The organism is Glutamicibacter sp. NPDC055354, assembly GCF_053644955.1.
This window is the reverse complement of the sequence record NZ_JBSHMB010000001.1, coordinates 1726248-1781536: the sequence shown is the minus strand read 5'-3', so window position 1 is coordinate 1781536 and position 55289 is coordinate 1726248. Positions and strand designations below refer to the sequence as shown.

Annotated in this window: 57 protein-coding genes (2 of these 57 cut by a window edge); 40 read left to right on the top strand and 17 right to left on the bottom strand. The window is 60.9% G+C overall.

The genetic code is table 11. The features are described 5' to 3' along the window. From ACWICV_RS08315 to ACWICV_RS08305, 3 genes are all read left to right on the top strand, one after another. Positions 1 to 1432: the 3' portion of a tripartite tricarboxylate transporter permease gene (locus tag ACWICV_RS08315; protein ID WP_105656285.1), read on the top strand. 98 nt of this gene lie to the left of the window's left edge; the window shows 1432 of its 1530 coding nt (coding positions 99-1530); its start codon lies off the left edge, out of view; the stop codon is at positions 1430 to 1432. After that, entirely contained in the window at positions 1429 to 1821 is a 393-nt protein-coding gene (locus ACWICV_RS08310; RefSeq protein WP_105656286.1) for a universal stress protein, read from the top strand. Before ACWICV_RS08315 ends, ACWICV_RS08310 begins: the two co-directional genes overlap by 4 nt. Before the next feature lie 420 nt (positions 1822 to 2241). Continuing rightward, positions 2242 to 3600 carry a GntT/GntP/DsdX family permease gene (locus ACWICV_RS08305; RefSeq protein WP_105656287.1) on the top strand — a complete coding sequence of 453 codons (1359 nt, stop codon included), beginning with the start codon at positions 2242 to 2244 and terminating at the stop codon, positions 3598 to 3600. Positions 3601 to 3694: 94 nt separating this feature from the next. Here ACWICV_RS08305 and ACWICV_RS08300 read toward each other — a convergent pair whose 3' ends face one another. From ACWICV_RS08300 to ACWICV_RS08290, 3 genes are all read right to left on the bottom strand, one after another. Beyond that, positions 3695 to 4408 carry a FadR/GntR family transcriptional regulator gene (locus ACWICV_RS08300; protein ID WP_454090473.1) on the bottom strand — a complete coding sequence of 238 codons (714 nt, stop codon included), beginning with the start codon at positions 4406 to 4408 and terminating at the stop codon, positions 3695 to 3697. Between the two features lie 66 nt (positions 4409 to 4474). Then, entirely contained in the window at positions 4475 to 5608 is a 1134-nt protein-coding gene (locus tag ACWICV_RS08295) for an L-talarate/galactarate dehydratase (protein WP_105656289.1), read from the bottom strand. Between the two features lie 260 nt (positions 5609 to 5868). After that, the gene (locus ACWICV_RS08290) at positions 5869 to 7092 is read right to left on the bottom strand and encodes a mandelate racemase/muconate lactonizing enzyme family protein (protein ID WP_454090474.1); all 1224 of its coding nucleotides are present in this window, start codon (positions 7090 to 7092) and stop codon (positions 5869 to 5871) included. A 280-nt stretch (positions 7093 to 7372) separates the two neighbouring features. Here ACWICV_RS08290 and ACWICV_RS08285 point away from each other — a divergent pair, with 280 nt between their 5' ends. The 4 genes from ACWICV_RS08285 to ACWICV_RS08270 all read left to right on the top strand — a co-directional run bounded on the left by ACWICV_RS08285 (position 7373) and on the right by ACWICV_RS08270 (position 11641). Beyond that, entirely contained in the window at positions 7373 to 8299 is a 927-nt protein-coding gene (locus ACWICV_RS08285) for a carbohydrate ABC transporter permease (RefSeq protein ID WP_105656291.1), read from the top strand. Then, the gene (locus ACWICV_RS08280; RefSeq protein ID WP_454090475.1) at positions 8292 to 9272 is read left to right on the top strand and encodes a carbohydrate ABC transporter permease; all 981 of its coding nucleotides are present in this window, start codon (positions 8292 to 8294) and stop codon (positions 9270 to 9272) included. The genes ACWICV_RS08285 and ACWICV_RS08280 overlap by 8 nt, the downstream gene beginning before the upstream one ends. 96 nt (positions 9273 to 9368) lie before the next feature. Next, positions 9369 to 10724: a Gfo/Idh/MocA family protein gene (locus ACWICV_RS08275; protein WP_105656292.1), complete on the top strand. Its 1356-nt coding sequence runs from the start codon at positions 9369 to 9371 to the stop codon at positions 10722 to 10724. A gap of 8 nt (positions 10725 to 10732) precedes the next feature. Next, entirely contained in the window at positions 10733 to 11641 is a 909-nt protein-coding gene (locus ACWICV_RS08270) for an NAD-dependent epimerase/dehydratase family protein (protein ID WP_454090476.1), read from the top strand. 75 nt (positions 11642 to 11716) lie between these two features. Here the strand turns inward: ACWICV_RS08270 and ACWICV_RS08265 are convergent, their stop codons facing one another. Genes ACWICV_RS08265 through ACWICV_RS08245 form a run of 5 tightly spaced genes read right to left on the bottom strand, consistent with a single transcriptional unit; the run spans position 11717 to position 18265 of the window. After that, complete coding sequence (locus ACWICV_RS08265) at positions 11717 to 12811, bottom strand: M24 family metallopeptidase (protein ID WP_454090477.1); 1095 nt, start codon at positions 12809 to 12811, stop codon at positions 11717 to 11719. 2 nt (positions 12812 to 12813) lie between these two features. Next, a complete protein-coding gene (locus tag ACWICV_RS08260; RefSeq protein ID WP_454090478.1) occupies positions 12814 to 14943 on the bottom strand; it encodes a DUF6807 family protein in 2130 nt (709 codons plus the stop codon). A gap of 30 nt (positions 14944 to 14973) precedes the next feature. Then, positions 14974 to 15882 (bottom strand): sugar phosphate isomerase/epimerase family protein, encoded by a 909-nt coding sequence (locus ACWICV_RS08255; RefSeq protein ID WP_402473559.1) that lies wholly within the window; start codon positions 15880 to 15882, stop codon positions 14974 to 14976. Further along, a complete protein-coding gene (locus ACWICV_RS08250; protein WP_454090962.1) occupies positions 15879 to 17117 on the bottom strand; it encodes a dihydrodipicolinate synthase family protein in 1239 nt (412 codons plus the stop codon). The genes ACWICV_RS08255 and ACWICV_RS08250 overlap by 4 nt, the downstream gene beginning before the upstream one ends. An 11-nt stretch (positions 17118 to 17128) precedes the next feature. Beyond that, the gene (locus tag ACWICV_RS08245) at positions 17129 to 18265 is read right to left on the bottom strand and encodes a Gfo/Idh/MocA family protein (RefSeq protein ID WP_365943759.1); all 1137 of its coding nucleotides are present in this window, start codon (positions 18263 to 18265) and stop codon (positions 17129 to 17131) included. 174 nt (positions 18266 to 18439) lie between these two features. On the opposite strand from ACWICV_RS08245, the gene ACWICV_RS08240 reads away from it, so the two are divergent. From ACWICV_RS08240 to ACWICV_RS08195, 10 genes are all read left to right on the top strand, one after another. Next, the gene (locus tag ACWICV_RS08240; protein WP_359185465.1) at positions 18440 to 19459 is read left to right on the top strand and encodes a LacI family DNA-binding transcriptional regulator; all 1020 of its coding nucleotides are present in this window, start codon (positions 18440 to 18442) and stop codon (positions 19457 to 19459) included. A 173-nt stretch (positions 19460 to 19632) separates the two neighbouring features. Continuing rightward, a complete protein-coding gene (locus tag ACWICV_RS08235) occupies positions 19633 to 20949 on the top strand; it encodes an ABC transporter substrate-binding protein (protein WP_105661977.1) in 1317 nt (438 codons plus the stop codon). A 571-nt stretch (positions 20950 to 21520) separates the two neighbouring features. Continuing rightward, the gene (locus ACWICV_RS08230) at positions 21521 to 22450 is read left to right on the top strand and encodes an N-acetylglucosamine kinase (protein WP_454090479.1); all 930 of its coding nucleotides are present in this window, start codon (positions 21521 to 21523) and stop codon (positions 22448 to 22450) included. Positions 22451 to 22546: 96 nt separating this feature from the next. Then, positions 22547 to 22864 (top strand): bifunctional 3-phenylpropionate/cinnamic acid dioxygenase ferredoxin subunit, encoded by a 318-nt coding sequence (locus ACWICV_RS08225; RefSeq protein WP_105656303.1) that lies wholly within the window; start codon positions 22547 to 22549, stop codon positions 22862 to 22864. Continuing rightward, on the top strand, positions 22865 to 23998 hold the full coding sequence (locus ACWICV_RS08220; RefSeq protein ID WP_105661974.1) for an NAD(P)/FAD-dependent oxidoreductase: 1134 nt from the start codon (positions 22865 to 22867) through the stop codon (positions 23996 to 23998). 7 nt (positions 23999 to 24005) lie between these two features. Then, positions 24006 to 25262, top strand: coding sequence for an MFS transporter (locus tag ACWICV_RS08215; protein ID WP_332487544.1), 1257 nt, complete (start codon positions 24006 to 24008; stop codon positions 25260 to 25262). 152 nt (positions 25263 to 25414) lie between these two features. Next, positions 25415 to 25903, top strand: coding sequence for an Lrp/AsnC family transcriptional regulator (locus ACWICV_RS08210; protein WP_105661972.1), 489 nt, complete (start codon positions 25415 to 25417; stop codon positions 25901 to 25903). Positions 25904 to 26103: 200 nt separating this feature from the next. Then, positions 26104 to 26349 (top strand): hypothetical protein, encoded by a 246-nt coding sequence (locus ACWICV_RS08205; protein WP_105656307.1) that lies wholly within the window; start codon positions 26104 to 26106, stop codon positions 26347 to 26349. 359 nt (positions 26350 to 26708) lie between these two features. Then, positions 26709 to 27080: a hypothetical protein gene (locus ACWICV_RS08200; protein ID WP_402473556.1), complete on the top strand. Its 372-nt coding sequence runs from the start codon at positions 26709 to 26711 to the stop codon at positions 27078 to 27080. 163 nt (positions 27081 to 27243) lie between these two features. Then, complete coding sequence (locus ACWICV_RS08195; RefSeq protein ID WP_454090480.1) at positions 27244 to 27432, top strand: hypothetical protein; 189 nt, start codon at positions 27244 to 27246, stop codon at positions 27430 to 27432. Here the strand turns inward: ACWICV_RS08195 and ACWICV_RS08190 are convergent. Both ACWICV_RS08190 and ACWICV_RS08185 read right to left on the bottom strand, forming a co-directional pair. After that, a complete protein-coding gene (locus ACWICV_RS08190) occupies positions 27429 to 27650 on the bottom strand; it encodes a lipopolysaccharide assembly protein LapA domain-containing protein (protein ID WP_402473555.1) in 222 nt (73 codons plus the stop codon). The two genes, ACWICV_RS08195 and ACWICV_RS08190, sit on opposite strands and share 4 nt — an antisense overlap. Before the next feature lie 2 nt (positions 27651 to 27652). After that, positions 27653 to 28300, bottom strand: a complete 648-nt coding sequence (locus tag ACWICV_RS08185; protein ID WP_105656310.1) for a TetR/AcrR family transcriptional regulator — start codon at positions 28298 to 28300, stop codon at positions 27653 to 27655. Between the two features lie 106 nt (positions 28301 to 28406). Here ACWICV_RS08185 and ACWICV_RS08180 point away from each other — a divergent pair, with 106 nt between their 5' ends. From ACWICV_RS08180 to ACWICV_RS08170, 3 genes are all read left to right on the top strand, one after another. Continuing rightward, the gene (locus ACWICV_RS08180; RefSeq protein ID WP_454090481.1) at positions 28407 to 29834 is read left to right on the top strand and encodes a flavin monoamine oxidase family protein; all 1428 of its coding nucleotides are present in this window, start codon (positions 28407 to 28409) and stop codon (positions 29832 to 29834) included. A gap of 3 nt (positions 29835 to 29837) precedes the next feature. Next, entirely contained in the window at positions 29838 to 30710 is an 873-nt protein-coding gene (locus tag ACWICV_RS08175) for a universal stress protein (protein WP_454090482.1), read from the top strand. Between the two features lie 151 nt (positions 30711 to 30861). After that, on the top strand, positions 30862 to 32385 hold the full coding sequence (locus ACWICV_RS08170) for an APC family permease (RefSeq protein WP_105656313.1): 1524 nt from the start codon (positions 30862 to 30864) through the stop codon (positions 32383 to 32385). Between the two features lie 91 nt (positions 32386 to 32476). On the opposite strand, the gene ACWICV_RS08165 is transcribed toward ACWICV_RS08170, so the two are convergent. Beyond that, positions 32477 to 32725 carry a hypothetical protein gene (locus ACWICV_RS08165; RefSeq protein ID WP_146112217.1) on the bottom strand — a complete coding sequence of 83 codons (249 nt, stop codon included), beginning with the start codon at positions 32723 to 32725 and terminating at the stop codon, positions 32477 to 32479. Between the two features lie 167 nt (positions 32726 to 32892). Between ACWICV_RS08165 and ACWICV_RS08160 the strand changes: the two genes are divergently transcribed. Further along, positions 32893 to 33297: an arsenate-mycothiol transferase ArsC gene (locus ACWICV_RS08160; RefSeq protein WP_105656315.1), complete on the top strand. Its 405-nt coding sequence runs from the start codon at positions 32893 to 32895 to the stop codon at positions 33295 to 33297. Positions 33298 to 33311: 14 nt separating this feature from the next. Further along, positions 33312 to 34505 carry an MFS transporter gene (locus ACWICV_RS08155; protein ID WP_454090483.1) on the top strand — a complete coding sequence of 398 codons (1194 nt, stop codon included), beginning with the start codon at positions 33312 to 33314 and terminating at the stop codon, positions 34503 to 34505. Between the two features lie 74 nt (positions 34506 to 34579). On the opposite strand, the gene ACWICV_RS08150 is transcribed toward ACWICV_RS08155, so the two are convergent. Further along, positions 34580 to 35062 carry an Lrp/AsnC family transcriptional regulator gene (locus tag ACWICV_RS08150; protein ID WP_105656317.1) on the bottom strand — a complete coding sequence of 161 codons (483 nt, stop codon included), beginning with the start codon at positions 35060 to 35062 and terminating at the stop codon, positions 34580 to 34582. A gap of 227 nt (positions 35063 to 35289) precedes the next feature. Here ACWICV_RS08150 and ACWICV_RS08145 point away from each other — a divergent pair, with 227 nt between their 5' ends. Then, complete coding sequence (locus tag ACWICV_RS08145; protein WP_105656318.1) at positions 35290 to 35496, top strand: helix-turn-helix domain-containing protein; 207 nt, start codon at positions 35290 to 35292, stop codon at positions 35494 to 35496. 47 nt (positions 35497 to 35543) lie between these two features. Here ACWICV_RS08145 and ACWICV_RS08140 read toward each other — a convergent pair whose 3' ends face one another. Then, complete coding sequence (locus ACWICV_RS08140) at positions 35544 to 36335, bottom strand: MerR family transcriptional regulator (protein ID WP_454090484.1); 792 nt, start codon at positions 36333 to 36335, stop codon at positions 35544 to 35546. A gap of 504 nt (positions 36336 to 36839) precedes the next feature. Between ACWICV_RS08140 and ACWICV_RS08135 the strand changes: the two genes are divergently transcribed. Then, positions 36840 to 37649, top strand: a complete 810-nt coding sequence (locus ACWICV_RS08135; RefSeq protein WP_454090485.1) for a hypothetical protein — start codon at positions 36840 to 36842, stop codon at positions 37647 to 37649. A 124-nt stretch (positions 37650 to 37773) separates the two neighbouring features. On the opposite strand, the gene ACWICV_RS08130 is transcribed toward ACWICV_RS08135, so the two are convergent. Then, entirely contained in the window at positions 37774 to 38043 is a 270-nt protein-coding gene (locus ACWICV_RS08130) for a hypothetical protein (protein ID WP_105661964.1), read from the bottom strand. Positions 38044 to 38190: 147 nt separating this feature from the next. Between ACWICV_RS08130 and ACWICV_RS08125 the strand changes: the two genes are divergently transcribed. The 6 genes from ACWICV_RS08125 to ACWICV_RS08100 all read left to right on the top strand — a co-directional run bounded on the left by ACWICV_RS08125 (position 38191) and on the right by ACWICV_RS08100 (position 44695). After that, positions 38191 to 38844: a peptidyl-tRNA hydrolase gene (locus tag ACWICV_RS08125; RefSeq protein ID WP_105656322.1), complete on the top strand. Its 654-nt coding sequence runs from the start codon at positions 38191 to 38193 to the stop codon at positions 38842 to 38844. 145 nt (positions 38845 to 38989) lie between these two features. Then, the gene (locus ACWICV_RS08120; RefSeq protein WP_454090486.1) at positions 38990 to 40957 is read left to right on the top strand and encodes an SH3 domain-containing protein; all 1968 of its coding nucleotides are present in this window, start codon (positions 38990 to 38992) and stop codon (positions 40955 to 40957) included. 78 nt (positions 40958 to 41035) lie between these two features. Continuing rightward, a complete protein-coding gene (gene hutG, locus ACWICV_RS08115) occupies positions 41036 to 42001 on the top strand; it encodes a formimidoylglutamase (RefSeq protein WP_402473548.1) in 966 nt (321 codons plus the stop codon). Positions 42002 to 42114: 113 nt separating this feature from the next. Next, positions 42115 to 43071, top strand: a complete 957-nt coding sequence (locus ACWICV_RS08110) for a metal ABC transporter substrate-binding protein (RefSeq protein WP_454090487.1) — start codon at positions 42115 to 42117, stop codon at positions 43069 to 43071. Next, positions 43068 to 43823 carry a metal ABC transporter ATP-binding protein gene (locus ACWICV_RS08105; protein WP_105656326.1) on the top strand — a complete coding sequence of 252 codons (756 nt, stop codon included), beginning with the start codon at positions 43068 to 43070 and terminating at the stop codon, positions 43821 to 43823. Before ACWICV_RS08110 ends, ACWICV_RS08105 begins: the two co-directional genes overlap by 4 nt. Next, entirely contained in the window at positions 43820 to 44695 is an 876-nt protein-coding gene (locus ACWICV_RS08100; protein WP_105661959.1) for a metal ABC transporter permease, read from the top strand. The genes ACWICV_RS08105 and ACWICV_RS08100 overlap by 4 nt, the downstream gene beginning before the upstream one ends. 289 nt (positions 44696 to 44984) lie before the next feature. Here ACWICV_RS08100 and ACWICV_RS08095 read toward each other — a convergent pair whose 3' ends face one another. Continuing rightward, positions 44985 to 45857, bottom strand: coding sequence for an HNH endonuclease family protein (locus ACWICV_RS08095; RefSeq protein ID WP_454090488.1), 873 nt, complete (start codon positions 45855 to 45857; stop codon positions 44985 to 44987). A 291-nt stretch (positions 45858 to 46148) separates the two neighbouring features. After that, complete coding sequence (locus tag ACWICV_RS08090; RefSeq protein WP_400289624.1) at positions 46149 to 46835, bottom strand: metal-dependent transcriptional regulator; 687 nt, start codon at positions 46833 to 46835, stop codon at positions 46149 to 46151. A gap of 230 nt (positions 46836 to 47065) precedes the next feature. Here ACWICV_RS08090 and ACWICV_RS08085 point away from each other — a divergent pair, with 230 nt between their 5' ends. The 8 genes from ACWICV_RS08085 to ACWICV_RS08050 all read left to right on the top strand — a co-directional run bounded on the left by ACWICV_RS08085 (position 47066) and on the right by ACWICV_RS08050 (position 54114). Beyond that, complete coding sequence (locus ACWICV_RS08085; protein WP_365943732.1) at positions 47066 to 48100, top strand: LacI family DNA-binding transcriptional regulator; 1035 nt, start codon at positions 47066 to 47068, stop codon at positions 48098 to 48100. 21 nt (positions 48101 to 48121) lie between these two features. Continuing rightward, complete coding sequence (locus ACWICV_RS08080; RefSeq protein WP_365943731.1) at positions 48122 to 49636, top strand: sugar ABC transporter ATP-binding protein; 1515 nt, start codon at positions 48122 to 48124, stop codon at positions 49634 to 49636. Then, positions 49636 to 50604 (top strand): ABC transporter permease, encoded by a 969-nt coding sequence (locus tag ACWICV_RS08075; RefSeq protein ID WP_359185508.1) that lies wholly within the window; start codon positions 49636 to 49638, stop codon positions 50602 to 50604. The genes ACWICV_RS08080 and ACWICV_RS08075 overlap by 1 nt, the downstream gene beginning before the upstream one ends. A gap of 49 nt (positions 50605 to 50653) precedes the next feature. Beyond that, a complete protein-coding gene (locus ACWICV_RS08070) occupies positions 50654 to 51589 on the top strand; it encodes a substrate-binding domain-containing protein (RefSeq protein WP_105656332.1) in 936 nt (311 codons plus the stop codon). A 74-nt stretch (positions 51590 to 51663) separates the two neighbouring features. Continuing rightward, complete coding sequence (locus ACWICV_RS08065; RefSeq protein WP_454090489.1) at positions 51664 to 52587, top strand: ribokinase; 924 nt, start codon at positions 51664 to 51666, stop codon at positions 52585 to 52587. Between the two features lie 34 nt (positions 52588 to 52621). Beyond that, the gene (gene rbsD, locus ACWICV_RS08060) at positions 52622 to 53005 is read left to right on the top strand and encodes a D-ribose pyranase (protein ID WP_454090490.1); all 384 of its coding nucleotides are present in this window, start codon (positions 52622 to 52624) and stop codon (positions 53003 to 53005) included. Positions 53006 to 53058: 53 nt separating this feature from the next. Continuing rightward, positions 53059 to 53250 (top strand): hypothetical protein, encoded by a 192-nt coding sequence (locus ACWICV_RS08055; protein ID WP_454090491.1) that lies wholly within the window; start codon positions 53059 to 53061, stop codon positions 53248 to 53250. Positions 53251 to 53313: 63 nt separating this feature from the next. Then, positions 53314 to 54114 carry an oxygenase MpaB family protein gene (locus tag ACWICV_RS08050; RefSeq protein ID WP_454090492.1) on the top strand — a complete coding sequence of 267 codons (801 nt, stop codon included), beginning with the start codon at positions 53314 to 53316 and terminating at the stop codon, positions 54112 to 54114. Positions 54115 to 54126: 12 nt separating this feature from the next. Here ACWICV_RS08050 and ACWICV_RS08045 read toward each other — a convergent pair whose 3' ends face one another. Further along, positions 54127 to 54612 carry a DUF6328 family protein gene (locus tag ACWICV_RS08045; protein ID WP_332730752.1) on the bottom strand — a complete coding sequence of 162 codons (486 nt, stop codon included), beginning with the start codon at positions 54610 to 54612 and terminating at the stop codon, positions 54127 to 54129. A gap of 155 nt (positions 54613 to 54767) precedes the next feature. On the opposite strand from ACWICV_RS08045, the gene ACWICV_RS08040 reads away from it, so the two are divergent. Together ACWICV_RS08040 and ACWICV_RS08035 are read left to right on the top strand one after the other, a co-directional pair. Further along, entirely contained in the window at positions 54768 to 55145 is a 378-nt protein-coding gene (locus ACWICV_RS08040; protein ID WP_454090493.1) for a hypothetical protein, read from the top strand. A 53-nt stretch (positions 55146 to 55198) separates the two neighbouring features. Continuing rightward, positions 55199 to 55289, top strand: the beginning of a protein-coding gene (locus ACWICV_RS08035) for an ABC transporter (protein ID WP_454090494.1). It continues 2366 nt past the right edge of the window; the window shows 91 of its 2457 coding nt (coding positions 1-91); it begins with the start codon at positions 55199 to 55201; its stop codon lies off the right edge, out of view.

Sequence of the window (55289 nt, the reverse complement as noted above, 5' to 3'; positions counted from 1 at the left end):
CGGCGTGCTGCCGGGCCTGGGCCCGGCGGCCACGATCGCGATCCTGCTGCCGTTGACCTACGGTGTCGAGCCGGTGACCGCCATCATCATGCTGGCCGGCATCTTCTACGGTGCCCAGTACGGCGGCACGATCACCTCGGTGCTGTTGCGCCTTCCCGGCGAGGCCAGCTCGGTGGTGACGGTCTTCGACGGCTATGTCATGGCCAAGCAGGGCCGGGCCGGCACCGCACTGGGCATTGCCGCCATCGGCTCGTTTATTGGCGGCACGATCGCCATTGTGGGCCTGACCTTCCTGGCTCCGCTGGTGGCCAGTTTCGCGCTGGACTTCGGCCCGCCGGAGTACACGGCGCTGGCGCTGCTGGGCATCTTGCTGGTGGCCACCATCTCCGGAGGCTCCAAGATCAAGGCGATCATCGCCGCGGCGTTGGGCCTGTTCCTGGCCACGGTGGGTCGCGATGGCTTCACCGGGGCCGAGCGCTTCACCTTCGGCAACCTGTCGCTGGCCGACGGGATCGACTTCGTGCCGATCGCCATGGGCCTGTTCGGCGTGGGCGAGATCCTCTACAACCTGGAGGAGCGGCACCGGGCCGTGTCCGCCCCGCTGAAGGTGGCCAACGTGTGGCCGCGGCGCCAGGACCTGAAGCAGGCCTCCGGGGCGATCGGCCGCGGGTCGGTGCTCGGCTTCTTCCTGGGCATCTTGCCTGGCGGCGGCGCGACGATCTCCTCGCTGGCCTCCTACGCGCTGGAGAAGAAGACCGCCAAGGACCCTACGCGCTTCGGCAAGGGGGCGATCGAGGGTGTCGCCGGACCGGAAACCGCGAACAATGCGGCGGCGACCAGCTCGTTCATCCCATTGCTGACTCTGGGCATTCCTGCGAATGCGACGATGGCGATCATCTTCGGGGCGTTACTGATCCAGGGGGTCACCCCCGGCCCGCAGCTGATCTCCAATGACCCGGAATTGTTCTGGGGCGTGGTGAACTCGATGTATATCGGCAACATCCTGCTGCTGATCATGTCGATCCCGCTGATCGGGGTATTCGTGCGGATCCTGCGCATCCGCGCCGCGATCCTGGCGCCGATCACCGCGTTGATTACCCTGCTGGGCGCGTACACCATCCGCAACTCCATGTTCGACGTGATGCTGGTGGTCATGTTCGGCGCCGTGGGCTACCTGATGAAGAAATTCGGTTTCGAGCCCGGCCCGCTGGTGCTGGCGTTCGTGCTGGGCAGCCTGCTGGAATCCAACCTGCGCCGATCCCTGCTGGTGCTGGAAGGCGACCCCTCGGGCTTCCTGTCCCGACCCATCTCCGCAACGCTGCTGGTGGTGTTCGTGTTCGTGGCCGTGTGGCCGATGATCAAGTCCGCCATCGATCAGCGCAAGAACCGCTTGGTGGCCGTGCAGGCCGTAAAGGAAAAGGAAAACGCATGAGCATCATCGTGGGATACGTCCCCACCCCAGTAGGGCAGGCCGCCGTCGACGCGGCCATCATCGAGGCGAAGCTGCGCGCCGAACCGTTGCTGATCGTGAACTCCTCGCGCGAGGGGTCGCTGGTGGACAAGCACACCGCTTCGCCCGAGGACCTGGAACGCGTACTGCTGGCTGCCGCCGCGGCGGGAGTCGAGGCTCGCATCGTGGAGTCCAGCTATCGTGATGACCTGACCGAGGAGTTCCTCGGGCTGGCCGAGAAGCACGAGGTGTCCTTGATCGTCATCGGGCTGCGCCAGCGCAGCCAGGTGGGCAAGTTCATCATGGGCTCGCACGCCCAGCGAATCCTGCTGCAGGCGCAGCATCCGGTGCTGGCCGTCAAGGCCGGCTGACCCGCTACCGCACCGCTGCCAAGGGCCGCGGAAGGCTTCAATGGAAGCCTTCCGCGGTCTTTGCGCGTCCACGGTCCGGTGGCTCCTCAATGGTTGCAGCGCTTCAACTATTGTGAGGCTCGTCACTCAATGAATGGTTCCCGGGGAGCGCCGAAACGCCGAGCCGAATGCGCTACCGGGCGCGGAGTGCCGGAATGTCGCGGGATCGCGGGGATGGCCGCCACCCGGGCACGCAACGCGATGCCGGCTGGGTATCAAAACATGCGGATCGAGTCTTGGACGGGAGCGATCCCGGCTTACTAACGTGACTACAGGCACATGGCGATATGCGGCTGCTCACGTAAACCCAAGACCTCGCCGCCACCCGCGATGCCGAGATTCCACCCTTTTCCAAAGTATTCCCCAGATCGGAGCCCCTTTATGCCCCTGCTTGTCGTAGCGCTGGCGGTAGTCGTGCTGCTGATCCTCATGATGAGGTTCAAGCTCAACGGATTCATCGCCCTGATCCTCGTCGCCACCCTCGTGGCCTTCTGGGCCGTCGCCACCGGATCGCTGAGCGTGGACGGCGAGCCCGCGGGCGTCGCTGACATCCCGGAGATCATCACCGAGGGCCTGGGCGGGCAGCTGGGAAGCACCGCCGTCGTCATCGGCCTGGGTGCCATGATTGGCCGCGTCATGGGCGACGCCGGGGCGGCGCAGCGCATTGCCCGCAAGATCCTCTCGGTCTTCGGCGAGCGTGGCGTGCAGTGGGCCATGATTATTTCCGCGATGCTGATCGGCGTGACCATGTTCTACGAGGTCGCGTTCGTGATCCTGGTGCCGGTCGCCTTCACCCTGGTGCGCGCCACCAAGGTCAACCTGCTGTGGGTGGGCCTGCCCATGTCCATTTCGCTGTCCACCATGCATTCCTTCTTGCCCCCGCACCCGGGTCCGACCGCAGTGGCCGGGCTGTACAACGCATCGGTCGGATTGACGCTGGCCTACGGCCTGCTCATCGCCATTCCGGCCGGTGTGGCCATTGCGATGGCCTGGCCGCGGCTGTCCTTCGTGCGGCAGATGAACCCGCAGATGCCCTCGGGGCTGCTCGCGGAAAAGGACTTCGCCGACGACGAGCTGCCCTCGGGCGCCTTGTCCTTCCTGGTGGCGCTGCTGCCCATCGTGCTGATTGCCGGTTCGGAAATCCTGCGCATGACCGTGACGCTGAGCGAGGAGGCCGACGATGTGCTCGCGCTGCTGGGCTCGGCGGAAATTGCGTTGCTGATCGCCCTGCTGGTGGCGATTGCCGCCTTCGGCCCGCTGAACAACCGTTCCATGGCGCAGGTCGCCAAGTCGATGAGCGAGGCCGCGCGGGCCATGGCCATGATCCTGCTGGTCATCGGTGCCGGCGGTGCCTTCAAGCAGGTGTTGGTTTCCGCCGGCATTGCCGACTACATTGCGGACACCACTGCGGGGTGGAATCTCAGCCCGCTGTTCCTGGCCTGGATCATTGCGGTGATCCTGCGCATCGCGCTGGGATCAGCTACGGTGGCGGTATCGACCGCCGCCGGCATCGCTGCACCGCTGGTCGCGGCCACCGGAGCGTCGCCTGAGCTGATGGTGCTGGCCACCGCCTGCGGCTCGATCGCCTTCAGCCACGTGAACGACCCGGGCTTCTGGATGTTCAAGGAGTATTTCAACCTCAATGTCGGGCAGGCGCTCGCGGTGCGCACCACCTACACCACGACGTTGGCGGTACTCGGGTTGCTCGGGGTCTTCGCACTGGACCTGGTGATCACCTAGGCCCGGTACGGAACTTTGAAGGAAAGACCTCTCGGCGACATGGAGCTGATGGCAGCTGCCACGGCCAGCCGGAGGTCTTTTCCGCGTCCCGGCCCTAAAGCGCGGGGCCGAGCCCCGCTTCGGATTGCAGCCGCAGCATGGAGTTGCCCAGATGCATGCGCATGGCCGCGGCCGCCATGTGCGGGTCGCCGGAGGCAATGGCATCACGCACGGCGCGGTGCTCTGCGGCCACCGAACCCAGCCGGTCGGCGGTGATCGTGTCGGCCGAATCCAGCCGGCCGCGCGGCATCGCGATCATGGAGGGACCGAAATTCTCCACAGCCTGGCCGAAGTAGGGATTGCCGGTAGCCCTGGCCACGGCCAGGTGGAACTCGAAATCGCAGGTCATGCTCACCGCCGCATTGCCCGCTGCTGCCTCGAAGCCCCGCAGGGCCTGGTCCATTGCGGACAAATCCTGCGCGGTGCGGGAGCGGGCCGCGACGGCGGCGGCCTCGGTCTCGAAACCCACCCGGTACTCGATCAACTGGCGGCGTTCCTCGACGGTACGCGGAACCAGTGCTTGAGCGGCAGGCTCGGCGGGCGGTGGAGGAGTCAAAGCGAAGCTGCCCGCGCCGCGCCGCGTGTAGACCAGCCCTTCGGCCTGCAGCCGGGTAATGGCCTCGCGGACCACGGTGCGCGATACCCCGTGCTCGGCGATCAGCTCGTTCTCGCTGGGCAGCTTCTGTCCCGGAGGAATGGCCCCGCCGCTGATCTGCGCGCGCAGGTGCCCGACCAAGGCCGATGCCAGATTGGGTTTGGCGTTGTGCATGCTTAAAGGATAAGCGCCGGAACCGCCTAGCAGGCGGTTCCGGCGCGAAGGTCCAGTCATGGGGACTCAGGCGGTGCCGAATTGCGCGGTTTCGGTGGTCCACGCGCGGGCCTGGTCGCTCAGGGTGAAGCCGAGCCCTGGCCTGTTCGGAACGATCATCCGGCCGTCCTTGGTTTCCAAGTGCTCATTGAACAGCGGGTCGAGCCAGTCGAAGTGCTCCACCCAAGGCTCGCGTGGGTACGCTGCTGCCAGATGCAAGTGGATTTCCATTGCGAAGTGCGGTGCCAGATCCAGCCCAGCCTGGTCAGCGAAAGTTGCCAGTCTCTGGAACTGGGTGATGCCACCAACCCGGGGAGCGTCAGGCTGGATGATGTCGCAGGCGCGTGCGGCAATCAGGCGTTCGTGCTCGGATACCGAAGCAAGCATCTCTCCTGTGGCTATTGGCGTATCCAGGGCAGCGGTCAGGGCCGCATGGCCTTCAGCATCGTAGGCATCCAGCGGTTCTTCGATCCAGACGAGGTTGAACTCCTCGAGCCTGCGCCCCATGCGCAATGCGGTAGCGCGGTCCCATTGCTGGTTGGCGTCGACCATGAGCGGGAAATCCGGGCCAATATGCTCGCGCACTGCGGCAACGCGGCGCAGGTCTTCGGCGCTGTCCGGCAGGCCGACCTTGATCTTGATGCCGCCGATCCCTTCCTCGATGGACTGGGTAGCCCGATCCTTGACCTCCTCGATGCTGGCGTTCAAGAAGCCGCCGGAAGTATTGTAGGTGCGCACCGAATCGCGGTGGGAGCCGAGGAACTTGGCTAGCGGAAGCCCCGCGCGCTTGGCTTTCATGTCGTAGAGCGCGATATCAAGTGCGGCCAACGCCTGGGTCGCCACACCAGAGCGGCCCACCGAAGCGCCGGCCCAGAGGAGCTTGGTGTACAACTTGGCGATGTCACTTGGATCTTCGCCAATCATCGCTTGTGCGACTTCCTTGGCATGGGCGTACTGTGCAGGACCGCCAGCCCGCTTGGAGTAGGAGAACCCGAAACCCTCATGGCCCTGTTCCGTGGTGATCTCCGCGAAGAGGAAGACCACCTCGGTCATTGGCTTCTGGCGACCGGTGAAAACTTTCGCATCGGAGATCGGTGTGGCCAGCGGCAACCGGGCCGTTGAAAGCTTGACGTGGCGGATGGCGTCGGGGGTATAGGTCATGGCGGGAATCTCCTGTTGGGATCACTGTGGGGGTAAGCTCATTTAATTACTTATTCTATAAGTAGGGAACTTATTACACAAGTGATTTTTCGAGTGTTTTCTTCGGTGGCCTGCTGCCCCTTTCTTCTCTGTGGTCGAATGCGCCCGGAGCTGCCGCTCGGGTGCTTGAAACCACGGCAGGTTCCCGTCTGGACGGCGGGGCTCCAGGCAATCGCGGGCTGTCCGCGATGCTTGAAGCGGCTATTGCCTTGCCGGATCATTTACCCTTTGCAAGGCGCAGTGGTCAAGACCAGATGCTTGAGGGCATGGTTTTCAAGAACGACTGGATCCGGAGTGAAACCGAGCCCGGCTTCCGTTGGCAGGCGGATCGTACCCTCGTTAGTGAGCTTCCCCTGATGCGGCGCATGCCAAGGGTGGAGCTGGGTTTCCCAACCGAGGAAGGGGATTTCCAATTCCGGACGGAGTGACCCGTTGGCAAGCTGGACTTCCTGGTCTGCGGCGATCAGCTGCGCGGTGGCCAGGAGGGCCGGACCGTAGTAGAAGCAGTGTGGCACCACATGGACATTAAGCCGTTGACCCGCCTCGCGAATTTTGAGCATGGCGCTGAGTCCGCCAATCTTTCCGACGCTAGGCTGGGCAAACTGCAGGGCGCCGAGTTCCATATCCGAGGTCAGCCCCTGGACCCCTGAATGGTTTTCTCCACCGGAGACGTTGCCGAAACGAGCATTGAGGGCGGCTAGTGATTGCGAATCATCTGGCGGGAAGATCGGTTCTTCGATCCACAGCAGCTCCAGGTCCGCCATGGCAGCAATCGACGACCCGGCTTCGGCTGGATGATGCCACTTGCAATTGACATCGACCATCAGCGGGTGGGAGCCCACGGCCTGCCGTGCGGCCTTGATGGCTGGAATCGAGGACTCATGGATTTTGAACGCCTTGAATCCGTGTTCCAAAGCCCTGGAAAGATGAAAAGCAACCTCCTGCGGATCCTCGGCATAGTGGACCAAAGACGCGTAGGCATTGATTTCATGGCGGGCATCGATATTGATGAATTCCCGCAGCGTCTGTCCTGCACGACGTGCCGCTATATCCCAAAGAGCGATGTCCACTGCGGATAGTGCGAAGTGAATGGGTCCGGTGCGCCCGAAGGCGTGGAATGCATATTCGGCCGAGGCAATGCTCCCGTCGAGGGCCGATGAACGCCCCAAGAAAAAGGGGGCCACGATCTGTTCAAGGGCAGCCCATGTCACGGGATTGGATTTGTGGCCGAAGGCTTCGCCCCAGCCGGTGAACCCATCCGCGGTTTGCACCTTCACCATTAATGATTCCATCTGGGTCAACGTGCGTGATGATGCATTGAAAGCATCGATTGATTCCGCATTGGAATCTTCCTGTCTTCGCCGCGCGGCATCAAAAGGCAGTGATATCCGATAGAGCTCTATTGACACGATAGTGTCACTTAAACCGTCTTTGGCCTGCGACATTTTACTGATCTCCTATTTTCATATGGACGCATCCAGCGACTGTTCGCACCGTGTGATGGCGTCCAGCGGTGGCTCCGAGGCGATTCCCCAAACCTATCTCGCCAGTGTGGTTGACCTCACGTTGGTGTTTAGTTTAGCGTTGAGGAATAGAGATTGGAAAGCGCATTCCTGAAGTCGATTTCGAATCATCTTCACCAAGCGCTTCTAGCAAGGAGTCACTCATGTCGGTCCCGATTCGTAAGGGCTGCCTTCGCGTTTCGTCGAAAGGAGGTAGTGGTCAATGAGCGCCATTGCCGAACTGCAGAACCTCAGCAAGAACAATGGCCGCAAAGTCCCTCCCAAGGACAACAAGGCAGCGCATATCTTCCTCATTCCGTGGACGATCGGGTTATTCCTTATCACCCTGGGGCCCATGGCCATGTCGCTGTATCTTGCGTTTACGGACTACAACCTTTTGCAGGCTCCGTCCTTTTCAGGGTTTGAGAACATTGAACGGATGCTCGACGACCAGCGGCTGCATAATTCATTGCGGGTCACGTTCACCTACGTTTTGATCGGTGTTCCGTTGCAGCTGGCAGTGGCCCTCGCCGTAGCAATCTTGCTTGACCGGGGAATGCGCGGGCTCTCTTTTTACCGCTCAATTTTCTACCTGCCTTCCATGCTGGGTTCCTCAGTTGCAATCGCAGTGCTGTGGAAGCAGATTTTCGGGACCACCGGCCTGGTGAATCAGCTCTTGGAATTGGTCGGTATCCAAGGCATTGGATGGATCTCCGATCCAAACACGTCACTTGGAAGCCTGATCTTGCTCAACGTGTGGACCTTCGGCTCACCGATGGTGATCTTCCTTGCAGGTCTGCGTCAAGTTCCCATGATGTATTACGAAGCAGCCTCCATTGATGGGGCGAGCAAATGGCGGCAGTTCCTGAGTATCACGTTGCCGATGATTAGCCCCATTATTTTCTTCAACCTGGTCCTGCAGATCATTGGGGCCTTCCAGAACTTCACTCAAGCTTTCATCGTGTCCAATGGATCGGGCGGTCCTGCCGATTCCACCATGTTCTTCACGCTCTACCTGTACCAGCAAGGATTCAAACAGTTCGATATGGGTTATGCCTCAGCCATGGCATGGCTCCTGGTGCTCATAGTTGGTGCATTTACCGCTGTGAACTTCTTCGTTTCTAAGTATTGGGTGTTTTACGATGACTAATCAAACTTCACTTCCAGATTCGCAAGTACGCGGTGGGTCACCGCAAGAACTCGTGCTTGATGAGGAAGAACTTCTCGGAAAAAAGCCGCCGGTTGGCGGTACTGATGAACGAGGCAAGACCGTTAAAGATAAGAGCCCGAAGTTCAAGGTTTCAATGCGCTCATTGCTAAAGCACGCGCTGCTGATCCTGGGTGCCGGAGTCATGATCTATCCATTGCTGTGGATGGTAGCTAGCTCCTTCCGCCCGAACGACCTGATCTTCCGTGAGGCCGGTTTGGTTATTTCCCAGGTGGACTGGAATAACTACCCCAGCGGTTGGAACGCGCTGTCTGAACCTTTCAGCAAGTACTTGATGAACTCTGCAATTTTGGTTTTGGGATGCATCCTTGGCAACTTGGTGTCCTGCTCCATGGCGGCATACGCATTTGCCAGGCTTGACTTCAAGTTCAAGAAGATTATGTTCGCGCTGATGCTGATGACCATCATGCTGCCGATCCACGTGATTATCGTTCCGCAGTACATCATGTTTTCTCAGATCGGCTGGGTCAATACCTTCTGGCCAATCATCGTTCCGAAACTGCTTGCCACGGATGGGTTCTTCATCTTCCTGATGATCCAATTCATCCGAGGAATCCCTAAGGATATGGATGAAGCAGCCCGAATCGATGGCGCCGGCCATCCACGGATCTTCCTGCAGATCATCCTGCCGCTTATGGTTCCAGCCTTGGCAACTACGGCAATCTTCACGTTCATCTGGACCTGGAGCGACTTCTTTACCTCACTGATCTACCTCACCAACCCGAGTAATTACACCGTGCAAGTTGCGCTCAACGCATTCATAGACTCCACCGGAGAATCCAACTGGGGCGCACTGTTCGCAATGTCGATCGTCACGTTGGTCCCTGTATTCCTTGCCTTCCTCTTCGGGCAGAAATACCTGGTCAAGGGCATCGCAACTACTGGTATCAAATAGCAGGAATATGCCACTGGCCTAGGACAACAGCGCTAGGCCAGTGGCCTCGACCGATACCAGACACAAACGCCAGAAACTTATCGTAGGAGAAACCGCATGGGAAGCTCATCACGCACCAGCTACGTACTGATCGGCACAGGGAACCGATGCGAAATGTACCTGACTGCTATCTTCGGTGAACATAGCGACGTCGCTGAACTTGTCGCATTGGCAGATACAAACCAGGGGCGAATCGAGTACTACCAAGACGTAGTCGAACAGACCTTCGGCGAGAAGGTCGGGTCCTTTGACCCGCAAGACTTGGCCAAAGTCATTCGAGAACGCCACATTGACCGGGTAATCATCACGAGCCCGGACTACACGCATGCTGAGCTGATCTGCACCGCTCTGTATGCCGGCGCCGACGTGATAGTTGAGAAACCACTAACAATTGATGCGCCGAGCACCGCTCGTATAGCTCGGGCGGTGGAAGAAAGCGGCCATGAAATCGTGGTCACGTTTAACTACCGTTATTCTCCTCGGAATACAGCCCTGAAGAAGGCCATCGACGATGGGAAAATCGGCCAAGTCACATCCGTGGACTTCAACTGGATGCTGGATACCGTTCACGGAGCAGACTACTTTCGCCGATGGCATCGACTCAAGGAAAACTCTGGCGGCTTGCTAATCCATAAGTCCAGCCATCATTTCGATCTGGTCAATTGGTGGCTCGACGATTCACCGCAGAAGGTCTTTGCAACAGGAGGGCTGAAGTTCTACGGGCCCGACAACGCAGAGTTCAGGGGCCGCCAAGCCAACGAACGCGGTACCCACGGGCTAAGCGATAAGGATCCGTTTGATTTGGATCTTCGCAGCGATGAGCGGTTGGAAAAGCTCTATCTAGAGAACGAACACTTTGATGGGTACCGCCGAGACCAGGGAGTCTTCAATGGCGAGATCACCATCGAAGACAATTTGAGCCTGACTGCTGAGTATCAAAACGGACCGGTGCTTTCATATTCCCTGAACGCGCACAGCCCATGGGAAGGATACCGGGTTGCGGTGAACGGGACGGAAGGACGCCTGGAACTGGACGTTGTCGAACGGGCAGCAGTACTGCCCGCGGCCGGCGGGCATCCGGTGGATCCTTCATATAGCAATGATGGCCAGAGCGGCAATGCCAGGTCGAAAGGCGAGAGATTGCTTTTGCAGCGGCATTGGGAAGAAGCAGTGGAGATCCAGATCGAAAACTCGAATGGATCGCATGGTGGCGGCGACAAGCTACTGCTCGAAGAGCTCTTCCGCGGAGCCAACGAGGATGGATATGCGCGGCAAGCCGGATTCATCGACGGTGTGCGCGCCATTGCTGTCGGGATTTGCGGAAATCAATCGCTGGAAACCAGGCAGCTCGTGGACGTCGGGAGTGCTGGCCTGGGCGTGGACATTTCGTTTCAACCGAAGGTCAAGGTGTAAACGGAGCCATGGGTGAAAAAGTCGTCATCACCGGGGGAGCAGGGCGTTTAGGCCGTGCCGTGCTCGCGGGGTTCTCCCACGCAGGGCATGAAGTGATCTCTCTTGACAGGCAGATTCCGCAAGAACCTCTCGATGGCGTGGAGTATCACTGCATCGATCTGATGGATGCGAAGGCTACGCATGCGCTATTCGAGCAGCTTGCTCCGCAAGCGGTGGTGTCCCTCGCGGCAATGGCTGTTCCTTTCATGGCCCCGGAAGAGGTGCTTCTGCACACGAACGCGACCATTGCCCATAACGTCACCTCGGCGGCAGTGGAGGCCGGTGCTACCAGGGTCGTGCTGGCCTCCAGCCCATCAATAATGGGCTATGGTTCTCCGGGCGGATGGGTGCCGGAGAAGCTGCCTCTTGATGAAAACGAAGTTCCCAAGCCATGGCATGCTTATGGGCTTTCCAAATTCGTAGCCGAGCAGATTGCCGCCATGTTCGCAGCGAAAATGGGACCGGCAAGTTCGGTGAAGTTCGCTTCCTTCAGGCCCTGCTATGTGATCGCAGAGGAAGAGTGGGCCGGCGCTCCAACGCAGCAGGGACACACTGTTGCTGAGCGCCTACAAGATCCTCGCTTGTCAGCGCCTGCGCTATTCAATTACGTTGATGCGCGGGACGTGGCAGATTTCCTGCTGGTACTGCTTGAACGGTTTGACCGCGTAGAGAATGGCTCGGTGTTCTTCGTTGGTGCAAAGGATGCCATGGCAACGCGTCCGCTCGCAGAGCTGATCCCAGAGATTTATCCGGAGCTCGAGGACGTCGCAGCGGGACTCACCACGGATAGCCCTGCCTTCAGTATCCAGAAAGCGCGAGATGTCCTTGGCTGGGAACCGAAACGCAGCTGGCGCTCGGAATTGAACGCCACCGTATAAAAGGCATCGGTACATAAAATTATTGGCTGGGAAACCTCAAAAGGATTTCCCAGCCAATAATTGTTTAGGGTGCGCTTAGCGTTGAAGTACTGCTGGCCGTGGCAAACCGTTAACCAGGTTTGAGGGCCAGAGCGGATCGAAGGTGAGAACCTCAAAATCCCCGGACTCGGTCAGCAGCATGGTGTCCTCAACTTTGAACGCCAGACCATCGCGTGCTGCACTGGGATTGAACGCAAAAGCCTGGTTCAACTGGAAGAGATCAGTTGCTCCTGGGGTGAGCCGGGGATCTCGACCGTTGTAGCCGGCAATGCCGCCTTGATGATGCAACGACCATTCCCCGGCATCGAAACCATGCTCCGGGTAGGATCCCTGGATGACGGGCAATAATTCACCGAGAACGCCGCCAGGGCGAATTGCCGCAAGGATATCTGCCTCGACAGCCAGGATGTCGTCTTCGCCAGAGAGTTCCTGAGGCGTCGGCGCACCGAATCGCACCCACCTGGTGATGTTGGCAATGAGCCCATGACGTCTTACGCACAGCACTGCCATGGCTTTGCCTCCGAGCGGGGCCGCGGTGGGCAGGGGGTGCCGGGCTGTGGCACGTGAATCGCCGCTGACCAAGGCAACGAGCACTTCGCCTCCTTGGGCGACGGCTCCAGCTGTCAGCTTGGCTGCCACGTCGAACTCGGAATCATCGCTACGGGCGGCCGACAGCACTTGGGTCATGAGCGCAGCCGTGTCGCGGCAAAGAGCGCGATACCTATTAATCTCAGTTTCATTGAGTGCTGAGCGAAGGACTCGCAAATCGGACTCGATTTCCCGCTCGCTGAGGATCTTTTGTCCGCTCGCCGCTGGAAACCATTCTCGGACATTGTCGAGATCCTGGTACCAGGCGGTGACATGCACCGAAACTTGTTCCACGTTGCCGAGCTCTTCTCGCTGGATCCGTGCAGCTTCACTCACGGACGTTGCAAGCTCGCACCCCTGGGCATGAACCAGAACCCTGGCAATGGGTGGTGCCGCAAGAGATACGTGCGTGCGGGCACCGCCCAAGAGCCAGGCAAGCGAAGCGGGGGTTGAGAGAAGCAGATACTGCCCATCGCGGCTTCTGATGAGCTCGACCAGTTGGGCATGCTTCTTTGCGTATTCATGAGTGGCGGTGGTGGGCACAATCAGCCTTCCTTGGAACCTGAACCGTATTTTCGGGCTAGCAGGGCGACAGTCTGCACCGGGACCCTCCCATCAACCACGAGTACTCGTACCTGGCGGGTTATCGCTTCCTGAGGGTCCAGCACAACCGGTGTAGACCAGGCCAGCGAACTGCCGACACCCGGATATCCAGAACTGCGAACAAACCATGGGTCATCATGCTCACTGCAGAAAATGATGGTGGCATCCCCGTGGCCTTCAGCAAGATCAGCCAAAGCCACCGAGTCCGAGGAGAACGTGGCACTGAAAGCGAGCCACGGACTGTGCACACCGTGGACTTGCGATTCCCCGGAAGCCGATTGGGTAAAAATCTGTGGATCAGCGATTGGCGGCAGACGCCAGAAGAAACCTCCGTAGCCGCCGTTGTGACGGCCGTTGGTACCCGGAGAGCCAAGCGACACCTGGCGTTCGCGCGCCGAGAGCCTGAAACTGAAATCCAGGCTCCAGCCGGTGATGGCGCTTTCATGGTCCTCAAATGCATTGAGCTCAATCGAACGGTGCTCATCCAGCAGGATTTCCTGTTCGTGGCTGACCCATTCGAGCTGCGAATCCAAAGCGCTGCCATTGCGGGCGAACGCATTGGACGCTGTGCGGATATGTCCATGGTCCGCGCGCCATATGTAGCGTGAGGCGTCGCGGGTGTAGGTGCGCCCTCCCCAGAAATTAGTCCCGTTCACATCTTGCAATGCAACCCCGACACCTAGATGCCAGGTGTGGTCAAGCGGTTGCTGCTCACTGACCACAACTCCGTTGAAGGTCTTCAGGTTATCCAAGAAGGGACGCGGTGAATTGGTGCGGGAAATATCTTCTCCCGTCCGCAACTCCGCAAGGGTGCCCTGCTTCCCCGTTGCGGGATTGATCAGCGACAACGAGCCACTGGTTTTCGCTGGCAAGGCCCAAGGCGCTCCGAGTGAAGAGAAACTGGACTGCGCCGCCACCGCCCGGTCGATGAATCGTTCGATGTTCGGTATCACTGGGTGGAAATCTGCTCCATCCCCGGCAGGGATAACCTGCTCTTCTGCGATCTGAGTTGGAGCATCCGAGGTCCGTATCTGCTCGAGGACGCGCATGAAAGCACCGGCCGACGCCAAAGAGCTCAAGAGTTCAGTTTCGCTGCCGTTGCGCACCTCGACGAGGTTCTCGAGAAGGTTGACTCGTCCGAAAATTTCAGAAGATTCTGGAAGCCCCAAGTCCGGGTTGGGCCGAACCAGCAGCTCATCACGGGTGTAGTACAACGTTGCGGTTCCCTCGGTGCCATAGATGGTGATCCATGGATCCTGCTGTTCACTGGCGCAAACGGTCAGCGCGGCAATGACGGGGATTCCGGTGCTCGTTTGCACGCGCACCACGGAGGTATCGTCTGCTTCGATGCTGTGCGCGTGATACAGCTCAGTGGTCAGGTGGGCGACATCCTGGGCTTTGCGCGCTCCGGCGATGTGCAAGGCGCTGGCGACCGCGTGGGCCAGGGGATTGGTCACTACACCGTCGGCAATCTCGACGCCGTCGAGTTTCCGATGTCCTGCCCAAGGCGAACGTGCATAGTAGCCCGTGGTGCGGAGCCAATTTCCACTGGCACCCACCGCACGCAGGGCCCCGATGGGAGAGTTCTTCGCGTTATCGGCGAAGAACCCATCTATGGTTTTCAAGGCTGTCGAGCCAAGGGCCTGGAACCCTACCTGCACGTGGGCGCCAGCATCGGCCGCGGCTTGCAGTAGGCGTGAATACTGATCCAGGGTCGCTGTCGGCGGTTTTTCGAGGTAGAGATCTGCACCTGTACGCAAGGCCTTCATCGCCAGGTCGGCATGCGTACTGATCGGCGTTGAAATAATGATGATGTCCGGGGTTAATCCGGAGCTGAGGAAAGCATCAAAGTCGGCGAACACGTGCGTGTCCTTGCCGCGAATCTCTTTCCCGGGATCGACCGGATCGATGCCGGCAAGGAACGTGATTTTCTCCTCGGCTGCGAGTCGATGGATATTTGCCAAATGCTGGCGTCCGAATCCGTTCAGACCAATCAGCACCACCGCAGGAGCAGTTGGCGCTGCCAGGGCACTAGTCGTTGCAGATCCCGCTGCGGTGGCTTGCTGATTCATCGTGTTCCTTCAGAGATATTCGAATTCAGATCAGTTTAATGCGCTGGCCGGCTGAACGCCCGCAGCTTGCTCAAGGTGGGGCAGTACGAGAGTTTCGTAGCGCTGGGACATGGTTGCCAAGGTCAGCGCGGAATCCTGCTGGTTGATCTCGTCATTGAAGATCTCGACTTCAACTGGACCTCGGTATCCAGCCTGTGACACCCATCGGGAAATCGCCGAGAAATCGATATGGCCGTCGCCCATCATGCCTCTGGATTGCAGTGCATTGCTGGCAATCGGCAGATTGAAATCACAGATCTGGTAGCTGGCCAGGCGATGGTCAAGGCCTGCCCGCTGGATCTGCTGCTGCAATTGCGGATCCCAGAACACATGGAAGGTGTCAACAACAACGCCTACGGCCTTGGTTGGATAAGGACTGGCCAAGTCCAGGGCCTGTCCGAGTGTGGAAAGCACCGCTCGGTCGGCGGCATACATTGGATGCAACGGTTCTAGCACCAGCCGAACGCCGTGTTCCAGGGCGATGGGAACCAGCTCTTCCAAGCCGCGCGCGACGCGATCGCGAGCCGCGACAATGTTCTTGTCTGCTGGATCCCCGGTGCCGCCCAGAATATGCGCGGCCGACGGCAAGCCGCCCACGACCATGATCAATTCATTGGCGCCGATGACGGCAGCTTCCTCGATGGCCTGCCGGTTCGATGCCAGCGCGGCAGCTTGGGCTTCGGCCGAAGGTGCAGTGAGAAAGCCGCCACGGCACAAGGTGCTGGCTTTGAGCCCTGCCCCAGCGATGATCTGGGCTGCTGGCCCAGCGCCACCGGCCTCGGCAAGCAAATGCCGCCACGGACCAATATGGCTCAGGCCCGCCTGCGCTGCAGCTTCGGCGGCTTCGTGGAGGCTGAGATTCGGGGTAGTGCCGGTATTAAGCGATAGTTCGAATGTCATGACACACCTGTCAGGGACGAAGTTGTAGTTTTGATTCCAGAAATTGCCAGGAGCTGTTCCATTCGCTCAGCAGCCAGATCAGGGTTTTGCAACAGGCCAGCGCCATCAGCGAGAACGAATGTGCGCACCAAATGCGGCAGGGAACGTCCGGCGTGCAGCCCGCCGATCATCTGGAAACCGCTTTGGTGCCCATTGAGCCACGAAAGGAAGGCAATCCCGGTCTTGTAGTAGAACGTTGGGGCGCTGAAAATATGCAATCCCAGCTCTCTGGTGGAGTCCAGGATCTTCCGGCCGCGTTCTGCGTCGCCTGCATCGAAAGCCTGCAAGGCCGTTGACGCAGCGGGATAGATGGCGGCGAAAATTCCCAGCAACGCATCGGAATGCAGTTGCCCGTCACCGTGAATCAGCTCGGGATAGTTGAAATCGTCGCCAGTGTAGAGGCGCACTCCAGCTGGCAATGCGGCACGAAGCTGTTTCTCATGCTCGGCATTGAGCAAAGAGACTTTGACGCCGTCGATTTTCGACGCGTGCTGCTCCAGAATGGACTGGAAAACCCCGGTGGCTTCTGCCAAATCCTGTGTTCCCCAGTAGCCGCTCAACTGTGGATCGAACATGTCGCCAAGCCAATGCAGGATCACTGGCTGCTTGGCAGCATCGAGCAAAGTCGCATACACGTCCAGATAATCCTGCGAGGTGCGCGCAGCCTTGACCAGGGCCCGGGAGCACATCAAGATCGCCTTCGAACCTGAATCTTCAACAAGGCGCAGCATCTCCAAATAAGCGTTGGTGACTTCAGCCAGCTGGCCCGGCTGGACAGTGTCTGCCGACAGCTGGTCCGTGCCGACACCGCAGGCGAGAATATCCCTGACGGTGAGCCCGGCCAAGGCCGGGTAGCTGTTCTTCTGGAGAACCCCGGCCGCTTCGATCGCCGATCGCCTGATCAACTCGCAGGTAGCCGCGTAGTCCAGCCCCATGCCTCGCTGCGCCGTATCCATCGCATCGGCGATACCCAGCCCGTAGGACCATAGCTCGTGCCGGTAGGCCAGCGTCGCATCCCAATCGATGCTTGCCGGTGCGCCAGGCGTATTGTCTGCTCCCATGAGGGGGATGACATGGGCTGCGGCATAGGCCTTGCGCGAGGAAAGCGGGGCAGACGGCCGCTGGAATTCTCCGGGGCCTTTCAACCGATAGGAAAAGTTCTGCCCGTTTTCGTCAATGAGTGTCAATTCGGGCAAGGATGCGTAGCTCATAGCGTGATCTCCGGGATATCGAGGGTGCGTCGTTCGGCGGCTGACTGCAATCCCAAAGCCGCCAGCTGGACACCGCGAGCTGCCGAAAGCAAGCCATACTGGTGTTCGCGTCCCGCTGCGACGTCGGCCAAGAAATCTTCCCACTGCAGCTTGAAGCCGTTATCCAGGTCGGCATTGGCGGGAACTTCCATCCACTGGTCGCGGAACGACTCAGTGACTGGCAAATCGGGGTTCCAAACAGGCTTCGGAGTGTGGGCGCGTTGCTGGGCAACGCACTTGTTCAATCCCGCGACGGCGGAACCGTGGGTGCCGTCGATCTGGAATTCCACCAGTTCATCGCGGTAGACGCGCACTGCCCACGAGGAGTTGATCTGCGCAATTACTGCATCGCCGGAAGGAGTTTCGAGTTCGAAGATGCCGTAGGCCGCATCATCTGCGGTGGCTTCGTAGGCTTCGCCTCGTTCGTCCCAGCGGGTAGGGATGTGGGTTGCCGTGGTCGAGGTGACGGACTTGACCTTGCCGATGATTCCTTCAAGGACGTAGTTCCAGTGGCAGTACATGTCGGTGGTCATCGATCCGCCATCCGCAAGACGGTAGTTCCAGGAAGGCCGCTGCGCTTCCTGGATGTCTCCCTCGAATACCCAGTAGCCGAACTCGCCGCGCATTGAGAGAATGCGTCCGAAGAAGCCTTCGTCGACCAAGCGGCGTAACTTCACCAGGCCGGGCAAGTAGAGCTTGTCGTGCACGACGCCGGCGGTAATTCCCTTGGCCTGTGCCTGGCGGGCGAGATCAACGGCCTCTTCGAGGGTTTCAGCGGTCGGTTTTTCGGTGAAGATATGCTTGCCTGCCCCGATGGCTTTCGACAGCGTTTCGTAACGCAAGGAAGTCATGGACGCGTCGAAAATGATGTCGACACTCGGGTCATCAATCAGGGAGTCAAGATCGGTGCTGTAGTGCTCAACCTGGTGCTTCTGAGCAAGTTCGCGCAGCTTCGCTTCGTTACGTCCAACGAGGATCGGTTCAACGGTCAGCTTCGAACCGTCCCCGAGAATGATTCCTCCTTGGTCTCGGATAGGAAGGATTGAACGCAGCAAGTGCTGGCGGTATCCCATGCGGCCGGTGATGCCGTTCATGGCGATGCGTAGAACTTTTGTTTCTGTCACTGGGGTCTCCTCAAAACGGGGAATGCGTAAGGGAATAGAATGGGAATGCGCTTTCCACGATAGTGAGGTGTAATTGGAGTGTCAACCATCACGTTCGCGAAAGATAAGCTTGTGCCAAGTTGCAGAGAATGATAAGGATTTCAGATGGCTGTTCGACTAACTGATGTGGCTAATGAAGCCGGAGTTTCCCTGGCGACCGCTTCGCGAGTGCTCAATGGGTCAGCGCGCAAGCCGGCTGTGGAAATCTCGGATAAAGTGCGTGCTGCGGCTGAAAAGCTCGGATACTTCCCCAATGCCCAAGCGCAAGCGCTTGCCAGATCCACCACGAAGCTGATCGGCTTGGTGGTCAGGGACATAGCCGACCCCTACTTCTCTACCATCGCCCGGGGAGTGCAGCGCTCTCTTGGTGATAGCGGTGTCCAGCTGCTTTTGGCCAGCACGGAGTACGATCCCGAGCGGGAAATCGAAGCCGTTCAGGCATTCATGTCGCAACGGACGGACGCTATCATCCTATCGGGATCGCGCAGTTTGGGCGAGAATGGGCAGTTGCTGAAACTGATCGAGAATTATCAGGAAAACGGTGGCCAGGTCATGATTATCGGCCAGCCCATGACCGATATGGGCGGCATACAAATCGACAACGAAGCAACTGCCGAGCATCTGGCGGCCGAGCTGATCAGTGCCGGCCACCGCAGGTTTGTCGTATTGGCAGGGGAAGCGAATCTGCTGACATCGAGGGACCGTTCCAACGGGTTCCTGGAGAAGCTGAAGCGCAGTGGCCTGGATGCAGAGGAAGTTATCAGCGGTCCCTTCTCGCGCGAGGGGGCCTATGTTGCAATGAGCGACTACCTCAAGCAGCAGAAGTCGGCAGGCGGTGTCCATCGGGTGTGCGTGTTCTGCGTTTCGGATGTCATGGCCCTGGGAGCCATTCGGGCGATTCGCGAAAACCGCTTGCGTATTCCCGAAGATATCGCTGTGGTGGGATTCGATGACATCCCGACCCTTATCGACATTACGCCCACGGTCAGCACTGCTCGACTTCCTCTGGAAGAAATCGGAAAATGGGCTGGTGAGATGGCGCTGAACCACGGCGAACTGCGGAAGATTGTGGTTTCCGGTGTGCCGGTCCTGCGCGAGTCCACGCAGCTGGCTGACGGTCAGTAGTGATGTTCATTGGGAATCGTGCCATGCGAAAACTAACTGACTTGATTCCCGAAACCCCTTGACCAGTGACCGCAATCACACCTAGATTGTTTGGCAAGCGCTTTCCACAATGAAAAACCAGGTGTTGCTTGCAGGATGGCCTCGCATCACCACCCCACCCAAGGAAGATTTTCATGACTCAGCAGGTATGCACGAGAAAAACTGGACGGAAATTCGGTCTGCGGCTAAGCAAATCAGTTGCAGTTGTGGCGGTAGCCGCTCTGGCCCTCACTGGCTGTGGCGGTAGCAGCGCTGCCGACGGTGAGGACGGGAAGATCCAGCTTCGTTTCTCATGGTGGGGCTCGGATTCGCGGGCCCAGGCAACCAATGAAATTATTGAGGCTTTCGAAGCGGCCAACCCGGACATCGATGTCCAAGGCGAGTACTCCGACTGGAGCGGCTACTGGGACAAGCTCGCAACACAGGTTGCCTCCAACGATGCTCCGGACATTATCCAGATGGACGACAAGTACCTTCGCGAATACGCGGACCGCGGCGCATTGCTGGACCTCGAAGGCGTAGATGTTTCCAAGTTCGAAGACGTTGCCGTTCAAAACGGTACGACCGATGCCGGCCTTGTCGGCATTACCACCGGAATCAATTCCTTCACATTGACCGCCAATCCAAAAGTCTTAGCCGAAGCTGGCCTGGAAGTTCCAGATGACAAGACCTGGACGTGGGATGACTACCGGACGATCACCGAGACGGTGAGCCAGAAGCTCGACGGCAAATATGGAGCCGAAGCCCCGAACGAACCGGCCGGGTTGCAGACCTGGTTGCGTCAAGACAAGAAGAATCTGACGAGCTCGGATGGATCACTCGGATTCTCGCCTGACGATCTGGCCAAGTACTTCCAGCACCACAAGGACTTGATGGATAACGGTTCTTATCCAAAGGCCTCGGTCCTGGCGGAAAACCAGAATGCAGGTCCAGACCGTTCTATGACAGGCACGGGAGTGGCAGCCTTCGGCATGTGGTGGAGCAACCAGTTGGGAGGCCTTTCCACAGCGGTTGGTTCGGACTTGGTTCCGCTGCGACTGCCAAGCCACACCGGCAAGGCTGAGGACAATGGTCTTTGGCACAAGTCGTCAATGATGATGTCGGGGTATGCTCGCACCGAACACCCGGAAGAGGTCAAGAGATTTGTTGACTTCATGGTGAATTCGCAAGAAGCTGGCGCGCTGAACCAGATGGACCGCGGGTTACCTTCGAACACCGAAGTGCGGGAACAAGTCGTCTCAAAATTGGATTCAATCGAAGCTTCTTCTGCAGAATTCGTGACGAGCTTGAAACCCGAACTTCAGAGCACGGAACCAATCCCGCCAATGGGGTTCAGTGCGGTTCAGGATGTCCTCTACCGTTATGAAATGGAAGTGTTCTTCGAGCGCCAGAGCGTAAGCGACGCGGCGCAGAATGCCTTCAAGGAAATCGAAACTGCGGTAGCCCAATAGCTGAACGAGAATCAACCATCGTTCTTGCGGTCGTTGCAATCCCTGGATCCCGGGGATTGCAACGGCCTTTGCGCGTTCGAGGGAAAGTTCATTCTGCTCCTCCTTCAACTCTCTGCGCGGTGCAATCCTTGAATTCGCCACGGCGCGTGCCGTACAGGGCTGCGGTTTGAACCAGGGCTTCCAGATGCCTCATAACCTTGTTCGGTCGTGATCTGCGCCCAAGCAAGCCTCTCTAGCCATTTGCGTGCGACGAGTCGCGAGTGCACCAGCAACCGGGATGCGAGGCGCCAGCGGCCGTTGAACTTTCCAGAGCATGGCCTATCGGAAGGGTGCTGCCAATCAGCTGGAATCCCGCAGAGGTGAATTGCCATTGGGTTCCTGCTTTCTTCCATCCATTGCCAGAGGTAACCACACCGCGGTGCCCGCAGTTCTGGGCCGCAAAGCTGCTGGCTCGACCTTGCCGGTGATCGGTTTACGGCACCTGCGGATTGCAGGTCGAACCCCGCCAGCTCTGCGGCCAATGCGGGGAGCACAAAGTATCCTGAAAACTAAGTGCAAGAGGAATGGAAAAATGGCATCTGGACTTTTGGCAGTAGACGGCGGGCAGACCGGAATCAAGCTGAGATTCGAGCAGGATGGCGACACTGCAGAATTAGCGCTTCCCGGTGTGCAAACCCATGAACCCGTCCTGCCCCAACTGGCACGCGCCATTAACCAAGCTGCCGCTGCCGCCGGATGGGAGTGCAGCACCGTGAGCGTAGGCACCACAGGCCTGGTGAAAGCCGAACATGATGCACGGCAGCTCTACGACCTCATCGGATCCAGCGCTATTTCCCATATTGCGCTGGCCCACGACTCGGTGACCAGCTATCTCGGAGCGCTGGGAGAACGCCACGGCGCTGTCGTTGCAGCCGGTACCGGTGTCGTCACCTTGGCGGTAGGCCCCTGCTCGGTGGCCCGAGTTGATGGATGGGGCCACATCATGGGTGATGCCGGCAGCGGCTATTGGATTGGCCAGAAGGCAATGAACGCGGCCATGCGCGGCTTTGACGGCCGCGGGCCAGCTACCGCGCTGACCGGGGAACTCGCGAAGCGCTGGCCCGATCTCTCCGAAGCGTATATTGACTTGCAAGCGATGCCGGACAGGGTGGCCATCGTCGCCTCTTTTGCGCAGAGGGTTGCCCAGTTGGCCGCGACCGATGAAATGGCGGCGCGGATCTGCGCGCTCGCCGGTGCAGAACTGGCCAGCTCCGCAGCAACGGCATTGCGCCGCGCGGGGCTGGAACAACAGGCCGGAGCGATTCCTGTCGCAGCCATCGGGGGAGTGCTCGCCGGCGAATTCGCCAGAAGCAGCTTCGTGCGGGAGCTGCACCTGCTGGTCCCTGCCGCGCAAGTCCAGGATTCGCCGGGAAATGGGCTGGACGGAGCCCGTGCATTGGCCCTCCTGCCAGCGGACCACGCCTTGCAAGGCCTCGTATCGCGCTTTCGCGCCCAGCCATAATACGTGGGCAGCGGTGATAACTGGCCATCAAATAGGCGCAGGCAATCAATAGGTGACAAGATTAGTGGAGAACGTCGTGATTATTAAGGAGTCATCGTGAGTTTCCGAGTCGGTCCCGTAGATCTTGTCCCCGAAGGCGAATCGTTGCTGGTTGAAGCCAAAGACAGCGGCGCAAGCGAAGACATCGCGATCTTCCACGCCGAAGACGGCAACTTCTACGCGCTGCAGGATGAATGCACCCACGAGGTCGCTTCGCTTTCCGACGGCTGGCTCGAAGACTGCAGCATCGAATGCCCCATCCACTCCTCGACCTTCGACCTGAAAACCGGCAAGGTGCAGTGCATGCCAGCCACCGTGGACGCCCGGACCTACAAGGTGGACGTCGTGGACGGCTTCTTGGAGCTTGAAATCTAAATGCCTTCCGTGCACATCATCGGAGGCGGGGTCGCGGGGTACGCACTGGCCCGGCACCTGGTGCAGCAGCAGTACGCCGGATCCATCAAGATCAGCGATGCCCAGGGCCTGCCCTATGATCGTCCGCCGCTGAGCAAGTCCCTGCAGGTTGAACCGTTCGCACCGGTGTCCTGGTACCAGCACCATGGCGTCGGCCTGATCCAGGAAGATGTCCAAAGCCTGCAACTGCCGCAGTCCGCTGACGACTGGGTAGTGCTGGCTACCGGCACCACGCCCAAGGCATTGGATGTTCCCGGCGGGCACCATGCGCTCAGCCTGCACAGCGCAGCTGACGCCGCCCGCATATCAGACGTCCTGGAATCGGGGATGTTCGGCCAGCGGGTGCTTGTCATCGGAGCGGGGCTGGTAGGGGCCGAGTTCGCGTCCACCGCCAAGATGTCCGGGGCACAAGTCACCTTGATTTCCAGCTCCGACGCACCTCTTGCCCACGTGCTGGGCCACGAACTTGCCGAACAGCTGCACGCGGATCATGCCAACCACGGCATTGCCACCTTGACCGGTGCGGTGACCGAGCTCGGCCCCAACTATGCAATGGCCAATGGCCAGCGCCATGATGCGGAGCTGATCGTGGCAGCCATCGGCGTCGAACCCGAAACTGCGCTCGCCGAGCAGCTGGGCCTGGAAGTCGACGACGGGATCGTGGTCGACGCGCAGCAGCGTTCTGCCAGCTGCCCCCAGGTGCTGGCTATCGGCGACGTCGCCCGGGAGGAAAACCAGCCCCGTGCGGTGCACTGGGAAGCTGCCATGGAAGATGCCGCCCAAGCGGCGGCAACCATCATGGGCACAGCCGCACCGAAGCGTTCGGTGCCATGGTTCTGGAGCGACCGCCACGAAATGCACGTGGAAACGGTGGGCGACTTCAGCCAGGCCGCCAGCACCGTGACGCGCCTGAACCGGCGAGGCAAGATCCAGACGGTCTTCGGGCTCGACGCCAAGGGCGCATTGGTGTCCGCCTCGATGATCGATGGCGGCCTGATGGCCAAGGCCGCGAAACGGCTCATTGCGAAATCAGCCACCCCAAGCATTGAACAATTGAAGGACCCCCTGACGGGTCCGCGCGAGTTAGGCCGGTAAGAAACTTATGAATGCAGCCGAACCACTGAAGGTTCCCGCGGCCCTGCAGACGCCCACCAAACGGGTCGGCCCTGGCTGGATCGCTGCGGTTGTCATTGTCCATATCGGTATCAATGTCGGCTTCTTCGCACCGATCCAGGTACTGCTCGGATTGCACGCCGAACAGCTGGATGCCAGCCAGAAGAACGCGATTCTCTCGCTGGTCACCGGCGTCGGCGCGGCAGTCTCGCTGGTGGCCAACCCGCTGTTCGGCGCGCTCAGCGATCGCAGCACATCGAAATTCGGGCGCCGCATCCCGTGGGTGTTCTTTGGAACTATCTGCGCTGCGCTGGCCCTGCTGCTGATGTCGACCTCGCAAACCGTGAGCACGCTGGTCATCGGCTGGGCGCTGATGCAAGCTGCCGGCAACGCCGCGCTGGCTGCGATCTTCGCGGCCATCCCGGACAAGGTGCCGGTAGAGCAGCGCGGCATGGTTGGCGGGCTGGTGGCCTTGGGCCAAACCTGCGGTTCGCTGATCGGTGCCGTGATCGGCATGGTCGCTGCGAGCAACCTGGTCTTCGGCTACGCCATCGTCGCTACCGCCGTGGCCATTTGCTCCATTCCGTTCGTGCTGATGCGCCAGGATGTTCCGCTGCCCAAGGGAGCACTGGAGCCTGTCAAGCCGCTGGAATTCGTGCGCAGCTTCTGGATCAACCCGGTCAAGCATGCCGACTTCGGATGGGCGTGGCTGACCCGGTTCTTGCTGTATCTCGGCTGCCAGCTGTGCCTGGTCTACCTGCTGTTCTTCCTGCAGGATGCCATCAAGCATCCAGAACCGGCCCAGGGCGTGCTGGTGCTGACCGCGATCTACGCCTTCTGCGTGATCTTCTCTTCGGTGATCTCCGGCAAGCTCTCGGACAAGGACGGCAAGCGCAAGAAGTACGTCATCATCTCTTCGGTCATCGTTGCCGCCGCGGCCGGCGTGCTGGCGACGGCAACGTCCTTCGCCACCGCCATTGTCGCCGCAGTGCTCCTGGGCATCGGCTTCGGCGCCTACCTGGCGGTGGACTTTGCGCTGCTGACCCAGGTATTGCCGAACGCCGATTCGCGCGGCAAGGACCTGGGCATGATCAACATTGCCAACTCGCTGCCGCAGGTGGTCGCCCCGCTGATCGCCTGGCTGGCGGTGAGCTGGTTCGGCGGCTACCCAACCCTATTCCTGTGCTCTGTGGTGATCAGCCTCCTCGGCGCCGTGCTGGTACGCCAGATCAAGAGTGTTCCGTAGGTCCTGGACGAAGCATTCCCCAGCGTCGCGCACCGAGCGGAACGGAAACGGTGCGGCACCGGGAACTGGTGGCGGAAAAACGCCAAGGGGACGCCAACCGGGCCGTATGATGAATCCAGCGAACCGCGATAATGAGGAGCAGGTGCGGCTGAATGTCGATGAACGAATCCGGGCGGGAGAGCCGTGCAACGCAGCTTGATGGCATAGACCGCAAACTGCTGGCGTTGCTGACGAAGAACTCCCGGCGGACCAACAACTCCCTGGCAGAGGAGCTGGGCATAGCACCGTCCACCTGCCTGGCGCGGTTGAATGCCTTGCGCGATTCGGGAGTGATTTCGCGCTTCACCATCGAAGTGGATCCGCAGGTTCTGGGCCGGGAGCTCGAAGCGCTGATCTTCGTGAAAATCCGTCCCGGAGCCCGTCACCTGATGTCGAACTTCGCTACTGACATGCGCAGCAAACCGGGGGTGCGACAGCTGTTCTTCCTGGGCGGCGCTGACGACTTCGTCCTGCACGTAGCGGTGCGCAATTCTTCGGATGTGCGCCAGTTCGTGCTCGATAACCTCTCGGCCAATCCGGCCGTGGCCACCACCCAAACCTCCCTGGTATTCGAACATGGCCACGGCAGCGGAGAGTACTAGGCCCCATTTTTAACCGATTTCCATCTCGCCCATGTTCGCAGGAACAACCCGCAGCCCTGCGTTGGTCGAAGAAACATGCTAAACTTGATGTTCTTCTCTTGGCATGGCTGCGGCCCGTTGGCAGCTGGGGATCGGTTCTCCAGACAAGCAACGGACCCCACCGCAGCTGCGACTGAAAGAATGGGGAGGTCGAGAAGATAATGCATTTTGACGCAACTGTTGTCACCGCACTGGTGACCTTGATTGTTCTGGCCATCGCAACCGTTGTGCTGGTGATCCGGTACAAGCGCACCCACCAGGCAGAAATCCGCCAGGCCCTGGTTGCCAAGGCCCGGAAGCGCGGCGTTGCCTCGCCGGAAGACCTGTCGAACCACGATCTGGTACTGCAGATCCGAGCGGCAAAGCGCCAGCGCAAGCAGGATGGGCAGGACCTGAAGACCGCATAGGGTTTGCATCCATGCGCTGACGATGCTGAGCCCCAGTCCATTTCCGGACTGGGGCTCAGCCGCGTCAAGGGCGCTTGGGCGGCCGCTGGCCCCGTCTTTATCCAAAGCTGATGAACCGGTAAATGGCGTCGGGAATAAACGGCAGGTGCCAGCGGAATGCAGGCAGGTAATTAACCTCGCGCAATTCCGGGAAACTATGTCCCCGGTCACCAGAAAAGCCGATTTAACCCCTGAATCATGCGGATTGCATCACAGGGGCATGTGGGGTTCTGAACAAACCACTTCTCAATAGATAAATGGTCGGAAATGATGGATATGACTGGAAATGCAGCAGCGTTAATTCTTTAGGAGCAACAACAATGGCCTCGATCCCACTCGGTGAAGACATCCTCTTGGCACGCCACGGCGCCAGCATCGTCAAGCTCCGCCAGGATCGGAAGAACCGCACCACTGTTGCCCATCTGCGCGGTGGAGCCACCGATACGGCCTCGAACCTGCTCACCGCACCAGTTCCCGCATTGACCCCGGCAGCCAGCTTCACCCAGGGCGCGGCTCGCTACCTCAACGATGAAGCCGAGGTTAGCCGCGGCGAAGTTCGTTCGCTGGTCAAGATCTCGCTCGGCTTTTCTGCCATCATGGGCATCGTCTTCGGCGGCCTGGTCTTGGCTTTGTACAAGGTCGGCGGCAATGAAGCTCTCCAGTCGCTGAGCTACATGGGCGCAAGCCAGTAGCTCTCGCAAGCATTTCCAGGAAAACGGGATTCCGAGGCAACTCGGGATCCCGTTTTCCTGTTTCCGGACCAGGTGCTTACTCCGAGGCCGGGCTTGCGGCAAGTCTCGTATTTCTTGCCCTGCAGGCATAGGATGGCGGCAACGGGAAGGACGGGAGCAGGCCATGCGTTTTGTTTTGGAAGTTAACTTCGATACCGAGAACATGCAGCTCAAGCCATTGGAGGAGCTGCAGAAGATTCTGCGCGACTGGTCGACGAACATCACGATGTTTCCGATCGTTGCCGGCGCCCAGGAAGATGTCTACGACTCGGATAACGAGCAGGTAGGGGAGTGGGCAATCCTCGACGACTAGCCTCGCCGTCTGGAGAACCACCCGATGGCATACCCCGCGGCCAGGGTAATGAGCAGGACAAGCCACAGCGGGGCCGTGGAATGGATCAAGAAGAATTCAACGCGGACGAAGGCCCGGTTCTGCAGCATGAAGACCACCGCGAGGATCACCAGTGCAATAGCTGCCCATTGCCTGGCGCTAAGCCCCTTCTTCGGCGGCCGCTGCTCCGGATAGCCCATGCTCAGCTTCCGTTCGCCAGCAAGCCGGCAACGAGAGCCGACAACCCGCGCTGGAACGAATCGTCGCTGGTATCAAGCTCTGATCGGCGTTGCGCGGCCACAGCCTGGGTGAAATGCGGAGTGAGATCCTGGTGATTGCTGGTGTCGAAAATGTCATGCGGAGCGGCCGTATCCATGGCCGAGCCGAAGATGAATGATTCCAGTGCGACAATCGTCGGAACAATCTCGTTCTCTGCCATGCCGAAGTCTGCCAGCGCTTCGGCAACGCGCTCGTACATTCCCAAGGTGCGCGGCGAATCGGAGACGGGCAGTACCGCGATGACCGGAATCAGGGGAATGTGCCGCGCGAAGACGTTCCGGTAGCTCGTAGCCCATTGAAGCAAAGCCTGCTTGGTATCGGCTTGGTCGAATACCGAGGTGTCGATATCGGCCATGACCAGTTCCTGGATCCACTGCAGGAGGTCGTGCTTGGAATCGACGTGGTTGTAGAGGGCCGATGGAGAGACGCCCAGGGATTTTGCCAGCCGCTGCATGGTCAGGGACTCGTAGCCGTCCCCGGAAACAAGTTCCAGCGCGTGCTCGGTAATGCGCTCCCGATTCAGCACCGCCTTGCGCGGGCGCCCGGCTCGCCTGGCTTCCGTTTCACTCATGCGGACCTCTTCCTGACGTGGGGTGCTTCACAACTGGATCTTCGTACCCTATGCTATATGACAGGTAAATGAACCTTATTCATTTAAATGTGCAAGGGAGTCGATCATGCAACATCTGGAACGCGACGTCGTCGTCATCGGTGCAGGGCCATCGGGACTGACAGCAGCCTATGAGCTGAGCAAGGCCGGCAAGTCCGTCGCGGTGCTCGAAGCCCGCGACCGCGTCGGCGGGCGCACCTGGACCGATGTCATGGACGGCGCGACCATCGAGATCGGCGGCCAGTGGATCAGCCCCGACCAGACCGGCCTCTACTCGCTGATCAATGAACTTGGCATCGAGACCTTCGAACGCTACAAGGCGGGCAAGAGCGTCTACCTCACCGGGGAAGGCGAGCGGATCGCCTATGAGGGCGAGGACTTCCCGGTGGCCGCCAGCACCGTGGCCGAAATGGAGAAGCTGGTAGAACTCATGAACCAGCTGGCCGCCGAAATGAACCCGGACAAGCCGTGGGAGCACCCTCAGGCCCAGGAGCTGGACCAGATCTCCTTCCACCACTTCCTGCGCCAGCACTGTGCCGACGAGCTGGCCTGCAACAACGTGGGCCTGTTCATTGCCGGGGGCATGCTGACCAAGCCGGCGCACACCTTCTCCGCGCTGCAGGCGGTGCTCATGGCGTCCTCGGCCGGCTCCTTCGACAACCTGGTGGACGAGGACTTCATCCTGGACCGGCGCATCGTGGGCACCATGCAGGGCGTATCCAAGACGCTGGCCGAGAAGCTGGGCCAGCAGACCGTCTTCCTGGACAACCCCGTGCTCAAGCTCGAATGGTTCGATGGCGGGGTGGTGGCCCACGGGAGCACCGTGACCGTCTCGGCGAAGAAGGCCGTGCTGGCGGTACCGCCGAACCTGTACTCGCGCATTTCCTACGTCCCGGCGCTGCCGCGCAAGCAGCAGATCACCCACCAGCACCAGTCCATGGGCCTGGTCATCAAGGTCCACGCCGTCTACGACACCCCGTTCTGGCGCGAAGAGGGCCTGTCGGGCACCTGCTTCGGCCCGAGCAGCCTGGTCCAGGAGCTCTACGACAACACCTATGCCGGGGAGGAAACCGGCACACTGGTCGGCTTCATCTCGGATCTGAAGGCCGACGCCATGTGGGAACTGGACGAGGAACAGCGCCGCGCGGTGATCCTCAAGGCCATGGCCGGCTACCTGGGCGAGAAGGCACTGGATCCCAAGGTCTTCTACCTCTCGGACTTCGCCGCCGAGGAATGGACCCGCGGCGCCTACGCCACCAGCTACGACCTGGGCGGGCTGCACCGCTTCGGCCCGGCGCAGAACGAGAATGTCGGACCGATCTACTTCTCCTCCTCGGATCTGGCCGGCGAAGGCTTCCAGCACGTGGACGGCGCGGTGCGCATGGGCCGCCGCTCGGCCGCGCGCATCATCGCCGCACTGGATGGCACCGCCTACGACCAGAGCTACGATGGCGTTGCCACGCTGACCCCGTCCAAGGAAAAGGCCAGTGCCTAGGCCATGAAATTGCTCGTAGGTTACACCGCGGACCAGCGCGGTGCCGAAGCCATCGAACTGGCCAGCGCCCTGGTGGCCGGTACCCGCGACGCGTCCTTGCGGATCGCCATCGTGCTGCCTGCCGCCACCCCGTTCAACGCGGTCTACCCCGGGGGGGACCATGGGTTCTCCTCCATCCTCTCCGACCAGGTGGACCGCTGGGCGGCGCAGGCCCTGGCCCTGGTGCCGGAAGGAATCGCCACCTCGGTGGTAGCCCGTTCCGTGCCCTCGGTGGCCGAGGGGCTCATCGGCCTGGGCGAGGAATTCGGGGCGCACGGGATCGTGCTGGGCGGCCGCAAGCGCCACCGCGCCGGATTCTTCAGCCCCGGGGCGATCGCCAATGCGCTGCTGCATTCCTCGCCGATGGCCGTGTTCATGTCCTCGCCGGCCTCCTTGGCCACGCTGCGCGCAGCCGGCGGGAAGATCACCAGGCTGACCGCATTCGTGGGGGACCGCCCGGGGGCACGGGAAGTCATCGGCCTCTCGGCGCGGATCGCCGCCGCCTGCGGACTGCCGCTGCGCGTGGCCACGCTGGTCTCCCATATGGATCTGGCCGACCCCCGGCTGGAGCTGGATGACCATCTGACCCAAACCCGCAGCTACCTGCAGGAACTGACCGGTTCCCTGGGCCTGGAGGCGGTAGTCGAGGTGGTCTCCGGGCGCGGCCTGGACGAAGCGGCCGCCCAGCTGTCCTGGCAGGACGGGGACCTGGCACTGCTGGGATCGGCCCGGCTGGCCGCCCCGCGCCGATTGTTCATCGGCCCCAAGGCCCAGCGGATCCTGGGCCAGCTCAACGTCCCGATAGGCGTCATCCCGACCCTCGAGGCTGCCAGCTAGAAGGCAGCGCGTCATTCTTGCACGATCCTTGTTCCCCGGGCACTTGCCGTCGCGAAGCACGCGGACGGTGCCCATCTGACCCCTGACGGAAGGTGGCTCGGTACTTCTGGCCGACGCACTCACACCTCGCTAATTGTTTAAGGTAACCACCATGTCGCACGACCTGAGGCAGGCATCGCCGCCTGCACGCTCCGAGAGCGGACTGCACGAAAAAGGACTGTCCAAGGGCACCGTTGGCGTTCTGGGGCTTGTCGTTATCGGCATCTCCTGCATCGCCCCGGCCTACACCCTCACCGCAGGCCTCGGCGCCACGGTGGCCGAAGTCGGCACCAGCCTGCCTGCGATCCTGCTGGCGGGATTTCTGCCGATGCTGCTGGTGGCCTTGGGCTACCGCGAGCTGAACAGCGCAATGCCCGATTCGGGCACCTCCTTCACCTGGGCGACGCGTGCCTTCGGCCCGATGATCGGCTGGATGGGAGGCTGGGGCCTGATCGCCGCGACGGTGATCGTGCTCTCCAACCTGGCGGCAGTGGCCGTGGACTTCTTCTATATCCTGATTGCCCAGCTCACCGGCCAGCCATGGATTGCGGAGCTGACCGGCAACCTGTGGGTCAACATCCCCACCACGCTGGTGTTCATTGCGGTGGCCGCCTGGATCTCCTACCGGGGCATGAACGCCACGAAGGTCTTCCAGTACGTGCTGGTCGGGTTCCAGGTGGCGGTGCTGCTGCTCTTCGCGGTCATGGCCCTGACCTCCAGCCAGCCCAATGATCCGACACCCATCACCTGGCAGATGTTCAATCCGGCCGGCATCGATACCTTCTCGGCCTTCGCCGCGGGCATCTCGCTGTCCATCTTCGTTTTCTGGGGCTGGGATGTCACCCTGACCATGAACGAGGAAACCACCGATCCGAAGAAGGTCCCCGGACGCGGTGCCACCTGGACGGTGCTGGTGATCATCGCGTTGTACCTGGCCGTATCCCTCGGGGTGATCTACTGGGCCGGGGTGGGCACCACGGGCCTGGGCGCAGGCAACCCGGAGAACCAGGAATCAATTTTCGCGGTGCTTTCCGGTCCGGTCATGGGCCCGCTGGCGATGCTGATGTCCTTGGCCATCTTGTCCTCCTCCGCGGCCTCGCTGCAATCCACCATGGTTTCGCCGGCACGCACCTTGCTGGCCATGGGCTACTACAAGGCGCTGCCCTCCAGCTTCGCGAAGATCTCCGCGCGCTTCATGTCCCCGTCGGTGGCGACTTTCGCCTCCGCTGCTGCCGCTGCCGTGTTCTACGTGGTCACCAGGCTGCTCTCGGAGAACGCATTGTGGGACACGATCACGGCGCTGGGCCTGATGATCTGCTTCTACTACGGGCTGACCGCCTTGGCCTGCGTCTGGTACTTCCGCGGGGAACTGTTCGCCAATGCCAGGAACTTCTTCTGCAAGTTCTTGGCGCCGTTGGCAGGTGGCGTCGTCTTGCTGGTGATGTTCTTTGCCACCGCCATCGAATCCATGAATCCGGACTACGGTTCGGGCTCCAATATCGGGGGAGTGGGCATGGTGTTCATCCTCGGGGTCGGCGTGCTGCTGCTGGGCGTTGGCATCATGCTGTGGATGCGGGTGCGCCACCCGGCGTTCTTCAAGGGAGAAACCATCAAGACCTACAAGCTGCTGAAGTAGGACCGGCGCAACGAACCAGAAGGACCACTCGCGAACGAATCGCGGGTGGTCCTTCGTGTTTGGTGCCGCCGCCGCAGGAGCTATCTTGCCGCTAGTCGGCGGCGTCGGCCCGGGTCATGTGCTTGGCCACGCCGATGGCGGCCAGCACGGCGCCGAAGGGGATGAGCGCGCTCTGGATCAACGAATTAAGGAAAGCCAGCGGCGCGCTGCCCAAAGGGCTGCTTCCAAAACCGGATTCGAAGCTCCACATCGCCAGGACTGGCAAGATGCTGCTGATGAGAACGCCTGCCAACACGATGACGACGCCGGATACAATCATCTTCTTATGTAGAGCAAGCAACGTTTTCTCCTATTGCCTTGGGCTGAGTATTTCCAACCGTAGCCAAATCCGCCACTTTTAGCTATAGCGGGAGTGCTGTTTGCTTTCGCCAAGGGCAGGTCTTTTCCTGCTTCGCAACCTTCTCGTCCAAAGGCCCCTAACCGGCGCGCAAATGGTTCAATAGGTGCATGGCTAACTCGGTACTTTTCATCTGCTCCCGCAATGCAGGCAAATCGCAAATGGCGGCCGCATTGATGGACTACATTTCTGAAGGGAAAGTTACCAGCTACTCGGCTGGAACCAACCCAGGTTCAGGCATCAACCACGAAGCGGTTGAATCGCTCTCGCAGGCCGGCGCGGACATGTCGCAGGGCACGCCCAAGGCCATCGACCCTCGCGTCGTCGAGCAAGTTGACCGCGTGGTAATCCTTGGCTCCGATGCGAATCCGCAATTCGATCCGTCCATCAAGACCGAACGCTGGGTCACCTACGAACCCAGTGAAGACGGCATCACCGGTGCCGAACGAATGAACATGATCCGCGATGAAATTGCTGATCGCGTCCGTGAACTGTTCCACGAGTTGGAGCGGTAGAAATCACTGTTCGCATGACCACCCGAAAGGCAACTCCGTGGTGGCTTCCGGGCGTATGCCTTGTGCTCACTGGTTGGTGTGCCAACCAATACGTATCGCTGATCAATTGGTACCAGCAATTCCGCGAGCTCAGTGAGTTCGAGGCCATGCTGGTCATGGGCAGCTACCTGGCGGGCATGATCCCGGCGTTGGCTTTCGGCGGACCGCTGGCGGACAAGTTCGGGCGCAAGCCATTTTCGCTGCTTGCCCTGGCCTGCTCCATTCTGGGATCCCTCGGGCTCATCTTCGGATCGGTTCACGAGTCCGGTCTCTATGCGGGACGCATCCTGACCGGCTTGGGCATGGGCCTGGCCATGGTTGCCATCACCAGCTGGGTGAAGCTGCTTAGCCCGGGAGCTGCCGGCGCGACTCGTGCCGCGCTGTGCACGTCCTTGGGCTTCGCGCTGGGACCGGTCATTTCAGGGGCAATTGTCGGGACCAGCGGCAGCCCGGAACTGGCATACATCGTCCATGCCGCCGCGGCGCTTTCCTGGTTGCTGTTGATGTTCTTCACCCGAGAAGACCGAGTCACTGACCGGGCAGGGAATCACCTGGAGGCCGACGTGACGACTCCGGCAAACCTCCAGCGGTTCTACCGCATCGTCTTGCCCGCAGCCCCATGGGTCTTTGGCATGGCGGCAACAGGGTTTGCCGTGGTTCCGGCGCTGAGCAACGGCGCCGGTGAATCCAGCCTGTTCTACACCACCTTGGCAGTCGCGGTCACCATGGGCATGGGTACCTTGATCCAGCCATTCGTCAAGAGATTCAATGACTTGGGCAAGATCAAGCTGCTCATGGCTGGACTGGCTACCTCGCTGGCTGCACTGCTCATGATGATCGCAGTGTCGCTGAGCGGCTCAGAATTCTTGGGAATTATCGCATTCGCCATAGCCGGTTCGGCCAATGGCATTTTGCTGGTTGCCGGGCTAAGCCAGGTATTGGATCTTGCCGGCGGCGCCGACGTCGGCAAATTGACCGGCCGGTTCTACATGTGCTGTTTCATCGGGTTCAGCTTCCCGACATTCTTTGCACTGTGGCGCACGGTCGCTCATCCTGCTCTATTCATTGGCCTGCTTGCCGTGCTCTGCCTGCTATCCATGATGCAGGTGTACCGCTCGGCCAAGTATCTGCCCGCTGCCATTCTCGAAGAAGTTCCAAACAGGCCATAATGCCAAACGCCGCTGCCGGCCACCTTGCGGTGCCGGCAACGGCGTTTACGCATTGGACTCCAACATACTGGGAGCTAGTCCTGGCTCAGCTTCTTGAGCAGCTCGGTAGTGCGGAATGGGATGACATCGCGCAGGATCATCGAGGTGGAAGTGCGGGTTATGCCCGGGCAGAGGCGGATCTCTTCACTGACCCGGTACAGGTCATCCGGGTCAGTCGCGGCCACACGAATCAACAGGTCCGTGTCTCCCGCCGGCGCGACGCATTCCAGAACCTCGGGAATCTGGCGCAGTGCGGCGATGGCCTCATTCAAGCTGGCCTGGTTCAATTCAGCGCTAACGAAAGCGCTGACGCCACGGCCCATGGACGCAGGGAGGATTCGCGCGGTGTTCGGGCGCAACGCACCTGAATGGGCCAAGCGTTCCAAACGAGTCTGCACGGTGCCGCGGGCCAGGCCCAGCTGCTGCGCCAGCATCATGATCGGCACACGCGGATCCGCATCGAGTGCCAGAAGGATACGCCGGTCGGTTTCATCGAGCTGATACGTATCCGAATTCATGTGGTGGTCTCCTGAGACAGGTTGTGTTGCGCGTGCATAAGTACCAACCTAGATTTTAGTCAATATGACCAGTGAATCCCAAATGTGTTGCGCGGATTGGCCGATATTATTGCGTGCAAGTCGGCTACTGGGGTCAACAGGGCGAATGCTCGGGCGAAAAGCCATCTTTTATCCACAAAATAACCAGGCTGAGATCAAATGGGCGCTAATCACAGTAACCTGTTGATATGAGGTTTTTGCGGTTGGAAGACGTGGCAGAGGAACTGAATGTGAAGCTGCCCCAGGTCCGCGCTTTGGTGAAAAGCGGCGAGCTGCCGGCCATCCAAATTGGCGGGCGGGGCATGTGGCGCGTGGAACGCGTTGCACTGGAGAACTATATCCAAGAACGCTATGCGCAGGCCCGCGACGATATCGCGAACGAATCCCAGAGCTGAATGCGGTGCCCTTGGCTGTTCCCGAGTCCATAGGGAACAGCCACAGCCTAGTCCAGCTCGATAGCCCGTTCTGCAAAGATCCGCAATGCGTCGCGAACCAGCTCCGCGTATCCGCCGTAGTTCTTTGCAAACCGCGGATCAGCGACATACATCTCGCCGAGATTGCAGATATATGCCTTGTGCTGTGCCGGATCGCCGGAATCCAGCGGGGTGCCCTTGGCGCTCTGGAGCCAGCGCACATGTCGAGCCGCTAATTCCCGGGCTTCGAAGCTGTCCGCTGGGACGGAATTCTTCCCCGCCACGATCCAATCCTGATTGAGCATCTTCACCTCTTCCATGAATGCGTTTTGCTGGTCCCCGGTTTTGGAACGCCACCAGCGATTCGATGCTTCATACGCGTCGGCGCCCCAGCGTTCGGCAACCTCTTGCTTGTACTGCTCGTTGAAGCCGTCAAAGCTCTTTTCCGGTTCCATGTTTCCTCCTGTCGTTAGTGTTGAAATGCTGTGCTCCAAGGCAGCGATCTGCCGGTCCAGCGCCGCACGCTGCCTATGGAGCTGTTCCTTATGTGTGCTCAGCGCGACCAGTTCATCGCGTTGCTCGTCCAGGATTTCAGCGATGGTCTCCAGCTTGATGCCCAGCTGCTTGAGCAGGAGAATCTGCTGGAGCCGGACCAGCTGCCCGTCGGTGTAGAACCGGTAGCCGTTGGCGGACAGGTAGTCAGGTTTCAGCAAGCCGATCTGGTCGTAGTGCCGCAAGGTACGGCTGCTGATGCCAGCGGATTTTGAGACATGCGCAATCGAGTGGTGAACTGCCGGCTCGTGGCTAGTTGAATCCTTCATGGCTACCACGCTAATGGTTGACGCAACGCCAAGGTCAATAGTCCCAGCCGCATTTCCTGATCAAAAATTTGTGATTCAGATCTCACGGCAAAATGGCGAATAATAACGAGATATTCCTTGTCCGATTGATCATATTGACTAGTTGTTAGCACGCCTGTTGCACAGTGTGATCTATGTGTAGTTCACTGTTGGTAGATGAAGTTGAACAGGTTACCGCCGAAATCAACGAGGACCGCCTGATGACGTAAACCATCTGCATTTACGGGATCAAGGAGCCCTGGCCACCCACGCCAAGGCAAGGTAGAAGACATAGTCCAGATGGCTCGCGGGCATTCCAGTTGGGTGGAATGCCCACGGGCCATCTGGCATTTCTGCCAAAATCACTCACATTCGAATCACAAGCTCCGAGCGAGTTGGAGGAAACGCCTGCCGGCATTCGCGATGCTTCGCTCTGGCTCTGGAACAATGAGCGCGTAGGGACACCGAGGAGTAAGAGTGGGTTCAATGAGGCGCGTCTGGCAAAACTGGTGGATGCAATTGGTCGCCGGATTGCTGATCACTTCGATCGCGGTGTTGCCGTGGTTATGGATCGGTCAGGAAGACCGCTCAATTCTCCCGCATGCCAGCGACGACGCCCAAGGGCTACTGGTGGTTTTCTCCGTGATCACCCTCTGGGGCTGCTGGTTTGCCCGGCGCATTGGATATAGTCGCACCGGCTTTGCCATCGTGACTGCCGTGGGCATGGTCCTGGGACTCTTGGGCCTGGGGTTCCAAGGACTCCAAGCATTCGAACCGGGGCTCTTGGACGGGGAACTCTCCCCAGCTTCGATTCGCCATGTTTGGGTTTTCGGTGGCCTGCTGCTGGTCAGCCAAGCCTGGTATTTCCTGGCCACTAAATTGCGGCTGCCCATAGCGGTGCTCTTCTATGCAACGCTCACTGTAGGCGTGAGCTATTGGCTGCAGATCATCGCATCGCTCGTTGCGGGCGCCCAGTCGTACTACGTTTACCTTTGGTATTCCGGGCCGCTGATCCTCGGCCTCATCTTGGGATTCGTCGGGTTCTCGAGGATCATGAACCTGCTGATGTGGGTTTTCGCATTGGCTATCCAATGGATGATGCCGGCAGTCGTGGAAAGCGCGGCCAGAGTTATTGGATCGAAGACCACTGGCTGGAAGACCGTCGGCTCCTTCTGGGAACAATTCACCGGAAGTGTCCTGGAAATTCCGTGGCAGACTCCGCTGCTGGTCAGCTTGGCGACGGCCATGCTTACCAGTGTCATCTTGCTGATTGTTCGCAAGGTGCGGCGGCGCTAGGCAAGAGTCCAAGCCGCTAGTTAGCCGGTGCTGGCCAAATATCCGCAACGACGCGAACTGCACCCTGGAAGTTCATTGCTGCCAAGACAGCATCAAAGGCTTGCGGGCCATCCGTAATGGATTTCTAGGACAACGGCACCAGGCGCGCCCAGCTCCTCGTAGTTGGCAAGAGTGCGCGCCGGCAGGATCTCCGCTGGATCGTTGCCCGGAACAGCAGGGTCCACCACGATTTGCCGACAGCCTCATCGAGCAGCACGGTGCCCAGCCCATCGGTACGTACCGTGGGCTCGATGAACTGCACGCCCACTGGCGAAACGGTGGTGTTCGCGGAGGTGATTGGAATCAGCTTGCTGGTCAGCTTGCCGTTCCCCGAAGCACCAGTGCTCGGGCCCATAGGCCAGCAGTAAGCCAAGCATTGGAACATGGCGCAATGCCACGCTGTGCACGCGGTGGAAGCCGGGGAGCAATCGGCTTCGCCAGTCGGGGCACTGCTAGTCCGCTCCGAGTATTTCAGGGCCACCACTCGCCATAGAATAAGACTATGACTGAACTGCGCGATCGCGACCCCGGAGAACTGGTCCAGCCCATCATCCTGCGAATCGACAAGGAGGATCCGTCGAGCGAGGACGAGGGCCTGTCAGCGGTGGCACGAGCAGCCGTGATTGCCTATCTGCAAGATCCGCAGAACCCGGATTGGCAGCAGTGGGCTTCACAGGCCTACGCCAAATCGGTACGCCGGGCTAATCCCAAGATGTTCGCCAAGGTGCTGGAGATGTTCCCTGAGCAAATGGTCAGTGAAGTGGGCAAGGCCCGAGCCGTTGGCTTGCCTCCATTGCCGGCCGCTGACTTGCCGAAGCTGATTGCCAAGTTGCAGGTCTCCGGCACGCAGCTTCCAAAAGCGGAGGAAGTCCTGGATGCGCAGATCAGCATCGTACTGAACAAATCCTTGGACATGTCCACAGGCAAGGCCGCGGCGCAGGCAGCACACGCGCTGTTCGCCTGGCTGACAGAATCCCCAGCGGAAGAGGTCGAAGCGTGGCTCCACGCCCATGCTCCGGTGGGCATCAAGCACCTGCCGCGCAGGGAATTCGACCGCTTGTCGCGGCAGGCCGCTGGACCTGTCATCCAGGATGCCGGGCGAACTGAAATCGAACCCGGATCCGTCACCGCTTTCGTCATTTCCGAGGCACGCTAGAACCTTAGAATCCAAGCGCGGTGAAACCGCCATACCTGTGTCATGATTTCCTTGGCGGTAACAGCAATTGTCACCACAGCGGATCGCTGTGCACTTCCGTGGGCCACAGGAAACGGCAATATGCCCTTGCTCGAAAGCACTGACATTGAAATTCTCTAAACGTGTACTGGGCCTGCTGCTGGTCCTGATGCTGTCCTTCGGGACCGCAGCTGGCGCCAGCGCCTCAACGCAGGCTCCAGCCGGCCTGGCGCAACTCGCTGCCGCTCCTCCGGCAATTGCCAAGCAGACCACCACCAACCTGAATTTGCGCAAGTCGCCATCGGCCCGATCCGCGTCGCTGCTAGTCATTCCCAAAGGTGCCAAGCTCCTCGCGTCCAAGGGTTCATCGGGCTGGGTGCAAGCGAGCTACATGAAGAAGACCGGCTGGGTCTCGGCCAAGTACCTGGCAACGCCGAAAGCGCCGGCGCCGGCAAAGCCCAAGACCTCAGCCGTGCGCTATCTGATTTCCTTCCAGCCGGTGCGCAAGAAGGCATCGGCGGCATCCGCGGCCTTGACCGGGGCCATGCGCAAAGCCGAGGTCCAGCGCCTGGGCGCAACCGGTTCCTGGAGCCGGATCAGAATCGGCAAGATCACCGGTTTCGTGCCCACCAGCCAGCTGTCTACCGCAATGCCCGCGCCGGTGTACCGGTATGCGAAAACCGCGCAAGTGCTGCGCAAGTCCGCCTCTGCCAAAGCGGCACGCGTTGCGGGTGTTCCAGCTGGAGCCAAAGTCGAGTGGCTGCGCACGTCAGGCTCGTGGACCTATGCCATTTCTGCCGGAAAACGCGGCTGGCTGCCGGCCAAGCAGCTGTCGTCGCAACCGGCAGCAACCCGGAAAACGATCGGGAACCGTTGGCTGATCAGCAACAGCGTCCTGCGCCAGTCCAATCGCAGCTCATCTCCATCCCTTGGAAGCCTTGCACCGGGTGAAAAAGTCGGCTTGTACGCAACCCGAGGTTCCTGGTCCCAGATCAAGTCCCAGCGCGGCACCGGCTGGGTGCCTAGCGCTAGCCTGTCCAGCACCGCCTACAAGCCCGCCAACCCATCGGCTCGCTGGATCCTGGCTAATACAGCCCTGCGCGTCGGCGCTTCGGGCTCTTCCAAGTCCCTGGGGACTGTGGCAGCGGGGTCCAAGCTCACCCTGCACGGCACGTCGAATGGCTGGGCGCGAGTGAAGACCTCCAAGACGATGGGATGGGTTCCATCAAGCGTACTGGTGGCCAAGGCCTACACGCCGCTGAAGCAGGCCAAGCGCTGGACGACGGCTAATGTACACCTGCGCTCCGGGTACTCCACCGGCCATAAATCACTGGCGGTCATCTCCAAGGGCCAGCAGGTCAGCGTCCTGGGAACGGCCAATGGCTGGACGCGAGTTGCCTCAACGCAGGGCACCGGATGGATCAGCAATGGCTATCTTGCTACTAGCAAACCGCAGGCGCCGCGACCGGCACCGGCACCGGCACCGAAAGCCGAATACCGCTGGACCACAACCAACGTGAACCTCCGCGCCGGCGCGGGAATCAGCCACCAGAGCAAAGCCGTGCTGCAAGCGGGGCAGAAAGTCGCCTACCTGCGCAGCGATTCCGGATGGGCGCAAGTCGCCGCTCCCCAGGCCACCGGCTGGGTCAAGGAAAACTACCTTTCCAAAAATGAGCCGGGAATGTTGCAACCAGATGCGCAGCGCGTCATCGCTGCGTTGCAGGGGAAGACCGGCGATACTATCAGCGCCATTCATACCATTCGAAGCGGCTCTGCCGGGCACAGCTCCGGGAAGGCCGTGGACCTGATGATTCGCGACTACAAGAACAGGCAGCGGGTTGCCCAGGGCCAGAAGCTGGCCCAGTTCCTGCTGGATAACCGCAGCCAGCTGGGTATCTATTACCTGATCTGGCAAGACCGGATTTGGCTTCCCACGACAGGCTGGACGCCGTATTCCGGATCAGGAAAGTACGGAAACCAGTTCACCGGCAATTGGAATGACACCACGATGCATATGGATCACATCCATGTGGAGGTCTACGGCAACTCGGCCACGGGAGGTCCGCTGGACTACGGGGCGCTGCGAACCCGCTAATCTGCTGCTGTCTGGTGTTTCAGACGAAGATGCGCAGGGGGCATGGCGTATTCGCGGTGTCTCTGGTCAGCTGGAACCATGGAGAATTTTAAGCCGGAATTGGCTGTTGACCGGGCAGCGGCTACGTGGAGCGGGCGCAATGACGGTGCCGGAGAGCAGCACCTGAGATGGCATCAGCAAATCAACCGCAAGGCTGACGACCAGTCCGGCGGGCGGGGACCGGCAGCGCTGCTCGGTTTCGCTTCGGATGCCGGCGTGCTGCGCAACGAGGGCCGGGCCGGGGCGGCGCAAGGACCACAGGCGCTGCGTGCCGCCTTGGGTTCCCTGGCTATCCACGAGCCACGGCTCCTGATTGATGCTGGTGATGTCGCAGTATCTGGCGATGAGCTTGAATCAGGGCAGGAACGGCTGGCGCAGTCAGTGAGCGCTTTGCTCGGAGAAGGGATGCTTCCAGTCGTGCTTGGCGGCGGCCATGAAACGGCTTACGGTTCGTTCAACGGGCTTTTCCGGCATTGCAGCCAAGAGCCTGGAACCCGGCTGGGCATCTTGAATCTGGATGCGCATTTCGATCTGCGCAGTGCTCCGCGGCGGAGCAGCGGCACCCCTTTCCTGGATATTGCCAAGGACCTTCAGTCGGCGGGACAAGATTTCAACTATGCCGTGGTGGGCATCAGCAAACCGAACAATACCCGGGTCCTCTTCGAGCGGGCCCGCGCCCTGGAAGTGCGCTACCTGCTTGACGAGCAGTGCACTGCCGGGCAGCTGCCTTCCGTCCTGGCGTTCGTTGCCGACTTCATGGAGAGCGTAGACAAGCTGTACCTGACCATTGACCTGGATGTGCTTCCTGCCTCGGTCGCCCCCGGGGTCAGCGCCCCTGCCGGATTCGGGGTGCCGCTGGAAGTAATCCACGGGGTCTGCGCGATGCTGGCGCGCAGTGACAAGCTGGCGCTGGTCGATGTTGTCGAATTGAATCCATCATTGGATATTGACGGAAGAACGGCCCGCACCGCAGCCAGGCTGGTCAATACCCTGCTGGGGGTCTGATGCAGTAGGGCGCACCGAAATCTGCCGACGCGAACTTGCAATGTTCGACCCCTCAAACATTATGATTGAGGGGGACGAACTAATCGTCATGGCGAGATTTGGAATGGTGTGCAATGGTGCGAACCCTCAAGCTCCGATCACGTGCGGGGCAACGCGCAGGCTGGCTGGCTGCTGGCTTGGCATGCCTGTTCGCGCTCGCTGGATGCGGCGGTAGCCAAAGTGCCGTGCCCGCCGACAGCCAAGACCACCGGCCGGTGGTGCTGACAACCTTCACGGTCCTGCAGGACATCGCCCAGAATGTCGCAGGCGATCACCTGCGCGTTGATTCAATTACCCGTCTTGGTGCGGAGATCCACGGTTACGAACCTACCCCTGATGATCTGCGCCGGGCATCGCATGCGGACCTGATTCTCGATAACGGGCTGAACCTCGAAGCCTGGTTCCAGCAATTCGTCGAAGGCAATGACGCTCCGCATGCCACCGTCAGCCAAGGGATCAAGGCCATCGATATCGTCCAGGAAGAAGGTGCGGGAAAGCCCAATCCGCATGCGTGGATGAGCCCATTGAACGTGAAAATCTACGTGGACCGCATGGCAGATGCATTTACCGAACTGGACCCGGCCAATGCGCGCGACTACCGGGACAACGCCAAGGCCTACCAAGCCGAACTGCAAAAGGTCCACGACGAGCTCGAAGCGGCACTGGCAGAAATCCCCGAACGCCAGCGGGTACTGGTGACCTGCGAAGGGGCCTTCAGCTATCTGGCCCGGGATACCGCCATGGCCGAAAAGTATCTCTGGGCCGTCAACGCGGAATCGCAGGCTACGCCGCGCAAGGTCGCCGCGGCGATTGACTTTGTCAGGGAAAACGATGTTCCTGCGGTCTTCTGCGAATCCACGGTCTCCGATGCGGCCATGCAACGAGTCGTCGAATCCACCGATGCCTCCTATGGCGGAACGCTCTATGTGGACTCGCTATCCGAGCCTGGCGGTCCAGTACCCAGCTACCTGGACCTGATCTCGCATGACACCAGAACCATCGCCCGTGCCTTGAAAGGCGGAACACCATGAACGCGAAGCCCAGCGATGCCCTCGCAATTGATGTGTCGGCCGCGACCGTCCACTACGGCCCCGTGCTGGCCCTGGACCATGCCTCCTTGCAGTTGGGCCGCGGTCGGGTCTGCGGCCTGGTCGGGATGAACGGCTCGGGCAAATCCACGCTGTTCAAAACCATCATGGGGCAGATCAAGCCCGACACCGGCAGCGTGCGCATCAACGGCACCGACCCGCTGCAAGCTCGGAAAAGCGGGCAGCTTGCCTACGTGCCGCAAAGCGAAGCCGTGGATTGGAACTTCCCGATCTCGGTGCGTGAAGTGGTGATGACCGGGCGCTACGGGCAAATGGGATGGACCAGGAGAGCCAGGAAGAGGGACCACGCCGCCGTGGATGAAGCCCTCGAACGGGTGGAGCTGGCCAGTTTTGCCAACCGGCAAATCGGCCAGCTCTCCGGAGGCCAGAAAAAGCGTGCCTTCGTCGCCCGATGCATTGCCCAGGGCGCCAATATCATGCTGCTCGATGAGCCTTTCGCAGGCGTGGATAAACGCAGCGAAGCAACGATCACCAAGCTGTTGCGCGAAGTTGCTGATGAAGGCGGCAGCGTGCTGATTTCCACCCACGACCTGCACGCGCTTCCGGAACTTGCCGATGAAGCGGTGCTCCTGATGCGCAAGGTGCTGATGCATGGCCATCCGGATCTCGTGCTGCAGGCAGAAAACCTGGCCCTGGCCTTCGGGCTGGATCCCATGAAGCGAGGCGGGGAATGAACCTCATTGAATTGCTAGCTGAGCCGCTGGGCTACACCTTCATGGTGCGCGCCCTGCTGGTTACGATCATCGCCGCCGTACTGTGCGCGGTCCTGTCCTGCTGGCTGGTCCTCATTGGCTGGTCGCTGATGGGCGATGCAGTCTCGCATGCGGTCTTGCCCGGAGTCGTGCTGGCCTACATCGTGGGTGCTCCCTTTGCCCTGGGTGCCCTGGTCTTCGGATTCCTCGCGGTGGCCCTGATCGGGGGAGTCCGCGACACCACCAAGCTCAAGGAAGATGCTGCCATTGGCATCGTCTTCACCACGCTCTTCTCCATCGGGCTGGTGCTGGTCTCGGTCACGCCGAGCCATGTGGATCTAAACCACATCATCTTCGGCAATTTGCTGGGCGTCTCGGCCAATGACCTGTGGCAGGTCCTGGTGCTTGGCGCGATCACCTTCGCCATCCTGATTCTCAAGCGCAAGGACTTCACCCTCTATGCCTTTGACCAAACGCACGCACATGCCTTGGGGATGAGCCCGCGGATCATCGGCGCGGTGCTCCTGGGGCTATTGGCCATGACCTCTGTTGTGGCTTTGCAGGCGGTGGGCGTCATCCTGGTAGTTGCCATGCTGATCATCCCCGGCGCCACGGCCTACCTGTTGACCGATCGATTCGGGAAGATGCTCCTGATCGCACCGATCCTCGCAGCCTGTGCAGGAATCCTGGGTGTCTACATGAGCTATTACCTCGATGCATCAACCGGCGGAATGGTGGTTCTGGCCCAGGCGGCGATTTTTGGAATTGCCTATCTGTTCAGTCCGAAGCAAGGACTCATTGCCACCCGGCTGGCCAGCAAGGGGCGGCGCAAGGCGCTTGCGGCGAACACGTAGAAGGCGGTGGTAAGTTTCCCGCAGCTGAAAGGAAATTGGCGTGTGAGACGTGCGCTCGCCGGCGTCAGCTGATGGGCAATGGGTGCACGCATCATCGAATCAGTGTATTTCCCATGGCCGGCAACGCTGCGGCAGGTCCTCTCGATTCATGGCTGGATCCGGATCCGGGCGATCCGGCGCATGGCTTGAACCTCCACCCGACCACCCTGCTAACTGGAAGGGCGCTGCCCTGCGCTGCGCCCGGATGGGCAGCTGAATCAGTTGGCTCGATCGGGACCTGCAAGCGGCATTAGGCGCGCCAGCGCAGTTTGCCCTTGGCGTCGGTCTTGCAGGTGTAGAGCTTGCCGGCCTTGGACTTGCCGCGCTTTCCCTTGTCTGCCTGCTTGCAGTAAGCGCCCGGATGCACGGTGCCCTTGACCACGGAAGGAGCCTTGTGCACGTCCTTCTTCGGTGATGCCTTGGGCTTGGAACCGGCAGGCTTGATCGTGGTGACTTTCGCGGCCTTCTGGTTGCGGCAGCTCTTGAGCACTTTGGCCATGGCCTGCTTTTCGGCTTTGGTGACCGACAGCGCGTACTTCTTCTTGACGCTGATCTGGGTGGCTACGTACTGGCATCGGAAGGACTTGTTCTTGGGGAGCCATTCAGCTGTGTTCTTATCGCCCTTTTGGCGATTGGCAGAGGCATCAGCGGCCATCAAATTCAGCGGGTCGTTAGCCAGAGCCTGGCGCTGGGCCTGGGAAAGCTTCTGGCCGCCGGAGAGCCACGCGTTCTTCAGGGAAACCACGTGGTCAATGTCGACGCTGCCTGACTTGACCTTCCAGTTGATCCTCTTGCCGGTGTAGCTGTCATGCAACGTGCCCGAAGCTAGGGTGCACTTCTTGCGGTCCTTGAACTTCACCTTGGACATGTCCCGGGACAAGGTGTCCTGGCGTTCATCGCATTTGTCCTTGTCGAAGTCCTTCCACCCATTGCCGAACTTCTTGTTCCGGTTGTACCCAGTGGCGGCCGCCTTGCCCTTTACCGGCAGGGTCTTGAGCATTGCGGTGGCCTTGGGGCCCTTGAGCTTCGCCCCGGGAAGGACCTTCTTGCTGCTGGTGGCAGCCCGTTCAACCAGCAACGGACGATCTGTTGCCAGCAGGTCTTCAACCGGTGCGGGATCCATCCCGGTAAGTGCCGAAGGTTCCGCCGGTGCGCTGCATCCAGCGAGCACCAAAACTGCAGCGCAGAGCGCAGCAATGAGTTTTCTTGGCAAGGTGATGTCTTTCAAGAGAGTGTGAGCGCAGGAGTTCGCCAAGAATGCTGCAATGCACCCCCATGTAAAACTTGTACATTGCAGTATCCCTGGTTGATCATCACTTTAGACTATTGGCCGGACAATCAGCACCCTGGGTGCAGGGACGCGTCGATTCCACGGGCCTTCCGCGTGCCGTTGACCAGAACCTGGAAGGGCATTTCAGGGGAGAAGGGAGACCCATGCGGCCGCGGCTGCACGTGATCCCAAGCGCAGGGTTTCGCCAGTTGAGCAGACCTGGACATTCACTGTCTCGGAGAATTGCTCGCCAGCGGTAATGCGCAGTTGCGCGCCGACAACGATCCGGTGATCGGAGAAATACTGCAGCAGCTGCGAATCGTCATCGGCGATGCGTTCGACAACCACCTGGGCGTCATCGCTGGCATCGCTCAGGTTGAACGCCTGCGGGATGGAAATGCGGCCTTCGGCCGTCGGGATGGGGTCGCCATGCGGGTCGCGGGTGGGGTGCTCCAGCAGGCTGTCGATGCGCTCGATCATGAAATCGGATACCGCATGCTCCAGGCTCTCGGCCTCCTCATGCACCTGGTCCCAGCGGTAGCCCAGCATCTGCACCAGGAAAGTTTCGATCAGGCGATGGCGGCGCACCATGGTCACCGCATACTCGCGTCCCAGTTCGGTCAGCGTTACGGCGCCATAGGGCGCATGGTCTAGCAGGCCCTGCTGGCGTAATTTGCCCAGGGCGCCGGAAACCGTGGAGAGCTTCATGCCTGATTTGCTGGCGATGATGCTGGCGGTTACCGGATCGCTCGACCACTCGTTGAGACCGAAGATGATCTTGAGATAGTTCTGGGCGCTATCTGAAAGCTGGTTGACCGACACAAGCACCATCTTAGCGACCATCGGGCCAGCTGGCCGCGAGGTGACTTTGATTATGGGGCATTTCGGGCTGGAGACCGCTGACAACTGAAAGCGGCTAGTCACGAGCCTAAAAATTCTGCTCCATGGATAAGGATTATCCGAGGCCCAGGGGCAGCGTATTGACTTAAATTTCTTTGTGAGGAAAACTGTGTAATCGATTCCATGGAATCGATTACACGTAAGCAAAGGGGCTTATCGACATGAACGCTGTCACCATCAAGGATGTGGCACTTGCAGCCGGAGTATCTTCCGCGACTGCCTCGCGCGTTCTATCCGGCCACCCCGCCACTTCGGCCGCTTCCCGCGAAAAAGTGGAAGCTGTCGCCAAGGATTTGGGTTTCGTGCCCAATGCCCAGGCCCGCTCCCTGCGCTCCACCAAAACCGACACCATCGCGCTGCTGATATCCGATGTGCGCAACCCCTACTTCTCCGATCTCGCGCATGCCGTCGAGCAGCAGGCCCACGCCGCGGGAATGATGACCTTCATCGGCAATGCCAACGAGGACACCGAACAGCAGGACCAGTTCCTCGCCGCGATGCTTTCGCGCCGCGTTGACGGATTGATTCTCGTTCCCCAGGGCCTTGATGAAGACGCCGACCGGCCAAGCCAGATGATGCAGCGCATCATTGCCTCGGGCACTCCGCTGGTTTTCGTCGACCGCACCCTGCCCGAGCTTCGCATCCCATCCATCACCGCCTCCAGCACCGGAGCCCTGGAAGAAGCCATCGCGCGGCTGAAGGCCTTGGGCCACGCCAAGATCGCTTTCTTGGGCGGCCCGGCCCACGCTTCCACCGCCCGCGAACGCCACAGCGCCTTCGACTCGGCGATGGCAGCCAACGGCCTGGATACCGATCCTGCCCTGCACTTTGCCGGCGACTTCCGCGCCGCCTCGGGTGCCGAAGGCGCCCGCTGGCTGCTGGGCCATGAACTGCAGCCCACCGCGGTGGTCATCGCCGATGCGCCAATGGCCATCGGCGCACTGACCGTGTGGCGCGAAGCCGGCATCCGGATCGGGAAGCAGCTCTCGGTGATCACTTTCGACGAGGTGGACGCAATGCTCATGCACGATCCGCCGATCGCCACGATCAGCCACGACCTGACCAGCATGGGCCGCGCCGCGGTCACCGCGCTCCAGGACGTCATGGCGGGCAAGAGCCCCGAGCCCCAAGAATTCATCAGCCGATTCACCGCGCGTGAGTCGCTGGCCCCAACGCAACCCGCCACCGGCGCATAGGCGAGGATGGAAGGAACGAAAATGAGTAATGACGCTCTGCTGGTCCTGGACAAGGTCTGCAAGTCCTTCGGCCCGGTACAGGTGATCGACGAGGTCACCGTCGAGGTGCATGCCGGCAAGGTCTCGGTGCTGCTCGGCGAGAACGGCGCAGGCAAGTCGACGCTGATCAAGATGATCGCCGGCGTGCACGAGCCGGACGCCGGCCGGATCCTGGTGGACGGCAAGGCCGTGAAGATTCCCAACACCAAGGCCTCCGAGGCATTGGGCATCGCCACCATCCACCAGGAACTGAACCTGGTCCCGTCGATGACCATCGCCGAGAACATCACCCTGGGCCGCGTGCCGCGCAAATTCGGCATCATCAACCGCCGCGCCATGCGCCAGATCGCCCGCGAAGCGATGGACAAGCTCGGACTGGCGCTGGATGTCGATACGCCGGTGGGCCAGCTGGGCCTGGCCCAGCAGCAATTGGTGGAGATCGCCAAGGCGCTGAGCCTGGACGCCCGCGTGCTGATCCTCGATGAGCCCACCGCGGCATTGACCAAGGCCGAAATCGCGCACCTGTTCTCGGTGGTCGCCACCTTGAAGCAACAAGGGGTGGGCATGGTGTTCATCAGCCACCACCTCGATGAGATTGCCGAAATCGGCGACTTCGTGAACGTGCTGCGCGATGGCAAATTCATTGCCACCGTGCCGGCGGACACCGAGGAGAACGAGCTGGTCCGGCTCATGGTCGGCCGCGATATCGACGCCCAGTTCCCGCGCGTAGCCACCGAGCCAGGCCAGAAGCCGTTGCTGAGCGTGCAGAACCTGTGCGAGGGCATGCTCAAGGACATCTCGCTGGAAGTGCGGCCCGGCGAAGTGGTTGCCCTGGCCGGCCTGATGGGTGCCGGGCGCACCGAGCTGATCCGCGCCATCGCCGGAGCCGACAAGTACGCCAGCGGCGTCGTGGCGGTCAACGGCAAGAAGCTGGCCAGCTTCGACGTCGCTGCAGCTACCCGCGCTGGGATCGGGCACGTTCCCGAGGACCGCAAGACCCAGGGCCTGGTGCTGGATGCCTCGGTGGCCGAGAACATCGGCTACGCCACCATGGCCGCCACCGCCAAGAACGGACTGGTGGACCGCAAGGGCCAGAAGGACCGCGCGCAGCAGGTCGCCGAACGCCTGCGCATCCGCATGGGCAGCATCGATGCGCCCATCCGCTCGCTCTCGGGCGGAAACCAGCAGAAGGCCGTGTTCGGCCGCTGGTTCACCGCTGGGGCCAAGGTGCTGCTGCTCGATGAGCCGACCCGCGGCGTGGACGTGGGAGCGAAGGTCGAAATCTACGAACTGATCAATGAGATCACCGCCTCCGGAGGCTGCGTGTTGATGGCCTCCAGCGAACTGCCCGAAGTGCTGGGCATGTCCGACCGCGTCCTGGTCATGAGCCAGGGACGCATCGCCGGGGAACTGGCCACCGAACAAGCCACCCAGGACGCCATCATGTCCCTGGCCGTCAGCAATGTGCACCGCGAAGAAGAAATGGGAACCAAGTAATGAGCAGCGTAGCTACTGCCCCGAAGAAGGGCTTTGATTTCAAGGCATTCCTTGCCAACAACGGAGCCCTGGTCGGCCTGGTCATTCTTTGCCTGGCCCTGTTCATCGCCACCCCGCGCTTCCTGACCGGACCGAACCTGATGAACATCGGCATCCAGGTCTCCACCATCGCGGTGATGGCCTTCGGCATGACCTTCGTGATCGTCGCCGCCGGCATCGACCTCTCGGTCGGCTCGGTCGCGGCGCTCTCGGCCATGGGCTCCTCCTACGCCATCACCACCGCCGGCCTGCCCGATGGCCTGTCCATCCCGATCGGCCTGGCCGTCGGTGCACTGTGCGGCTGGGTCACCGGTGCGATGAGCGCCTACGGCAAGCTGCCCACCTTCATCGCCTCGCTGGCGATGCTCACCGTGGTGCGCGGGCTGACCCTGGTGATCTCCGATGGCCGGCCGATCTCCACCAGCTCCTCGGTGTCCTGGCTGGGCGATGATCTGGGCCCGATCCCGGTGCCGATCCTGATCCTGGTCGTCTCCGGCCTGCTTGCCGCCTTCGTGCTCAACCGCACCGTCATCGGCAAGAACGCCTTCGCCGTGGGCGGCAACACCGAAGCCGCGCGCCTGTCGGGCATCCCGGTCAAGCGCGTGCTGGTCACCGTCTTCATCATCTCCGGCGTCTTCGCGGCCCTGTCCGGCATGATCCTGGCCGGGCGCCTGGACTCGGCCCAGCCGACCCTGGCTTCGGGCTACGAGCTGGATGCCATCGCGGCCGTGGTCATCGGCGGCGCATCGCTCTCCGGCGGCGTGGGACGCATCTCCGGCACCCTGATCGGCGCCCTGGTGCTGGCCGTGATCCGCAACGGGCTGAACCTGCTTTCGGTTTCCGCCTTCTGGCAGCAGGTAGTCATCGGCGCCGTGATTGCGATCGCCGTGGGCTTCGACGTGCTGCGCCGCAAGAACGTCAAGCACTAGATTTTCCCTCCGTACCCAGCAATTCAAGAAAAGTTCAAAGGAGAACCCCATGAAGAACATCATCCGCAAGACCGCAGCCGTCAGCGTCGGACTGGCCCTGGTGGCCGGCCTGGCCGCCTGCAACCGCGGCACCGAAGCAGAGGCCGGCTCGGCCACCTTGGCAGTGTCCACCCTGAACAACCCGTTCTTCGTCGACCTGCGTGACGGAGCCCAGGCCGAGGCCGAAGCGCAGGGCATCGACTTGTCCGTCGTCGACGCGCAGAACGACTCCGCAACCCAGGCCAACCAGCTGGCCACCGCGGCAACCAACGGCTCGGCCGGCCTGATCATCAACGCCGTGGATACCGAAACCGCTGAAGCCGGCCTGAACCCGGTGGCCGAGGCCGGCCTGCCGATCGTTGCGGTTGACCGTGCGGTGGGCGAGACCAAGATCGCTTCCTTCGTGGCTTCGGATAACGTTGCCGGCGGCGAGCAGGCTGCCAAGGCGCTGGGCGAGGCGCTGGGCGGCAAGGGCAAGATCATCGTGCTGGAAGGTGTTCCAGGCGCCTCGGCAACCAACGAGCGCGGCGAAGGCTTCGACAAGGGCCTGGCCGAGTTCAAGGACATCGAGGTCGTCTCCTCGCAGACCGCCAACTTCGACCGAGCCGAAGCACTGGACGTGGTCACCAACCTGATGCAGGCCAACCCGGATGCCGCTGGCGTGCTGGCGATGAACGACGAAATGGCCCTGGGCGCCATCCAGGCACTGGGCGACAAGGCCGGCAAGGACGTGTTGGTAGTCGGCTTCGACGGCACCGACGACGGCTTCAAGGCAGTCCAGGATGGCACCCTGGTTGCCACCATCGCCCAGAACCCGGCCGAGCTGGGCAAGCAGTCGGTGCAGATCCTGGCCAAGGCCATCAAGGGCGAAGAAGTCGAAGCCAATGTGCAGGTCGCCGTTGACACGGTAGACGAGAAGAACGTCGCCGACTACGCAGGCGAGTAATCTGCCCTTAGCGGCAATCAAGCAGTGCACCGGCGCCCATCGGCCGCCGGGTGGAGAGAACCAGAGGACATAGCATGCAGCAGGACATCCAGGTCACCATTGTGGGCTCTAGCAACGTGGACATCACTGCGCTGATGGCCCGCCTTCCCGGCCCGGGTGAAACCGTGCTGGCAGATTCCTACCAGCTCTCGCCCGGCGGCAAGGGCGCCAACCAGGCGCTGGCCGCCCAGCTGGCCGGTGCCGCCACGGAATTCATCGGCGCCGTCGGCAACGACTCGCACGCCGAAATCGCGCTGGGCCAGCTCGAGGAAGCCGGCGTGAAGCTCGATCGCGTGGCCCGCACCAGCGAGCCGACCGGCGTAGCCATCATCCAGGTGGACCGTGGCGCAGAGAACTCCATTGCCGTGGTCTCCGGGGCCAACTCGACCGTCTCCGGCGAGGCTGTGCAGGGCGCCGGGGGCATCGAGGGCATCCTGGTGCTGCAGGGCGAGATTCCTGCCTCGGGCATCAAGGCCGCCATGGATGCCGCCACACAGCGCATCGTGCTCAACCTGGCGCCGGTGATCGAACTGGACCGCGAGTACCTGCTCAAGGCCAACCCGCTGGTGGTCAACGAGCATGAGGCCGAAGCCGTGCTCCAGCAGCTGAACCCGCACCCGGCTCGCCGGTTCGACGGCAAGTACGAGCGCCTGGCCGGGATGCTGGTCGACGAGGGCATCGCCAGCGTGGTCATCACCCTCGGCGCCAATGGCTGCCTGGTTGCCGACCGGTTCCCAGGGGAGAACGGCGGGGTCCAGGTTCGCGCGCTGCCCGCCGTGAAGGTCCAGGCCGTGGACACCACCGGTGCCGGCGACGCATTCACCGGTGCGGTGGCTGCCCGCCTGGCCAAGGGCGATGACCTGGCGCAGGCCGCAGAATTCGCCGGCAAGTTCGCCGCGCTGACGGTGCAGGCGCACGGAGCCCAAGCTTCCTACCCGCGTTCCCTGCAGAACCTCTGAGACCCCTTTTCGAGCAAGACCTGAGGAAGCCGCTGTGCTGAAATCCGAAATTCTCAATGCCCCGCTGCTGGCCGCCCTGGCCAAGTGCGGGCATACCGACACCGTGGTGATAGCGGACTGCGGCCTGCCGCTGCCCGAAGGCCCACTGGTCATCGATCTGGCCTTGGTGCAGGGGCTGCCCAGCTTCGATCAGGTGCTCGAGGTCCTGGCCCGGAACATGGTGATCGAGAACAGCACCCTGGCGGCCGAAGCCGAGAACGGCCCGGTCCAGGAACTGTGCCTGGCCAAGGGCCTGGACCCGGACTTCCTCTCCCACGAAGAGCTGAAAGCCCAACTGCCCCAGGCCAAGGTCATTGTGCGCACGGGGGAAGCTACCCCCTACGCCAACGCGATCCTGCACTGCGGGGTAGCATTCTAGGCACCGGATGCCGCAGCTGTTTCGCGGCAGCGCGCTACCCGAGGAGAGACGCAGTGAAGAAGATGTTCTATGCAGCTTTCGCCCTCATGGTGCTGGGGGCGGCCGTCTTGATTCTCACCGTGCCGGCGTTGTCCAGCGACCCGGGCCAGACGCCCCAGAGCATTGCGGTGATCGCGGGAACCATGTTCATGGCCGCAGCTTCCGTCGTTGTCCTGCTGAAGAAGGGTGCGACGCAAGAATCCTGAGCGACTTCCTGCAGCCATCGGCGCCAATGACCTTGGGCAAGCCGACTGCCTAGAATGGAGGTCATGAAGCAAAGGAACCTGGCCGCAGAGAACGGCGAGCCCTTCTCGAGCATCGCGCCGGAAGCCGGGCTGCTGCTCGGAGCGGGCCGAGCCATCTTGCTTCAGCTGGCCCACCCGCAGATTGGCCGGGCCATTGCCGAGCACTCTGATTTCGCCGCCAACCCGCTCAGCCGGCTGATTCATACCCTCGGCTATATCTATGCATTGAGCAATGGCACAGCAGAACAGCAGCGCAAGATCATCGCCCATGTGGACGCGGCGCACCGGCCCATTCGCGCAACGCGTGACGAGGGCAGGCCCGCGTATTCTGCGCTGGATCCCAGGCTGCAGTTGTGGGTGGCGGCCACGCTCTATGATTCGGCTCGCGTAATTGCCGGCCAGATCCTGGATGAAAACAAGGCCGACCAGGAAGAGCTCTACCTGCAGTACGCACGGCTCGGTGAGGCCTTGCAGATGCCGGTCGACTACTGGCCGCAGGACCTCGGCGGCTTCGAGCAGTACTTTGCGCAGAATCAAGCGGAGCTGGAAGTCACCGACCGGACCAGGGCGCTGGCCCGCGAACTTTTCGAAGCACGCAATGCCCCATGGTGGGTCCGGATCGGCATGCCGCTGATGCGCGACGTGACCATCGCCCAGCTGCCGGCCCCGGTGCGCGAAGGCTTCGGCTATCGCCTCACCGGGAAAGCCGCGAGGCGCAACGCCCGCGTCATCGCCGTCGCCAGGGCCGCCACGCGGCTGCTGCCGCGAGCCATCAGGCATGCGCCGATGCGGCTGATATTGCGCCGCGTCGACAAGATGGCCTAGCCGGCCCGAAGCCTAGCGCCCCGAGCCGTTCTCTGGTCCAACCCGGATCAGGATCCGCGGCAGCGCCACCAGCAGGAACAAGGCCACCAGGATCAGCGGCCCTCCGATCCAGGCCCCGATTTGCCAGCCGAAGAGCACCTGCAGCACAAACCAGACGCATCCCGAGACCAGCAGGCCCACGCCGATGCCCACGATCTTCACGATGGCGTGCCCCAAGCTGACCGTCTGCTCCTTGAGCCGCTGCCCGAAGAGATACCGGTGCACGGCCACGGGGGTGATCAGCAGCAGAATCAGCACTGTGGCCGCCACCAGCAAGATGATGTAGACCACCTCGTCGGTTCGGCTGAGCATCTCGAACCTCGCCTGGAAGGGCAGGACCACCAGGAAAGCAGCCAGGATCTGCACACCAGTTTGCATCACCCGCATTTCCTGCAGCAGCTCGTTCCACTGCCGGTGCGGTGCGCCATCGCTGGTATCGGGGTGGGAACGCTTGATCATCACTGTTCTCCTCGGCCTCAATCCGCCAGCTGGTTGAACCCCGCCGGCTCAAACGACTATGCCAAGCAATGCCGGTGCAGGCAAGAGCCTGCCGGCCCGCCGGGCCAAACTGTAGGTCGCGGCCGGTACATTCGGGAGCCAAGCAGAATTCGACGATGGAGGAGCAGATGGAACCCGATGGCGCCGCCGGGAGCAGCATTGATGTGTGGTCGATGCCCAGCCAGGGCCTGGCCTGGTGCGATTGCGGCAAAGGCCATGAACTCACGGAGGATATCGTGCTCCAGGCTATGGCGGCAGCAGGATTTGGACCCGGCCGGCCGCTGGCCCATGGACAGCTGGCCGAGCTGATTGCGGATCTCTGGCACTACTCACAGGTCTGCCGGTTCTTCCACCTGGCCGTGGAGCAGGCTGCGATGCGTATCCACGGGAAGGTCGATGAAACCTACCCGTGGGATCACAGTACCGATATCGTCGGATACTTCTCGAAGACCTGGCAAGGATGCCCCGACGCGGCCTGCCAATCCGAAGGGTGAGCGCGCGAGGTGCGAATTGAGTTCGCCCCGTGCAGGCGCATAGTGTGGGAAAGATGAAGAGCTTTGCATCCTTCCGGGCACCTGCCGACCATGACGGATTCATCCATGTGCGGGGTGCCAACGAGAACAACCTGGACAATGTCG

Excerpts from the sequence above, each read along its gene's own strand:
- ACWICV_RS08310 (WP_105656286.1), top strand. The coding sequence starts at position 1,429 with ATGAGCATCATCGTGGGATACGTCCCCACCCCAGTAGGGCAGGCCGCC.
- ACWICV_RS08305 (WP_105656287.1), top strand. The coding sequence starts at position 2,242 with ATGCCCCTGCTTGTCGTAGCGCTGGCGGTAGTCGTGCTGCTGATCCTC.
- ACWICV_RS08300 (WP_454090473.1), bottom strand. The coding sequence starts at position 4,408 with ATGCACAACGCCAAACCCAATCTGGCATCGGCCTTGGTCGGGCACCTG.
- ACWICV_RS08295 (WP_105656289.1), bottom strand. The coding sequence starts at position 5,608 with ATGACCTATACCCCCGACGCCATCCGCCACGTCAAGCTTTCAACGGCC.
- ACWICV_RS08290 (WP_454090474.1), bottom strand. The coding sequence starts at position 7,092 with ATGTCGCAGGCCAAAGACGGTTTAAGTGACACTATCGTGTCAATAGAG.
- ACWICV_RS08285 (WP_105656291.1), top strand. The coding sequence starts at position 7,373 with ATGAGCGCCATTGCCGAACTGCAGAACCTCAGCAAGAACAATGGCCGC.
- ACWICV_RS08280 (WP_454090475.1), top strand. The coding sequence starts at position 8,292 with ATGACTAATCAAACTTCACTTCCAGATTCGCAAGTACGCGGTGGGTCA.
- ACWICV_RS08275 (WP_105656292.1), top strand. The coding sequence starts at position 9,369 with ATGGGAAGCTCATCACGCACCAGCTACGTACTGATCGGCACAGGGAAC.
- ACWICV_RS08270 (WP_454090476.1), top strand. The coding sequence starts at position 10,733 with ATGGGTGAAAAAGTCGTCATCACCGGGGGAGCAGGGCGTTTAGGCCGT.
- ACWICV_RS08260 (WP_454090478.1), bottom strand. The coding sequence starts at position 14,943 with ATGAATCAGCAAGCCACCGCAGCGGGATCTGCAACGACTAGTGCCCTG.
- ACWICV_RS08255 (WP_402473559.1), bottom strand. The coding sequence starts at position 15,882 with ATGACATTCGAACTATCGCTTAATACCGGCACTACCCCGAATCTCAGC.
- ACWICV_RS08245 (WP_365943759.1), bottom strand. The coding sequence starts at position 18,265 with ATGAACGGCATCACCGGCCGCATGGGATACCGCCAGCACTTGCTGCGT.
- ACWICV_RS08240 (WP_359185465.1), top strand. The coding sequence starts at position 18,440 with ATGGCTGTTCGACTAACTGATGTGGCTAATGAAGCCGGAGTTTCCCTG.
- ACWICV_RS08235 (WP_105661977.1), top strand. The coding sequence starts at position 19,633 with ATGACTCAGCAGGTATGCACGAGAAAAACTGGACGGAAATTCGGTCTG.
- ACWICV_RS08230 (WP_454090479.1), top strand. The coding sequence starts at position 21,521 with ATGGCATCTGGACTTTTGGCAGTAGACGGCGGGCAGACCGGAATCAAG.
- ACWICV_RS08220 (WP_105661974.1), top strand. The coding sequence starts at position 22,865 with ATGCCTTCCGTGCACATCATCGGAGGCGGGGTCGCGGGGTACGCACTG.
- ACWICV_RS08215 (WP_332487544.1), top strand. The coding sequence starts at position 24,006 with ATGAATGCAGCCGAACCACTGAAGGTTCCCGCGGCCCTGCAGACGCCC.
- ACWICV_RS08210 (WP_105661972.1), top strand. The coding sequence starts at position 25,415 with ATGTCGATGAACGAATCCGGGCGGGAGAGCCGTGCAACGCAGCTTGAT.
- ACWICV_RS08205 (WP_105656307.1), top strand. The coding sequence starts at position 26,104 with ATGCATTTTGACGCAACTGTTGTCACCGCACTGGTGACCTTGATTGTT.
- ACWICV_RS08200 (WP_402473556.1), top strand. The coding sequence starts at position 26,709 with ATGGCCTCGATCCCACTCGGTGAAGACATCCTCTTGGCACGCCACGGC.
- ACWICV_RS08195 (WP_454090480.1), top strand. The coding sequence starts at position 27,244 with ATGCGTTTTGTTTTGGAAGTTAACTTCGATACCGAGAACATGCAGCTC.
- ACWICV_RS08190 (WP_402473555.1), bottom strand. The coding sequence starts at position 27,650 with ATGGGCTATCCGGAGCAGCGGCCGCCGAAGAAGGGGCTTAGCGCCAGG.
- ACWICV_RS08185 (WP_105656310.1), bottom strand. The coding sequence starts at position 28,300 with ATGAGTGAAACGGAAGCCAGGCGAGCCGGGCGCCCGCGCAAGGCGGTG.
- ACWICV_RS08180 (WP_454090481.1), top strand. The coding sequence starts at position 28,407 with ATGCAACATCTGGAACGCGACGTCGTCGTCATCGGTGCAGGGCCATCG.
- ACWICV_RS08175 (WP_454090482.1), top strand. The coding sequence starts at position 29,838 with ATGAAATTGCTCGTAGGTTACACCGCGGACCAGCGCGGTGCCGAAGCC.
- ACWICV_RS08170 (WP_105656313.1), top strand. The coding sequence starts at position 30,862 with ATGTCGCACGACCTGAGGCAGGCATCGCCGCCTGCACGCTCCGAGAGC.
- ACWICV_RS08160 (WP_105656315.1), top strand. The coding sequence starts at position 32,893 with ATGGCTAACTCGGTACTTTTCATCTGCTCCCGCAATGCAGGCAAATCG.
- ACWICV_RS08155 (WP_454090483.1), top strand. The coding sequence starts at position 33,312 with ATGACCACCCGAAAGGCAACTCCGTGGTGGCTTCCGGGCGTATGCCTT.
- ACWICV_RS08150 (WP_105656317.1), bottom strand. The coding sequence starts at position 35,062 with ATGAATTCGGATACGTATCAGCTCGATGAAACCGACCGGCGTATCCTT.
- ACWICV_RS08145 (WP_105656318.1), top strand. The coding sequence starts at position 35,290 with ATGAGGTTTTTGCGGTTGGAAGACGTGGCAGAGGAACTGAATGTGAAG.
- ACWICV_RS08140 (WP_454090484.1), bottom strand. The coding sequence starts at position 36,335 with ATGAAGGATTCAACTAGCCACGAGCCGGCAGTTCACCACTCGATTGCG.
- ACWICV_RS08135 (WP_454090485.1), top strand. The coding sequence starts at position 36,840 with ATGAGGCGCGTCTGGCAAAACTGGTGGATGCAATTGGTCGCCGGATTG.
- ACWICV_RS08130 (WP_105661964.1), bottom strand. The coding sequence starts at position 38,043 with ATGGGCCCGAGCACTGGTGCTTCGGGGAACGGCAAGCTGACCAGCAAG.
- ACWICV_RS08125 (WP_105656322.1), top strand. The coding sequence starts at position 38,191 with ATGACTGAACTGCGCGATCGCGACCCCGGAGAACTGGTCCAGCCCATC.
- hutG (WP_402473548.1), top strand. The coding sequence starts at position 41,036 with ATGGAGAATTTTAAGCCGGAATTGGCTGTTGACCGGGCAGCGGCTACG.
- ACWICV_RS08110 (WP_454090487.1), top strand. The coding sequence starts at position 42,115 with ATGGTGCGAACCCTCAAGCTCCGATCACGTGCGGGGCAACGCGCAGGC.
- ACWICV_RS08105 (WP_105656326.1), top strand. The coding sequence starts at position 43,068 with ATGAACGCGAAGCCCAGCGATGCCCTCGCAATTGATGTGTCGGCCGCG.
- ACWICV_RS08100 (WP_105661959.1), top strand. The coding sequence starts at position 43,820 with ATGAACCTCATTGAATTGCTAGCTGAGCCGCTGGGCTACACCTTCATG.
- ACWICV_RS08095 (WP_454090488.1), bottom strand. The coding sequence starts at position 45,857 with ATGGATCCCGCACCGGTTGAAGACCTGCTGGCAACAGATCGTCCGTTG.
- ACWICV_RS08090 (WP_400289624.1), bottom strand. The coding sequence starts at position 46,835 with ATGGTGCTTGTGTCGGTCAACCAGCTTTCAGATAGCGCCCAGAACTAT.
- ACWICV_RS08085 (WP_365943732.1), top strand. The coding sequence starts at position 47,066 with ATGAACGCTGTCACCATCAAGGATGTGGCACTTGCAGCCGGAGTATCT.
- ACWICV_RS08080 (WP_365943731.1), top strand. The coding sequence starts at position 48,122 with ATGAGTAATGACGCTCTGCTGGTCCTGGACAAGGTCTGCAAGTCCTTC.
- ACWICV_RS08075 (WP_359185508.1), top strand. The coding sequence starts at position 49,636 with ATGAGCAGCGTAGCTACTGCCCCGAAGAAGGGCTTTGATTTCAAGGCA.
- ACWICV_RS08070 (WP_105656332.1), top strand. The coding sequence starts at position 50,654 with ATGAAGAACATCATCCGCAAGACCGCAGCCGTCAGCGTCGGACTGGCC.
- ACWICV_RS08065 (WP_454090489.1), top strand. The coding sequence starts at position 51,664 with ATGCAGCAGGACATCCAGGTCACCATTGTGGGCTCTAGCAACGTGGAC.
- ACWICV_RS08050 (WP_454090492.1), top strand. The coding sequence starts at position 53,314 with ATGAAGCAAAGGAACCTGGCCGCAGAGAACGGCGAGCCCTTCTCGAGC.
- ACWICV_RS08045 (WP_332730752.1), bottom strand. The coding sequence starts at position 54,612 with ATGATCAAGCGTTCCCACCCCGATACCAGCGATGGCGCACCGCACCGG.
- ACWICV_RS08040 (WP_454090493.1), top strand. The coding sequence starts at position 54,768 with ATGGAGGAGCAGATGGAACCCGATGGCGCCGCCGGGAGCAGCATTGAT.